We start from the raw sequence: 43,758 nt of genomic DNA, 5'->3' as shown, positions 1-43,758 counted from the left end.
GGGAACGGGAGGACTCGCACAGCCCGTCGTGGATCAGTTGGGCCGAACTGGAAGGGGCGGACTGGGGCAGCACGGGATCATTCGGAGGTCCGTCCGGGCCCGAAAGACTCCTCACCCGACGCCAGGTGGTGCGTGATGAGGAGTGGGGTGACGTGTGGTCGGTGATGGCCGTGCTCGCCAAGCGGCACGGGGCCGAAAACGTCCGTCTGGTGGTCTGGTTCGACAACTAGGCCGAGCAGATCCCGCCAGGGCACCCCAGTCCGAATCCTGTTGCCCTGGCGTCCGCCGGGCGGGCACGCTTCGCGCATGCGATTCCCCGCCGAGGCCCGCCGCGACGTCCACGTCCGCTACACCCGGCCCAGCTGCATGGGCGGCTTCGCGGTGTTCACCGTGGACTTCGAGCCGCTCCCGGACGGACGGCTCGGCTTCGAGTTCGTCAACCCGCTCGGCCCCGACGACATCGACGCCGAATGCGCGCAGGAGGTGAACAACGGGATACTGCTGTGGCTGATCGGAGCAGGACCGCAGAACGTCTACTTCGACCGCCCGCTGCTCCCCACGGCGAAGGAGCTCGCTGCGGGAGTACCCGTCCGCCCGGACGTCGGACCGGGGCTCATCGCCCTGCGCGCGGTGCTCCGGCACTCACGTCTGAACCCCATCGACTCCCTGCCCTGGACCCATACGCGCGCCGGGTGGCGAGCCGCGGACAAGACCTGGCGGGGCGAGGAGGCGGCCGGTGATCCGATGGACCTCGCACCGTAGAGCCGTGCGATCGCCCCCAACGAAGTCGCTCCGGCCCACGACGACCTCACCATCGCGCACCGCGCGGTGCGCCCTCCGGGGCCCCATGCGTTGGTCATGGTCCCAGGCCAGTAGTCGCACTGGCTGGAGAAGCTCCAGATGACGGACCTCAGCCGTGCTGACGATCCGGCGGTCTGGGCACCGATCCATCGGATCGCCGGAACGCTCGACAAGGCACTTCCTGAGCTGTTCGCATCCGACTATGACCAGCAGCTTGAGGCCGCTCGCCAGCGGCTTCGGCCGGAGGTGACCGAGCGGTCCGGACTCCTCACCATCGCGAAGAGGGCACTCGGCCGCCTTCGGGGTCCACGCGCGCCACGCTGGCAGGCCCGCGCGCTACCCGACCCATACGCGGACAACACCACCACCCTCGTAGCGCGCATCGGCTGAAGCTTCGTCCTGGAGACAGCGCCCCAATGACGCGCTGCTACCAGATGCCGTGCTCCAGTTCTTCCAGTGAGAGGTTCCACTGGGAGTTCTCGTCGGCGAAGGGGGTGGGGTCGAAGGCGCCGACGGTTTCCTTGAAGCGGGCTGAGAGATCTTCGGGGTCCACGCCGTTGTCGTGGTCGATCTCGAGCTTCCGGAACTCGACGAGCGTGTATACCAGGGACTCGACGTCGCGGTGGAGCGGGATGTAGCCGGAGGATCCCTCGGGGCACGCGTAGACCGTCCCCGAGGCGGGGGAGAGGGCGATGAGCGAGGTGAAGAGATAGCCGAGCATCCACCAGGACCGGCTCTCCGCCAGGCATGGCATTCCGTAGTGGTCGAAGCGGCTGCCGAGTGTGACCGCGTTGAACCCGGACGGGTAGGGGTCCTCAACGTCTTCCCTGGACGCGAAAGCCTCGGAGTGCGGAAGGCCCACCAGGCTGAGGAAGTCCGCGGAACGCGGATCGAGTCCCGCGGTAGCGCCCTGAGGAAAGTACACAATGCCAGCCAGCCCGTAGGCATGCACCAACTGGTTCTGAGTAACGGAAAAGTTCGTGCGGATCGTCGACTCCCACTCGACGCTCTCGATTTCATCAATTTCGCGACGAGGCTCTGAATTCTGCCGCATCCGGGGTGGGAGCCGGTTAAATCCGACACCCACGCAGATCATCAAGGAGGTGACCGACAAGAACCTCACGGGCAATACGGAGCCGCCGAGCCCGCTCCTCACGAGAGCCAGAGGGCACCGGCCCGCCCAGCTCCACCCGCTCCTCCTCCCGGGCAACCCGCTTCAACCACACTGCAATCTCAACAGAATTACTCATCCGCCCAGTCTCCCACTCGACCCGGCCCTATGTAGCCCGCCCGCTGGCAACCGATCCGGATCCGGTGCTGTCCGGGCCAGTTGACAGCCCCGGCCGCCGGTGCCGCAGCGCTGCGCCAGCGCCGCTCGTCTCGCCGGGTGCCAGGCCGCGCTGCCCCGCCGGCCGCCCGGATCGGACCCGCGGGCCAAGAACACCCCCACGACCCAGCCGGGCACCGAAGCGCACCCCCTCGGGGCACTGGTGGCCCTATGACACACCGTGCGGCCTTCCGCCGACCCGTCTCGCGACGTCGCGCCACCGTCCTCATGCCGAAGGATCCCGTTCACCTGCGGTATGGAGAGCGAGTACAAGCGAGCCTGCTGCTGCGATTGCAGCGGATGCCGGAGTCCTTCGACCGTCCCGGCACCCGTGGTTCCTCCACCCCCGCCCGCCCCGCCCCCGCCCCCGGTTCCGGAGTCGGTTGCCGCGTCGCGGAGGTGGGGCGGTCGAGCAGGGGAGCGGAAGCGTTCCTGCGGTGAACCTTCTCCCCCGCGCGGGTGACGGTGGGGCTCTGGGCTTCGCGGCGGGCGGGCGCGGGCGGTAGAACGCGTTGGTGATCAAGAACTTCGTACGTTTCAGCGCACTTTCCCTCGCCCTTGTGTCCCTTTTCTCCGCTCCCGCCGTTCAGGCCGCTCCAGCGGCGGAGGTGACGACGCTGGCCGACGCGGTCGGTCTGGTGCAGGTCACCGAAGAGGACCGCACCGGCTACACCCGCTCGTCCTTCAAGCACTGGAACTCCGGTGAGAACGCGACCGACGGGTGCAACACCAGGGCCGAGGTCCTCATCGCCGAAGCGGTCGTCGCACCGACCGTGGGGGCCGGCTGCAAGCTGACCGGCGGCACCTGGATCTCCTATTACGACGGCCAGGAGGTCACCAGCGCCGGGGCACTGGACATCGACCACATGGTGCCGCTCGCCGAATCCTGGGACTCCGGTGCCTCCGGCTGGACCGCGGAGCGGCGGGAGGCGTACGCGAACGACCAAGGCGCGCACGTCTCGCTCGTCGCCGTCACGTTCCAACCGGCAGAAGTCCGACCAGGACCCGGCCGACTGGATGCCGCCGTCCCCGGACGCCCAGTGCCGGTACATCGCGGAATGGGTGTCGACCAAGCTCCGCTGGCAGCTCACCGCGGACGACCGCGAGCTCGAAGCGCTGAAGGTCTACGCCGACGGCCCGTGCGAGGACACCATCGTCCGCTACACCCCGGCCGCCTGACCCGCCCGCACACGGGAACGCCCGCTCCGCCGGGCCGCCCTTCGGGGCGGCGGAGCGGGCGCTCCCGCCCGGCACCGCAGATGCCGGGCGGGATTGTCAGTCCCCGCTCGTACCGGCTCCCGTACTGCCTTCACCAACTTCTCGAACCGGCCCATGCGCAAGCCGGTGAACGTCTCCACCCACAACGGCTCAGCCCGCAACACCCCACCCATACAAGAGGAATGCCCTATCCCAGACGTTCTGCAACAACCTTTAGTTGCCGCGCTCCTCGAACCAAGCCTGCGCGCCCGGGTTGAGCCGTGCGCGCGGTCCGGGCTTCGGGTCGTGGTAGGCCGCGTACGCCTCCGCGAACCACTCGTCCGGTGTGGAGAACTGGTAGTTGGACACGGCGTGCCGTTCCCGTTCGGCCCGCAGGTAGCTGACCCACTGCCCGTAGTGGTCGACGTGGTACGTCCGGTTCCCGATCGCAAGCGTGTTCCCGCCGCCGTTCGTGAGTGTCCACGGCTGCGCGAGGGCGAGCCGTCCGAACTCGACGACGCGGTCGAGCCGGGTCTTGAACTGATCCTCCTGGTCGGGGAAGCCCGCGGCGAGGTCCGTCAGCCGTTCCGGGGTGCCGCGGGCCACCTCCGGATCCAGCGCCACCGCGACCGAATCGATGAGAGGCATGTGATAGCGGTCCGCGACGTCCAGTTGGCCGTCGAGCCCCACCTCGGTCAGGATCGCCATCGCTACCGGACGAGAGCTGCCGTAGGCCTCCCAGCCTCCGAAGCGGGGTTCATGCTTCAGGTTCTCCGCCCAGCCCGCCTGCTTGTCGACGGAGTGGCCGATTTCGTGCCGCAGCGTCCACTTCACCAGGTTGCCGTTGGCCAGCACATCCGAAGTGCCACCCATGACCTGTCGTTTCTCCCCGGCGATGCCCAGAGCCTCGTCCTCGCTGATCCCCTCGTAGTCGGCCATTGCACCCTTGTCCATCAGGGAACGCTGCCAGGGCACGGCCCGGTTCAGTTCCGTGTAGAGCCAGGAGGGCATGCCGAACGGGCTGACCATGGTGATGCTCCGGTCTTTCCCGTCGTACAGGCTGGCCGCGCTCTCCGTGTCGGCGCCGGCGGGCTGGATCGCCAGCAACTCCGGGTTCTCCCTGACATCCTGGGTCGGCAGGCTGCCCAGGACCCCGTCAATCCGGTTGAGCATGGAGTGGCTGAAGTGATCGTTCGGCCGGTCTTCCGGCGGCCCGATGCGGATTCCGTACCTGGCACTGAGCTCCGTCTCGCGCTGGGCGGCTCCGGTATTCGCCACCAGCCCGCCGAGTCCGTACCCGCCGGTGTTCCTGTTCGCCATCTGGATCACGACGGCGTTCCCTACGGTCCGCTGCAACGCCATTGCCTGCGTCAGCCGTTCATCGCGCCGCTCCGTCCGCACCCGCGGAACGGCGCGCGCCCCGTCCGTCCTCGCTTCCCGCCGTGCGTGCATGGTTCTCCTGCCTCGGACGGTCCAACGTCCCTCTCCCAGCATTCACCGTGTGCGGAGTACCCCGGAAGAGACGGGAGGGCAGACCCGGGGGCAGTCGAGGGCAGGTCCTGAAAGGAATCCTCCGCTGTCCACCCAGGTGGCGTCCTCGCCGTTTCCACGCTCGACGTGTACGGGGATCTGGCCCGCACACGACGGGGAGGGATACGTTCCGACGCGCCGGATGCGGCCTCTGCGCTGTGCCGACGCGTCCGCGACCGCACCAGGTGTGGATCGAGAAGGATGGGACGGAGGTCGCGGTCGCGAGTCTGAGGACCGACCGGCGGGCCAGACAGCCGGATTCTCGTTCGAGGAGGATCGGCGGGCGATACACCCTAGGCTCGACCAGAGGCGACAGAGAACCCAAGGGGGCAGGATGTACTGGTAGTGCGCGAAGTGCGGACGGGCTGTCATACCCGCTGGAGAAGAGTCCATAACCGAAGCCACCCGCCATCACTCACGTGAAGTCGTCCACTAGTGGGCTGGCGTCCGGCGCGTTCTCCCCAACGGCAGAACTCAACAGTGACTCACGCCTTCCGAACGCGCAGACCGGGCCGACAGGGCCCGTACCTCCCGCGTCCGCGCCCCGTTGGGCGGTCAGACAGAGCCGAGGCCGGTCACCTCCACGCGTCGAACGCGAGCTCTGAAGAAGCGCTACGAAGTGCCATCGTCCGTGGCCTGAGACTGACGCCACTCTTCGAGCGCCGGCTTCACCAGGGCGCCGAGCAGATCTCCCACCCACAGCCCCCTCGCGTACGCCATGTGCTTTAGGGCCTCGCGATCCGGGTTGGGCAACGTTATGAACGTCAGACAGGACTCCCGCTGAGTATGTCCGCAACACAGGACGCGCGTGCAGGCGTGGTCCGACTGCCTGCCCTCTGGTGACTCCCACGGCGGGTATAGGTAGCCCTTCAGCTTCTCTGCGCACCGCTCAACTTCCCCATGCTTCTCGCTGCGAAGTCGCGGCGTCCTCATGTCTCCGTAGTGGTGTTCGAACCACACGCGCCGGGCTGCATCCTGTATCTCGCGCTGCACCTGGGCTATGCGCTCCTTGATTCCTTCGACGACATGAAGCGGAAGGGCGTTGCGAGCGAAGCCGGCCTTCGGGTGAGCGTGATGCATCTTCATGTCGAACGCCCATGTGGCCGCGCTTTTCTTGTGTTTCCAGCCGTTGCATCGATCGCAGGCGGGGACAAGGTTCCACCAGATATCCCGCCCCGTCTCGCTCGCAAGCGGTGCCTCATGCTCCAGAGTCTGAGATGGCCGCTCATCGCAGTACACGCAGCGACCGCCGCGGGCGGTTAGGACCATGAGCCAGACCCAAAGCGGTTGATTCCCTCGGTCCCTGCTTAGCGTCTCCTGCCCGGTCACTGTCGTATCCGCTCCCTTTTCGCAAAGTCGGACAACATCGTATGGAGCGGCACTGACAGTCCGGTGTCGCCGAGCGCTCAGGCGTATGGCCGGAACTGCGTAGAAGGGCGGCTGCGCCGCCCTCAAGCCGTCAGACGGAAGCTGTGCAGTCGACGTCGACGTGCCAGCAGGACCGTCGAACGCACCATCAACCGCTTCAAGGGCTTCCGGGCCGTCGCCGGGGCGGGTGCGGACTTCGATCTGGGAATCCACGCCTCGGAGGGGCATCGCACGGGTACGTAGGTATGCATTCGCGCGACACCGCCTGCCTGCCACCGGAATCGTGATCCGCGCTGGTGGGAGGCGGCCGCCCAGCAGACCAGGCCGAGAGGTGCGAAGGGTGTCAGGATGTCCGTGTGGACGTGCGCAAGAGAAATCGGGTACGGGTGTCAGGCCGGGCGGGCGGCCCGGTGGTGATGCTCGCCCACGGGTTCGGCTGCGATCAGAATCTCTGGCGTCTTGTCGCGCCCGCGCTGGAGGTGCGCTTCCAGGTGGTCCTGTTCGATCATGTGGGGGCGGGGCGTTCCGATACGTCGGCCTGGAGCCCCGAGCGGTACTCCACCCTGGACGGTTATGCGCAGGATGTCGTCGGCATCTGCGAGGAACTCGGTCTCGGGCCCCTGACCTTCGTCGGGCATTCGGTCAGTTCCATGATCGGTGTGCTGGCCGCCGTGCAGGAGCCTGCACTCTTCGAGAAACTGGTCCTCCTCACCCCCTCGCCGTCGTACATCGACGACGGCGACTACCGGGGCGGATTCAGCGAGCAGGACATCGACGAACTGCTCGAGTCACTGGACAGCAACTATCTGGGCTGGTCGGCAACCATGGCACCGGTCATCATGGGAAATCCGGAGCGCCCCGAACTGGGAGAGGAGCTGACCAACAGCTTCTGCCGAACGGACCCCAAGATCGCCCGGGTCTTCGCGAGAGCCACCTTCCTGTCCGACAACCGGGCGGATCTCCCCAAGGTGACCGTTCCGACGCTCATCGCTGAGAGCGCGCGCGACACGATCGCCCCGCGTGAGGTGGGCGCTTTCGTCCACGCGCAGATTCCCGGCAGCGAGCTGGTCACTCTGGACTCGACGGGCCACTGCCCCCAGCTGAGCGCCCCCGAGGAGACCGCCGAGGCGATCATCGCCTTCGTACAGGAGTCGTGACCGTGCACCCGGGCGGCGACAGGACCGACGGATCGCGGCCGGCGGAGGACCGCGACCAGGGTTTCCCGGTGCCCTCCGCCCTGTTGGAGGAAAACGCGGAGGATCTGTACGAGAACGCGCCGTGTGGCTACCTCTCCACACTGATGGACGGGCGGATCGCCAAGGTCAACGGAACGCTCCTGAAATGGCTGGGTCACCGTCGCGAGGAGCTGGTGGGCCACAAATACTTCTCCGACCTGCTGACCATCGGCGGCCGGCTTTACCACGAGACGCACTTCGCACCGCTGCTGCGGATTCAGGGCGAGGTCAACGGAGTCGCCCTGGAACTCAAGGCCACGGATGGCACTCGGCTTCCCGTCCTGGTCACCTCCACCGTCAAGCGGGACGAAGACGGCGAACCGCTGCTGATCCGCACCACCCTCCTTGATGCGCGGGACAGGCGTACCTACGAGCGTGAACTCCTCCGGGCCCGACAGGAGGCCGAGCGCGACCGCGAACGCCTGCAACGCCTCGCCACCACCCTCCAGCGCACCCTGATCCCGCCGGCCATCCAACCGGTTCCGGGCCTGGAAGCCGCCGCGCACTACCACTTCGCATCCACCGACGAGGTGGGCGGGGACTTCTACGATCTGTTCCCCCTCGCACCCGGAACCTGGGGGTTCTTCATGGGGGACGTGCGCGGCAAGGGTGCCGACGCGGCCGTGGTGACGTCGTTGGCGCGCTACACCCTGCGAGCCGCGGCAGTCTCCGATCCCGTACCGGTCAAGGTTCTGGCCAACCTCAACACCGCCCTCAACCACCAGGTCCAGGAGGACGAGCCCTTCTTCTGCACCGTGATCTTCGGCCTGCTGACAGCCGAGGAGAACGACGTCGGATTCCATGTCGCCCTGGCCGGCGGCGGCCACCCTCCCGCCGTGCTGCTCCAGGCCGACGGGAACGCCGGCTACCTGCCCACCCCCGGCGGCCAGCTGGTCGGGGTCGTACCGGACGCGCAGTTCACCACCGCCACCCTGGACCTGCGTCCCGGTGACACCCTGCTGCTCTACACCGACGGCCTGACCGAGGCCCGCACCGGGAACCGGGGCGAACGCTACGGCGACGAAGCATTCCTGGACTTCGCGCGGTCCCTCGCACCCACCACGGCGCCCGGTGCCGTCAGGGCGCTCACCGCATTGCTGGACTCGTTCGGCGAGGGACTCGACGACGACACCGCGCTCCTGGCGATGAGCGTGCCCCCGGGCGAGCGGCTGGGGAGGCCGACCGGCGCGAAGCATTCCTGAGAGGCGGTGATCTGTCTTGCAGGCAGAGGCCTAGGAGCCCTCAAGATTTTCCTCCGCCGCCAAGTCCGCGGGCAGGAGGGCCGGGGGCCCCTATGTCTTTGGTCAAGGTCGGAGGCCAGTAGGTTCGGGTGGTCGAGGGTGGGGCCGAGCATGGGCGATAGTCAGATCACGATCGAGCTCACGGCTGATGAGGCGCTGGTGCTGTCTCATTGGCTGGAGAAGCTCCAGATGACGGACCTCAGTCGTGTTGTCGACGATCCGGCGGTCTGGGCGCCGATCCATCGGATCGCCGGGACGTTGGACAAGGCACTGCCCGAGCTGTTCGCGCCCGATTACGACCGGCGGCTTGAGGCGGCTCGTCAGCGGTTGCGGCCGGAGGACTGACCGACCGGTTTGACCTCCTCATCTGGCGGTGGCGGGTTGAGGTTCGTAGAAGGTTCCGTCGCGGAGCATGGCGAAGAGGACGTCGGCCCGGCGTCGGGCGAGGCAGAGCAGAGCCTGGGTGTGGTGCTTGCCCTGGCTGATTTGAACTGGTGGGGCCAGTCGAGGGTCCGCTCGGCGACCCACGGGGTCTTCCCTAGGCCGGAACCGTGGGCGGTGCCTTTGCGGGCGATCTTCGGCGTGATGCCTCGAGCTCTGAGAAGTCGGCGGGACTTGTCGTAGTCGTAGCCGGGGTCGGCGAACACGCGCTTCGGCCGTCGGCGAGGCCGCCCACGAGTCCCCCGGATCTGCGGTATCGCGTCGAGCAGGGGCATGAGCTGGGTGATGTCGTGGCGATTTCCGCTGGTCAAGGAGACAGCCAGCTGTGTTCCGTGCCGGTCGGTGATCAGATGGTGCTTGCTGCCTGGGTGAGCCCGGTCGACCGGCGAAGGTCCCGTGACGGCCGAGCGCGTGGTCGTCGGGCTCAGCCCGATCCAGGCCGTGACAGCCGGAGGGCTGGATAGGGGTCGAGGCAGTCCGTGCCGTATGGGTGCGCGGGACAGGTCCGTACGGCCGGACCCTGGTGCCGGTGACTGGCCCTGCTCCCGGTACCGGGTCCCGTGCCTGCGGCCTGAGTGTGCGCCTGCCGGAGCGCTTCTGCGGTGAACCTCTTCCCCCGGGCGGGTGAGCACGGGGGAAGAGGTTCACCGGGGGTGACGTGCGGCCGGTAGAACGCCGTGGTGATCAAGAACCTGGTGCGCGGCTTCGGCGCACTCTCCCTTGCCCTTGTTCCCCTTCTCTCCGTTCCCGCCGCGCAGGCCGCGCCGACGGCGGAGGTGACGACGTTGGCCGACGCGGTCGGCCTGGTGCAGGCGACCGAGGAGAATCGCACCGGCTACACCCGCAGCTCTTTCAAGCACTGGAACTCGGGCGACGACAAGGCCGACGGGTGCAGCACCCGTAACGAAGTCCTCCTGGCCGAGGCTGTCGTGGCGCCGACGGTGGAGGCCGGCTGCAAGCTGACCGGCGGCAGCTGGGTCTCGTATTACGACGGCCAGGAGGTCACCAGCGCTGGCTCGTTGGACATCGACCACATGGTGCCGCTCGCCGAGGCCTGGGACTCCAAGTAGGCGGAGTTGCTTCGGGTGCATCAATGTGGGGCCAGCCGGGCACGGTCCTGACCTGGTCGAAGACCTGCGGGCAGTAGCTCGTACAGGTGACGCCGAGGCGTCTGGCCTCGTGTGATGGACAGTAAACGCCACGATGTTGCATCAAGTGCAACCGTGGGGGTGGCCGTGCGGACTATCGATGTGCCGGGTGCGATTCAGCTGGTCGTGCCAGGAAATGTGTGGGCGTTGGACCCGGGCCCGGCGATGTTTGGGCCGATGCTGCGAGGCTGGGAGCAACAGCAACAGATCCGGCTGCTGGCCAGGAAGACGATCGACGCCCTCGCCACGTCGGTGCGCAGCGACAGCCCGGACGACACCACCGATGCAACCCGGGTCGATGAGACCGCAGCCGCTGAGCCCGACGACCCATGGGCAGCCCCGAGTACCGCACCTCTGGAATGACGCTCCCCGCCAGTCGGAGCCTCCGCCTGGACCCCGGCGCGGCGGGAGGCGTACGCGAACGACCAGGGGGCGCACGTCTCGCTCGTCGCGGTGACGGCCCGCTCCAACCGGCAGAAGAGCGACCAGGACCCGGCCGACTGGATGCCGCCGTCCCCGGACGCCCAGTGCCGGTACGTCGCGGAATGGGTGTCGACCAAGCTCCGCTGGCAGCTCACCGCGGACGACCGTGAGCTGGAGGCGCTGAAGGTCTACGCCGACGGCCCGTGCGAGGACACCATCGTCCGCTACACCCCTGCCCCGTAGCTGTGCCCTGTTCCGGGGTGCCTGCGCCCGGTGGCTGCGGCACCCCGGAACGCGTCTCCCATCTCTCTTGTGATCCGTCGTGCTGAAGGGTGTGTGTGATGAGCCGAGGCCTGATCGTCGTGGACGTGCAGAACTACTTCTGCGAGGGAGGCAGCGTCCCTGTCGCGGGCGGCGCTCGGGTCGCCACACTGATCGCCGGGCTGGTGGAACTGACCGCAGGCACCGACTACCAATACGTCGTCGCGACCAGGGACCACCACATCGACCCGGGAAGCTACTTTTCTGAGACCCCCGACTACAAAGACAGTTTCCCCGTCCACTGCGTGGCGGGAGGCGAGGGAGGCGAGTTCCACCCCCACTTCGCCCCGACCGCCGCCGGCGGCAAGGTCGACGCCGTCTTCTTCAAGGAGCCCACAGCGCTTCCAAGAGCGGCTTCGAAGGCGCCGACGACCAGGGCACGCCCCTGGCGGACTGGCTGCGCGCCCGCGGGGTGGAGAACGTCGACGTCGTCGGCATCGCCACCGACCACTGCGTGCGGGCGACCGCGCTGGACGCGCTCAAGGCCGGACTCCGCGCCCGCGTCCTGCTGGACTACTCCGTCGGCGTAGCCCCTGAGACGACAGCGTCGACCCTGAAGGACTTCCGCCAAGCAGGCGTCGCCGTCTCCGGCTGAACGACCTGGCCGGAGCCATGGAAAAACGGGCCCCGCCAGCCGGACGGTACAACCTGAAGACAGCCCAGCAAGGCCCCAGTCAGTGGCAGAGCCACGACCGCCGGAAACCCGCTACGAGTATCAATGTCAGTGGTCGCTCATGGTGAGCGAGGTGCCTGTCGCGCGGTTTCCGGCGCGATCAGGTACTCAGGAATGGTGAACGAGGACGCGACCGACCCCTTTGTGCATGTCCGGGGTGCGAGTGAGAACAACCTGCGGGACATCGATGTCGACGTTCCGCGGGACGCGATGGTCGCCTTCACGGGCGTCTCCGGTTCCGGCAAGTCCTCGCTCGCGTTCGGCACGCTCTACGCCGAGGCGCAGCGGCGCTACTTCGAGTCCGTGGCACCCTACGCCCGACGGCTGTTGCAACAGGTCGGTGCACCGCACGTGCAGGAAATCACCGGACTGCCACCGGCGGTGGCCCTGCAGCAGCGACGCGGGGCGCCCAGTTCGCGCTCGACGGTCGGCACGATCACCACGCTGTCCAACCTGCTGCGCATGCTGTACTCCCGCGCCGGCACCTATCCGCCCCGGGCCGCACGGCTGGAAGCCGAGTCGTTCTCACCCAACACCGCGGTCGGCGCATGCCCGCAATGCCACGGGCTGGGAGTCGTCCACGACGTCGCCGAGGACCTGCTCGTCCCGGACCCCTCACTGAGCATCCGCGACGGGGCGATCGCCGCCTGGCCGGGCGCCTGGCAGGGCGCCAACCTGCGCAGCGTTGTCCATGGCCTGGGGATCGACATCGACCGACCGTGGCGCGGGCTCAGGAAGAAGGACCGGGACTGGCTGCTGTACACCGATGAGCAGCCCTCCGTGTACATCGAGCCGGAAGAGGACCGCGTCGACTACGGCTACCAGGGCAAGTTCTGGAGCGCCCGCAAGCACGTCATGCATGTCCTTGCCGACTCCAGGAGCGAGAAGATGCGCGAACGGGCGCTCCGGTTCGTCAGGAGCGTGCCCTGCCCTGAGTGTCACGGCAGCGGACTGCGGCCCGAGGCGCTCGCTGTGACCTTCGCCGGACGTTCCATCGCCGAAATCAACGCGATGCCGCTCGCCGAGGTCGCTGCGCTGCTGCGGCCCGTCACGGGGCGGTCCGAGGCCGACGCCACCACGTCGACGGCCCGATCCGGCGAGACGACCGAGGCCGCGGTCCGGATCTGCAGCGATCTGGTTGCGCGGATCGACGTACTGCTCGACCTGGGCCTGGGATATCTCAGCCTCGGGCGCCGCTCGACGACTCTGTCGCCCGGCGAGGCGCAGCGCCTGCGGATCGCCACGCAGCTGCGCTCGGGGTTGTTCGGCGTCGTCTATGTCCTCGACGAACCTTCCGCGGGCCTGCACCCGGCTGACGCGGAAACGCTGCTGGACGTACTGGACCGCCTCAAGGCGGCGGGCAATTCGCTGTTCGTCGTGGAGCACGACATGGACGTCGTACGGCGTGCGGACTGGGTGGTCGACATCGGCCCCGGCGCGGGCGAGGGCGGCGGGCGCGTGCTGTACAGCGGCCCCGTCGCCGGTCTTGAGCAGGTGGAGGAGTCGGCCACGAGCCAGTACCTGTTCGGGCGCGCCAAACCCCTCGATCACCGGCCGCGCACACCGCACGGCTGGCTGCACCTGAGCGGCGTCTCCCGCCACAATCTGCACGACGTGTCCGTTGACGTACCGCTGTGCGTACTGACGGCGGTGACGGGCGTGTCCGGTTCCGGAAAATCGACACTGGTCACGCAGGTACTCGCCGAGGTCGTCCGCAGCCACCTCGGCCTCGTACCCGAGGAGCCCGACGAGGCGCAGCTGGAGGTCGACGTCCAGGACGCGTCGGGGGTCGAGGCGTTCGACCGGCTGGTCCGGGTCGACCAACGGCCCATCGGCCGTACTCCCCGGTCCAATCTGGCCACGTACACGGGGATGTTCGACGCGGTGCGCAAGCTGTACGCGGCGACGGATGAGGCCAAGGCGCGCGGCTACTCGGCTGGCCGGTTCTCTTTCAACGTGGCTGAAGGGCGGTGCGAGACCTGTCAGGGCGAAGGATTCGTCGCGGTGGAACTGCTGTTCCTGCCTGGTACCTACGCGCCGTGCCCGACCTGCCAGGGCGCCCGGTACAACGCCGAAACGCTGGAAGTCACCTACCGTGGCAAGAACATCGCGGAAGTCCTGGGGATGTCCGTCGACGCCGCCGCCAAGTTCCTGTCCGCCGTCCCGGCTGCCTCCCGCAGTCTGGAGACGTTGCGCGAGGTAGGACTGGGGTACCTGCGGCTGGGGCAGCCCGCGACGGAGCTCAGCGGTGGTGAGGCGCAACGCATCAAACTGGCCACCGAGCTGCAGCGAGCCCGCCGCGGCCACGCGCTCTACCTCCTCGACGAACCCACGGCGGGGCTGCACCCCTCGGACATCGCACTGCTGCTGCGACAGCTGCACCGCCTCGTCGACGCGGGCAACACGGTCGTCCTCGTCGAGCACGACCTGGACACGATCGTCACCGCCGACTGGGTCATCGACCTCGGGCCGGGCGGCGGCGACGCTGGCGGGCGAGTGGTCGCCGCGGGCCCGCCGGCCAAGGTGGCGAAGGCCCGCCGCAGCGCCACCGCGCGCTACCTCGCGGCCAGGCTCGCGCGTTCCTGACCGAAGGTGCCGGGACAAGCAGCCCTTTGCGGCTCGTCGGGCGTTTCGCCACGCTGTCAGGCCGGTGACACACTGCATTGCATGAGCCCGGCGCGGACCGGCGTCGATGAGCGGCCGCAGCGGGTGCCCTGGAGAAGTGAGCGGATCACCCGCGCCCCGCCGCCGGGGACGGTGTCTCGGGGCCGTGGCCGAGTGGTCGGGAAGCGTGGCTCGACATGAAGGCAGTGGTGTACAACGGCCCGCACGACGTCAGCGTCAGCGAGGTCCCCGATGCCCGGATCGAACATCCCAACGACATCATCGTCCGGATCACCTCCACGAACATCTGCGCCTCGGACCTGCACATGTACGAGGGACGTACGCCCTTCGAGCAGGGGCGCAGCCTCGGGCACGAGAACATGGGCGAGGTGGTGGAAGTCGGCTCCGGGGTCAGCAAGGTGAAGGTGGGAGAGTACGTAGGCCTGCCCTTCAACATCGCGTGCGGATTCTGCAAGCAGTGCGAGCGGGGGCTGACGAACTACTGCCTCACCATGCAGCCGGAACCTGCCATGGCGGGAGCGGCGTACGGCTTCGCCGAGATGAGGCCGTACGCAGGTGGCCAGGCGGAGTACCTGCGCGTTCCGTTCGGTGACTTCAATGCGCTCCGGCTCGGTGAGGACGCGGCCGAGCGGCAGAAGGACTACGTGATGCTCGCGGACATCTTCCCGACGGGCTACCACGCCACGCAGATGGCCGGGGTGAAGCCGGGCGACCAGACCGTGGTCTTCGGGGCGGGGCTGGTCGGCCTGATGGCCGCGTACTCCGCTGTGCTCAAGGGTGCGGGCCGGGCCCGGCGAGAAGGCCCGCCACGGTCTGGGGTGGCAGGCAGCGCAGGACACCCGCCCCGAGAAGAAAACCCCGCGCCCACTGGAGCAACTGCTCGTCCGGTGGCGGTCCTCCGCGCACGTGAAGTTCGGCAAGCAGATGATCGACGGGCTCCTGCACTGCTGCCGGGCGGTCGGGGCAGCGATCCGGGCGCGGGTGGATCCGCACGTCGACACCGTGCTGTCCGCGGTCGTCTTCACCGTCCGCAGGAACTTCGCCCGCCGCCATGTCCTGGCCGAGGCCCGCCGGCATCTGCTGGAGACCCTGCGCGGCCAGGAGTTCACCCGCGGCCTGGACGACTACATCGCAGGCCGCGCCCTGGCCGACCACACCCGTCAGTCCACCGTTCCCCAGCCCGGCCGGCCGACCCCGACTGCCGACCAGCTCTTCTACACCGCTGACTTCGCCGCACCCGACCGGTGGTGGATCGCCGGAACCGACCGCAAACCGCCCCGGGAGTCGTCCCGGTACGAGCGGGCCCGGGTCGCCAGCCTCGTCGTACGCAACGCGATCCGCGCCGCCCGTACACCGCCCACCTAGCAGGACGACGCCCCGGCCGCGACGACGTCGCCCGCCGCGCACACCGACGATCAGTTCCACGACCCGGCGTCAGACCCGCCGCACGCCGTCGACCACCCCGGCCGGGAAGCCGCCCTCACACCGGCGCAGCGGGCGGCCGCCGTCCACGCCCACCAGCATGCCGCGATGCCCGAGGAGTATCTTGAGGGCCGTACGACCGACCCGGCGACGTGGCTGCGAACACCGGAGAACCTGGAGCGCCTCGCTGCCATCACCCGCGCGGCCAACGCCCGCCGCGCCATCGAGGACGGACAGACCCCGGCCGCCGACCCGGCCATACCGGTCGACCGGCACCGCCAGGAGCACGAGCAGCAGCACCAGCAGCCCGGCCAGGACCAAGGCCAGGGCTTCCAGCCGGGACAGCCAGCCCGCACGGGCCCGCCGGGCGGGACGAGCGTCGAAGTCACCGGCCCAGGCACCGGGACGCGACCGGTCCACTCATTGCCGAGATCACCGAGGGGCAGCGAGGGTGCGGGGGACCGCTCCCTTCGAGCACGGAGGCCTCATCGTTGCCCCGACGCTGCCGCACCTGTCACCCGCGCAGCATGAGCGCCTGGAGCAGCTCGCCGACGCGGCTCGGCTGCGCACGGCGCTGTACCCGATGTCGAAGATGTCACCCGTCCGACGCCGCTCCCGCTCACGGCAGTACCCCGCAGGCCGGGCGAGCTGGCGCCGCACCGGGCGCGGCCGCCGCCGTGGATGAGCGGCCACGAGGACTTCGCCATCCACTCGATGCGCTCAGGCAGTGTCCGAGGCGGTGGCACCGAGTGGAGTGGAGCCCATCGGGGGTCACCACCCGGAGAGTGGACAGATCAGGCGGTTAAGGGGTGGTCAAGGGGCGAAACGGACACGCCCACTCGGTGGGAAACTCTGCTCCGGTGGCCAGCCGGGGCGGATGGCTCGCTTCCCTCCGGCGACCCGCTCGGACATGCCTCGGCTGCCGCCCCTACTTGTGATCCTCACGCTGGGTCGGACAACCCGCATCTTCATCAGCCCACCGCCCCCGTCCCTCCGTAGGGCCTACTCGGGGAGCCCTTGGCCCACCACCGCAGCGCCCCCACTCCAGCCACGGGCGTCGGAGTGCTATCGGGCGAGGAAGGCGCTGACGGTCTTGCCGCCGGCGGGCCGGTGGATGACCGCGGTGGTGCGGGCGAGGTGGGTGACCATGCGCCAGCCGAAGCCGCCGGTGGCACCGGTCAGGTCGGGGGTGCGCGTGTGCGGGACGTGTGGGCTGGGGTCGTCGACGGCCACTTCGATGAGGTCGGGGTGGGCGGTCAGGCGGAGGGTGTAGGTGCCGCCACCGTGGCGCAGGGCGTTGGTGACGAGTTCGGAGACGACCAGGATCACGGTGTCGGCCGTATCGGGGGCGGCGGCCGGCTCCGGGAGGGCTTCGAGGAAGCTCCGGGCCTTCTCCCGCGCATCGGCGACAGTGGTCGTGGGGCGGAGGGCGGTGGCGTCGACGTGCATCGTGTTCGTCGGGTTCATCCTGGTCTCCTCTGCTCGTCCCAATCTGGTCCTGCCCAGGTTGTCCCCTGTGCCCCGCCCCGCCCTTCTTAGTCCACAGGGCCTGACTACCTCTCTGTTGAGCCACGGAAAATCTGTGTTGGCCACAGTAGACATTCGGCGGGGGCGTGGTTATGGTTTCTCTCGTAGCCGAGATCAGCAGGGCCCGGCAGAGATGAACTGGCGGGCAGCAGTACACGCAGTTGCAGTGCGCAGGACGGTTCGGTGGTGGAGTTCCGGAGCCAGGGTTGTTGCAGGAAGGCGACGGGACTGACGACCGGACCAGGTGGCCCGCGGTGATCAGGGGCCGCCGTGAGAAGTACCGCAGTTCACGCAGTGGCAGTACCCGGCAGTGAAGCAGGAGCAGCACCTCGGTGAAGGCGTCGGCTGCGGACGCGCGCACCGGGAGGTTCGGCAGTGGGGTTCCAAGCCAGAGCAGACGCAGGACAGGCGACGGGGCTGGCTGCCGAAGAGTGACGCTTGTTCAGGTCACCGGCAGTACGCAAGCAGTTGATCAAGAGGGAAGAACGGAGGAGTTGGGCGCCATCAGGATCGCCCGGGTGCAGGACGTGGGCCCGGGTACCGCAGGACATCGATAGTGAGGTGGTCTCCGGTCAAGCAACCGCGATCCCCGCAACCCCCGAACTCTCCCCCTGAGGCGGGCATGCGGAAACACAGAGCCGGCGCAGCCGATCACGGCCGGCCGATGGTGTAGCAGTTCCTTCGGGGCCCTGGTGCCATATGGCACCAGGGCCCCTCCAGTGCGTTCCACAGAGAGGTGCAAATGACAGCAAACGATTCGTTCGGCCGTCTCGATGACGACGACTACCCCGCCTACACCATGGGCCGGGCCGCCGAGATGCTCAACACCACACAAGGGTTCCTCCGCGCGATCGGCGAAGCCCGCCTCATCACACCCCTGCGCTCCGAGGGCGGCCACCGCCGCTACTCCCGCTACCAGCTGCGCATCGCCGCCCGCGCCCGCGAACTCGTCGACGCCGGCACCCCCATCGAGGCAGCCTGCCGCATCGTCATCCTCGAAGACCAGCTCGAAGAAGCCCAGCGCATCAACGCCGAACACCACCGCACCGCCCGGTGAACCCGCCTTCCGCAGCCTGACGGGGAATGCGTCCTGCGAGGTTCGGCGGCCCCGATTGTTCGCCGGACACCGGGGAAGGAGGGCGGTAGGCAACGGGAAGATCCGCAGTGCGGGTCGCCGAAAACGAGGAGAGGGACCGGTGGGAAGAGTGTGGATGTACGCGTCGGACAGCGGGTACGGGGCCCATCAGTCGATGGTGGGTTTCACGGTGGAGGCCGCTGACGGGGTCATCGGGCACGTGGACCGCCAGCAGGACCAGCCCGGAATGCAGCACCTCGTCGTCGACACCGGCGTGTGGAAATTCGGCAGAAGCGTCCTGATCCCAGCCGGCTCCGTCACCTCCATCGACACCGAGGAGCAGAAGGTGGAGGTCGCACTGTCCCGGGAGGAAATCAAATCCGCTCCCCGCTTCACCACGGACAGCGAGACGGCCGACCCCAACTACCTGTCCGAGGTCGGCGGCTACTACCTGTCCCTGCGTACCTGAGAGGATCTCCGGGCGCCATTCTCTGCCAGCGGCGCAACGCCAAGGTAACCCCCGGTATCTCCGCGCTTGTCGCGCGAAGCTGGGAAGGTGAGACACATGGACAGGGATGACAAGTTGCCGCAGGGCCGGATCTACGGACAGGACCAGGACCACTCCCGGCCGGGTCCGGTACCGGGCCGGGACTACGCTGATCTGGTCGGTGGCCCGCTGGACGGAATGCTCCTCGACATCACCGGCTGGACCGCGCAGGAGCTCCAGACCGGCGCTGCGCTGATGACCGAGGCCGGGCAGTACGGTGCCGGAGGCCGCGCTCGGTATGGTCCGCGCTCTGGTGAACGGAACCGGTGGGACTGGGCCGGAGATACGCCATGAAGCGCTGCCAGACGTTTTGTCCTGGCCGGTGAAGTGCCGGTCTGCCACAGAGCCCGCAGGATCCCGTGCCCGGCAGAAAACCCCTGTGCTCCACTGACCTTGGAACCCGCAGGCGGTCGGTGAAATTGGTGAGGTCTTGGTCAGGGCCGTAGCTCGAATCGTGAGGTCTCGATGGCGAACGCTGTCCCACGTGGCCGATGGGCCGGGCTGCCGGGATGGGGAGTACCTTCAGGCTTCCTCCGCGGTGAAGGGCGACCCCTGCTCCTGCGACGCTGTGCTCCGGGCAGATCAATATCTATCACCACGGGATGAGGGTTCAACGCGTCGCGCCGGGAGTGTTTTTACTGCGGCGAAGAGTGCGGAATCATTCACCATACTCGGACCATTACAGCGTGCTACTGTCGATCTCAGTTGCAGTTGTGGTTCCCAAAACTCCAAGCTTCACTGCGGGTTTTTTTGCCAGGTGAGCTTCGCTGTATTTCCGGTCGTTCTCCGGACGGGGCGTCATCGCAGCGACCCGGTATCTGTGCATCACGGGTACCGGCGTACTGCCCCCTCTGAAGGAGATACGACATGGCGTCAGGCACTGTGAAGTGGTTCAACGCGGCCAAGGGTTTCGGCTTCATCGAGCAGGACGGTGGCGGCGCTGACGTGTTCGCCCACTTCTCGAACATCGCCGCCCAGGGCATCCGTGAACTTACCGAAGGCCAGAAGGTCACATTCGAACTCGCACCGAGCCAGAAAGGCCCGACGGCCGAGAACATCGTGCCCGCCTGACACGTACCTCGTGAGGTCCGCGCCCTCTTGGGTGTCGGGCTCCGGAGACAGGCACTGCCCACAGTGGTTCCACCCTCACGTCCTTCCGCGCATACATTTCTGTGCTGGACCTTCTGGGCTGCGCCGATTCGGCGTGTGCCAGGTCCCAGGTCAGACAGTGTCACCCATTTCTTGTTCACGCTCCCCGCTTTGGGGTCAGCCGTGGACCAGATCTACTTTTCGTATTCTTCTCGGCCCGTTCTTGTGATTCCCCGCGCTGTCATTCTGCTGCGGGAATTCCTTGATACGTGCCGTATCAAGGAAGGTTCTGAATGAACCCCACACGTACGAGCAACCGTTCTTCCCGCGCCCGCAGCCGTGCCGCCGACTCGGCCCGGGGCGGTAGCCGCTTCAGTTCGACCGCTTCGACCCGTTCCGCTGCCCCGGCACGTTCGGGCCGTCCGGCCAGCCACGGGCGGCGCCCCGCCGCGGTCCAGGGCGAGTTCGCTCTGCCGGTCACGCTCACTCCCGCGCTGCCCGCCGTCGAGACGTTCGCCGACCTCGACATGCCGGGGCAGCTGCTGGCGGCTCTGACCGCCCAGGGGGTGAGCGTTCCGTTCCCGATCCAGGGGGCGACCTTGCCCAACACGCTCGCGGGCCGCGACGCCCTGGGACGTGGACGTACCGGCTCGGGCAAGACCCTCGCTTTCGGCCTAGCTCTGCTGGCCCGCACCGCCGGTCAGCGTGCCGAGCCCCGCCAGCCGCTGGCCCTGGTTCTCGTGCCCACGCGTGAGCTGGCCCAGCAGGTGACCGACGCCCTGGCCCCCTACGCCCGTTCAGTGAGGCTGCGCATGGCCACCGTCCTCGGCGGCATGCCGATCGGGAGGCAGGCCAACGCACTGCGCGGCGGAGCCGAGGTCGTCGTGGCGACGCCGGGCCGGCTCAAGGACCTCATCGACCGGGGCGACTGCCAGCTGAACCAGGTCGCGATCACCGTCCTGGACGAGGCCGACCAGATGGCCGACATGGGCTTCATGCCCCAGGTCACCGAGCTTCTGGACCAGGTCCGCCCCGAGGGCCAGCGGATGCTGTTCTCCGCCACCCTGGACCGCAACGTCGACCGCCTGGTCCGCCGCTACCTCACCGACCCGGTCGTCCACTCCGTCGACCCCTCCGCCGGCGCGGTCACCACGATGGAGCACCACGTGCTCCACGTCCACGGCACGGACAAGAACCGTACGACCACCGAGATCGCGGCCCGCGAGGGCCGGGTGATCATGTTCCTGGACACCAAGCGGGCCGTGGACAAGCTCACCGACCACCTGCTGGCCAGCGGGGTGAGGGCGGCGGCTCTGCACGGAGGGAAGGCGCAGTCGCAGCGCACCCGGACCCTGACCCAGTTCAAGACCGGGCACGTCACCGTGCTCGTGGCCACGAACGTCGCCGCACGCGGTATCCACGTCGACAACCTCGACCTCGTCGTCAACGTCGACCCGCCGACCGACCACAAGGACTACCTCCACCGCGGCGGACGCACCGCCCGGGCAGGGGAGTCCGGCAGTGTCGTCACCCTCGTTACCCCCAGCCAGCGCCGCGACATGACCCGCCTCATGACCGCCGCCGGCATCGTGCCCCAGACCACCCAGGTCCGCTCCGGCGAAGAGGCGCTCGGCCGGATCACCGGCGCCCAGGCCCCCTCCGGCATTCCCGTGACGATCACCGCGCCGGTGCCCGCGCGGCGTGAGCGCAGCCGCAGCGCATCTTCCCGCGGCCGGCGCAGCCCCGCCTCGGCAGCCCGGCGCGTGAGCGCACATCAGTCCTCCTTCGACGCGGCGGCCTGAGAACACCATGATCCGGAAACTCACCCGCCACTGCAGGAGGCACCTTTTGACGCTCGTTCAGATGCAGCCCAGCACGACGCATGCCGCTGCCGTAGGCAGGACGGTGGCCGACGCCATGAACACCGCCGGGCCGCAGGTCTGTGACGACATGACCGTCGAGGTGGCCCTGTCCGTCATGGCCAGGGCCCATACCGGGCATCTGCTTGTCTGCGACGACAGCGGCCTGTGTACCGGACTGGTCACCCACGCCCAGCTTGCAGCAGTTCGTGACGGCTCCTCGTACTCGGACAGGGTCCGGCTGCGGGACATCCTCGGCGACCGCGGACCGTTCACCTCGCCGGTCACCACCATGGCCGAAGCCGGGCACATGATGCGCCACAACGACGTCGACGCCCTGCCCGTGGTCGACGAACACGGCAGTGCCCTGGGCGTCTTCGCCCTCGCCCGCTGAACCGTCCCACCCACGGCAGAACCACTCACTCTTCGTCCCTCTCCTGTGAGGCATCATGCGCTGTGTCATCGCCCGCTTCCCGTTCGACCTGACCAGGAGCGGCGTCCTGGAATCGATGAAGGGCATCAAGCCCGAGCACGCCTCCGGCGAGTCCGTGATCATCGGCCGACGTACCTATCCCGTCAAACAGGTCGGACAGGTCATCACACGCCAGGACCGCCGCGACTTCAGCGCCGGCGAAGTCCTGCGGGCCATGACCCAGCTCGGCTTCACCTGCCGCGACCTGCCCCCGGCACCCGCGCCCACCCGAGCACTCAACCCGCTACAGCAGGCTTCCGCGATGCTTGGCGCCCCTGTGGCTGCCTGAGCGACGGGCAGGCGCGAGCCGTCAGGCAAGCAGAGATGAGGGTCCGGCCGGAGCATCCGGTCGGACCCCACCGCTTACGGGCCCCCTACCGTGCCCTGCAGAATCCGCGCCACGTGAAAGTACAGGTGCGTGGGTGGCACAGCGGCTGGCTCTACCGACCAAGGAGCACGAGCGAAGCGGGACGAAACTGCGAGAGGAAACGCCCTCTCACCACGGGAACTGAAGGCCGACCGCTACCCGGCTGGTCCACCGACGCCGACCGCACTGAGGACATCAGGTGGCGCCCGCCACCACCACGCTCACCTGCGCGCCGCCACTGTCGAGCTGGGCGGTGAGCTGGAGCTCCCAGCTATCCGTAGCGGGCGCTTCAGGGGCGCGGTCATTCCAGAAGGCTGCGCGGTCAGCGGGCCGAACTCGCAGGCAAGCTGGTTCCACGTCAGAACCTCGCCACAGCGGGCCCGCACCCCCGGAACCGACCACGGCAGGGCGAGGATCTACCACCGTCCGGCCTTCCGGTGGATCCGGGGTGGTGAGCGGCCGGGGCGAGTGCCCACGGCGTACGCCTCGCGGTGAGCGCGGGCCAGTGTCCGTACGGCCCGGGCGCCGGTTATCCGCGTATGACGATCGCACCCTTGCCCGCTCCTGCCGGGCCTGCTGGCGACATGCCTCTGTACGAGCCGTGGGCGGGGGAGCCCGACGTTCTAGCTGAAGCCTCCGAGGTCGGCCGCCGGGCGGCGGCGTGGATCCGGTCGCTGCCCGGACCGCCGGTCTCCTGTCCGGTCGGTGCCTGGCTCGCCGGTGCGCTGCCCGAGGCGGTGGAGACTGCGATGGGCTCCCTGGACCCGGTGGACTGTGACCGCATGGGCCCGGACGGGCGGATCATCGAGGGCGCCGGCGGTGTGGACGCCTGGACGATGAGTACCTTGTCCGTGGTGCCGTGTGTGCTCTCGGATGCGGTCTGGCTCACCCCGGACCAGCAGGTCCGGCTCCTGGCGGTGGCCTGCGTGGTCAGCGGGATTGTGCGGCTACTCGCGGACGACCCGGGCACCGAGATCCTGCACGGCCTGATTGCCCGGATGTGCGCCACCCTCGACCACTGTGGTGCCACCCTCGGCCACCGTGGCCGCTGAGCGTGTCGTCCTGTGAGTCCACTCGTCCTGGATCGCCGGGCTGTTTAGCGCGGTTGCTGTGCAGGTCTGGCTGCTGCGGTGGTGTTGTTTAGTTGTTGTGGTGGGTTTGGGGTCCGTGCCAGTCGAGGCAGAGGACAGTGGCGTCGTCTTTGGGTGGGTGTCCGTTGTAGGCGTCGGCGACTGCGGTGGCCATGGTGCGGACGACTTCTCGTGGGTGTTCGGCGGCGGTCTGTCGCAGGAGTGCGGTCAGGTCGATGGTTTCTGCTTCGCGTTCCTGCATGCCGTCGGTGTGGAGGAGGAGGCGGTCGCCGGGGCGCAGGTCGATGTCCTGGACCTGGTAGGCGCCTTGGAGGGCGACGCCGAAGGGCATGTTCGCCGCGAGAAGCACTTCGCTGACGGTGTTGTCGCGGAGGCGGAGGGGGCGGGGGTGTCCGGCGTTGATGATCTGGGTGTGGCTGCCGTCGAGGGCGATGCGCAGAAGCTGGCCGGTGGCGAAGGTCCGCTGCCCGTGCTCCAGGAGGGCCTCATGAATCTGGCGGGCCTGTTCGGCGAGGTCCGATCCGGCGCGGCGGGCGCCGCGGGAGGCGTTGACGGCGAGGGTGGCGGTGAGGGAGGCGTCGACGTCGTGGCCCATGGCGTCGGTGACGGACAGGTGCAGGGTGTCGTGGTCGAGGCTGTAGTCGTAGGTGTCCCCGGCGATGTCCGAGGCCGGGACCAGGGCTCCGGCGAGGGTGAACTCCGGCGCCTCGCAGGAGGGGGCCGAGGGGAGGAGCTGCCGCTGGATCTCCGCCGCCAGGCTGACCGTCGTGGTGCGGTTTCCCCAGTGGTAGAGGTCGGTGAAGCGGCGGTCGGTGACGATGATGTACGCCAGTGCGTGCGCGGCCTCCTCGACCTGCTCCAGCACGCTCTCGGTCACGACGTCGAGGAACAGCTCCAGCACACCGATGGTGTCACCGCGGTTAGTGACCGGTGCCAGTACCCGCCACCCTTGCGTTCCTTCCGCTGCGTGGACGACTTTCTGGGTGCGGAGCACGTCGTCGTACATGCTGCTGCCGGCGAGAGGGACCTGCTCGGCACGGTCCTCCTCGGGCAGAGCGACCGTGGCGTCATTGACCCGCAGCAGACGCCGGCCGACGACGTCGACGAAGAGGAACGACACGTACCGGGCGCTGAACCTGGTGCGCAGATTGCGGGCCACCACGTCCAGGGAATCCACCGGTGCGGCTTCCTCCGCCGCCGCCAGCACTTCGGACAGAGCGATCCGGTTCCGCGACACGACAGCCTCCAGTGTTACGGGGGTTCCGACCGCCAGGGAGTACGTGCCGGGGTCGAACAGCTCGACGACATTACCTGCCCTTGTACCTCGTACCTCGTACCTCGTACCTCGTACCTCGCCCTGTCCCCATTTCCCAGGCCCCGCTCCTGCGGGGGGCCGAGGTGGGTTGCGGGCAGGCGTCAGGTGACGCGGGCGCCGTCCACGGTCGGGTAGATGTTCAGGACCCGGTCGATGGACACGCTCACCGAGGCGGACCGGCGGGTGGGCCTCGCGCAGGCTGAACGTGGCCTTCGTGCCGGTCATCTGGTGCAGCGACAGCGGCACCAGGCCCCACCGGGTGGTGTCCGGGGCGGGCAGCGGGTGGCTCATCCGCAAGTCGTTCGGCCAGATCTTCCGCTTGCCCAGCAGGACGTACGGCTTCGCGGCGTCCTGCCCGTCGGCGGCCAGGACGAATATGCCGTGTCGGTGCGGCCGGGGCCTGGCCGCCCCTGTTGTGGGCTGGGCACGACGGCGCGAACCTGGTAATAGAGAATGTCCATGATCGGAGGCACCATGATCGTCCTCGGCCTCATTCTCCTGATCATTGGTCTGATCGCTGGCATCGACGTCCTGTGGACCATTGGGATAATCCTGGTGGCCATCGGCGCGGTGCTGTGGGCTCTCGGAGCCCTGGGGCACGCGGTGGGGGGACGACGGCACTACTGGTAACAGGCTGATCCTCCGGGCACCACGGCGGCTTCGAGTTCGCAGTCCGCGACCTGCGCCACACCGCCGACGGCTGTCAGAACGTGCGGATCATCAAGGAAAGTGCAGCGACGGCAGGTTTGAGCAGGGCGTCGGTGGTCATGGTGCGAGCGTCGGCGCGGCAAGGTGTGAATGAGATGCCTGCCGATGAGAACGCGTGCCCGGGCCGAGCAGGCAAAGGGCGGCATGCTCGTGATCACCCGTGGTTGAGGTGGAGCTGGCGTGCCGCCACGGGGCCTGCTGGCCTTACCGCCACTCAGGTGTGAGCGGCAGTGCAGATCGGGTCGGAGGGAGCACAGCGGGATACGGTCACGTGGAACCCACCCGACCGGCGTTTCGATGTGAAGGGCGGCGGCTTTGCCCCCCCGCATCCGAGAGAGACCGAGAGGAATGCCGTGCCCGCTGACTTCGACGTCGTCATTGTGGGCGCCGGTGCGGCCGGACTGAGCCTGGCGTACGACCTCTGCGCGCAGGGCAGTGCTGTACCTTTATCGGTCGCCCTCGTCGATGCCCCCCCGGGGCCTTTGAGGGCGCCCCCGCGGACCTGGTGCTTCTGGGAGCCGCCGGGCGGGCCCTACGATCCGAGCCTGGCCCATTCCTGGCCCCGGCTGCGGTTTCGGGCAGCCGACGGCGCTTCGACGGTGGTCCAGCTCTCGCGGCTGCACTACAAGATGCTGCGCTCGGACGCTTTCGAAGCGCTGGTCGAGCAACGGTTGTCCCGTGCGCCGGCCCTGCGCCGGATGGAGGCGACGGCGAGTGCCGTACGCGACGTTCCGTCCGGCGCTGGCGGTGAGGTGCTGACGCAGGTCGCGTGCGGTGAACGGGTCCTCGTGCGCGGCCGACTCGTCTTCGACTCCCGGCCGCCGTACCACTTGCCGCCCGCTCGCACCACGCTGCTCCAGCATTTCACCGGCTGGTTCGTCCGCACCGAGCGTCCCGTGTTCGATCCGGAGACCGCGGACTTGATGGACTTCCGTACGCCGCAGCCCGCTCGTGGGCTCTCGTTCGGCTATGTCCTGCCGCTGGACCCGCACACCGCGCTGGTCGAGTACACCGAGTTCTCACCTGCCCCGCTGGACGCCGACGGCTACCGGCGTGCTCTGCGCCACTACGCCCACGACGTGTTGAGGCTCGGGCCGTTCGACGTCACGGCACAGGAGCACGGCGTCATCCCCATGACGGATGGTCGCTTCCCGCACAAGCAGGGCCGTTCGGTGTATCGCATCGGCACTGCCGGAGGCGCGACCCGCCCGTCGACCGGTTACACCTTCGCGGCCGTGCAGCGACAGAGCCGGGCCATCGCCGATCAGTTGCGCTCCGGACGCCCCCTGCGCATGCCCGTCCCGTACGGGCGGCGGGCGCGGATGATGGACGCCGTGATGCTGCGGGCCCTGGACAGCGGCAGGGTGAACGGCGCGGACTTCTTCAGCCGCCTCTTCCGCGGCGTTCCCGGCGAGCGGCTGCTCAGCTTCATGGACGGCAGTTCGCGACTGCATGAGGACCTGCTCATCGGCCTGCGGACACCGATGGCCCCCATGCTGCGGACCGTCTTAGAACTCCCTTTCAGAATCCGGCGTGAACGCCCAGCGGCTCCGCTTCCTCCCTCACCGTCCACCCACGAAGAGAGCACTCCATGACCCTGTTGCGCGGTGACGCACTGTCCGAGGCCTTCGACCATGGCTCCGCCGCGTACGACCGCCTCGTCTCGGCCAGCCCCGGCTACCACGCGCACCTGCGCCGCTCCGCACGCCGACTGGGCCTGCCGGAGGAGGGAAGAGGGCTGCGCGTGCTCGACCTGGGATGCGGAACGGGCGCTTCCACGGCCGCGCTTCTCGCTGCAGCCCCGCGCGCCCGGATCACCGGAGTCGACGCTTCCGCAGGAATGCTGGACCGCGCGACGGCCAAGACCTGGCCGCAGGGCGTCGACTTCGCGCATCACCCGATCGAGGAGCTGGCCGGACGGCTGGAAGCCGGTTCCTTCGACGCTGTGTTCGCCGGTTACCTCTTCCGTAACCTCACCGACCCCGACGCGGCCCTCGACATGGTGCGCGGTCTGCTCGTACCGGGCGGCCGCCTCGCCGTCCACGAGTACGCGCTCGGCGGATCACCCGTCCACCGTGCCCTGTGGAGCGCGGTCTGCTCGCTGATCATTCAGCCTGCCGGCCGGCTCGCCGGGGACGCCGACCTCTACCGTCACCTGCGGGTCAGTGTCACCCGGTTCGACACGGCTCCCTTGTTCGCCCAGCGGTTGCGCCGAGCCGGCTTCGCCGACGTACGCATCCTCCCGCTGCCCGGCTGGCAGACCGGTATCACCCACACCTTCGTCGGTCGCACCACCGCGGGCTCGGGAGTGCAGGCGTGATGTTCCTGCGGGACAGCGGCAGGGGCCACCGGCGAGGCCGGGACCGGCAGGCGGCAATCGTGCCGGCACCGGCCGGCCGCGCCCGGTTCACGGGGCACGCTCCCGCTGTGGCGGTCGTCGGCGGCGGCATCGCAGGGATCGCGGCGGCCACTCTCCTGGCCGAACGCGGCGCACGCGTAACTCTCCACGAGCGCGAACCGGACCTGGGCGGGAGGCTGTCGGGATGGCCCACCGAGCTCGCCGACGGCACCACGGTGACCATGAGCCGCGGGTTCCACGCGTTCTTCCGGCAGTACTACAACCTGCGAGGACTTCTGCGTCGGGTCGACCCGGACCTCGTTTCCCTGACCCGGCTGCCCGACTATCCGCTGAGGCACAGCTCCGGCCTGCGGGACAGCTTCGCCCGGGTGCCGCGCACGCCTCCGCTCAGCGCCATGGGGTTCGTCGCTCTCAGCCCCACATTCGGTCTGGGAGACCTGACCCGGATCAACCTGAGGGCGGCACTGGGGCTGCTGGACGTGCGGGTGCCCGAGGTCTACGAACGACTCGACGGGATCAGCGCCACCGACTTTCTCCACCGCATCCGCTTCCCTGAATCCGCCCACCACCTGGCGTTCGAGGTTTTCTCCCGCAGCTTCTTCGCCGACCCGCGTAAACTGTCGGCGGCCGAACTGGCGCTGATGTTCCACATCTACTTCCTCGGCTCCAGCGAGGGCCTGCTCTTCGACGTGCCCGGCGAACCGTTCCCCACAGCCCTGTGGGAACCGCTGCACCGCTACCTGGAAGTCCACGGCGCCGACGTACGGACACAGACACCGGTCCGGCAGGTTCGCCCCCTGCGCGACGGCGGGCTGGACCTCACGACCGACGACCGCACCATCCAGTACGACGCCCTCGTCCTTGCTCTGGACAGCGGCGCCCTGCGCCGCCTCGTCGCCGCGTCTCCCGAGTTGGGCGACACCGACTGGCGCGCACGGATCGCACGGTTGCGCACCGCCCCGCCGTTCCTGGTCTCACGGCTCTGGCTCGATCGGCCCGTGGCGTACGACCGGCCGGGGTTCCTGGGCACCAGCGGCTACGGTCCGCTGGACAACGTGAGCGTCCTCGACCGCTGGGAGGGAGAGGCCGCCCGCTGGGCCCGGCGCACGAGGGGCTCGGTCGTCGAGCTGCACGCCTACGCCGTCGCACCGGGCTCCGACCGGTCCGCGGTACAGGACGAGACGCTGAGACAACTGCACCGGATCTACCCGGAGACCCGCAGCGCCCGCGTTCTGGACGAGCGCCACGAGTGGAGGGCGGACTGCCCCATGTTTCCCGTGGGCGGCTACCGGGACCGGCCCGGCGTGCGCAGCCCCGACCCCACGGTCACCGTTGCCGGGGACATGGTCCGCACCGATCTGCCCGTGGCCCTGATGGAACGCGCGGCCACCAGCGGTTTCCTCGCCGCGAACGCCCTGCTGGAACGGTGGGGCGTACGTGGACAGACGCTCTGGACCGTCCCGCGGGCGGGACGGTCGGCGGTTCTGCGCCGGCTCGCGACGCTGGCCGACTGATGGAAGGGCCCTGTGGAGCTGACGAAAAGGGGAGCCGTTCGTCAGCCCGGGAACGTCCCGCTGTCGCGGAGTTCCCAGCGCCTCTCCGCGTACGCCAGGTCGTCCCGCCACAACCGGCCGGCCGTGGCACGCATCAGGGGGCGCAGCAGCGGAGCGGCTGCCCGGGCCACGGCGAATCCACGACGGTCCGACGCCGCGACCAGTGCCTCCGTCACGGCGGTGCGGGGCTTGCCCTGCTCGTCCGGAGCGATGGGTGTGGCGTGGGTCTCCACGACGGACCCCGCGCCCTCGCCCTCGACGATGTGCATGACGACCGTACGGGGATCGGGCGCCGTGAACCGGGCCCGGACCGGCACCACCAGCCGCCCGGCCACCTTGAAGGACACATCGACGGTGAACCCGGCGTCGTCCGCCGGGCTGTCGGCGGGGGTTCCCGTCACCGTCAGGTCCACGAAGGAGTACGGGTGGAACCACGCGCCGTGCCACGGATCGAGGCGGTTGGCCACCACGTCTTCCGGCTCGCAGCGGCCTACGCCGGAGTAGACCGCCTCCACGGCGTCCCGCGCCCTCGGCCGGGCGGGTACGTAGGGACGCTCCGAAGGGGGCTCGCCCCCCATTCGGTCGAGCCGCACCCAGAGAAGGACCCCGTCGTCGAAGGCGGGATAGGGCTCCCATCCGGCGAACGGTTCGCCGTCCAGTACAAGTCCGTGCCAGTGACAGACCAGCGTGCCGCAGCGGACGGGGCTGTCGCGCAGCGGCGCCCCCAGATGCGGGCACGCTCCCGGACCGGTGCGCAGCTTTCCCCCGCGGTCGCGCCACGCCACCACTTCGGTGGAGCCGACCGTGACCCCGAGGGCCTTCCTGGGAGGAAGGTCGCGCGAGGCCCCGATGACGTACCAATTGCCGGAAGGCCTGCTCTGCGCACGCTTGAGGGCCTCCGTGATGAGTCCGGGTTTCGCCTCGCGCCACGTGGGCGCCTGACGCTCCCACGGGACGGGCGCCCGCCGCACTCGCAAGGGAATGCGCCCGGATCGCGGGCGTCCCGCCTCCGGGCTCATACGGCCTCCTCCCGCACCGGGGCCGGGGCACCGGCAGTCCGCGGCCAGGACGTCCCGTCGGACCGGACCGCCGCGAACGCGTCTGCTCGGCGCCGGCGCACTCTGCGTGCGGCGACCGCCCGCACCAGGCCGTCCAGCGCCACGGCGGCCCGCCGTCGGCGCGGGACGACCGCCCGGCGGTGCAGGACCGCGTACCCGTCCGCCTCAATCGCGTCGAGGATGCCGCTGTACAGCACAAACGCCGTACGGATGCAGGGCCGCGACACCGGGGCGAGCATCGCGATACCGGGCAGGGCGGCCCGGTAGACGGTTCGGTTGTGGGCTGCGGCGGCCCGCAGTACGTCGGTGATCCGGGCGTCCGGCATCCCCGTACTCCGGCTCCACTCGAAGCGTTCCCGGTCCGCCCCGTGCGCGGCCAACAGCTCGGCCGGCAGATAGAGCCGGCCCCGGTCCAGGTCCTCGCCCACATCCCGCAGGAAGTTGGTCAGCTGGAAGGCGACACCGAGCGCGGCCGCATGCGGTGCTGCCTCCTCGCGCGCCGTCACCGTTCCGAGCACCGGCAGCATCTGAAGGCCGATCACCGCGGCCGAGCCGTGCATGTACCGGCCGAGTTCCTCGTACGACGCGTAGCCGCCGACCGTCAGGTCGCTGCGCATGGAGGAGAGGAAGTCGGTGAAGTGTCGATGGTCGATGCCGTACCGGCCCGCCGTGTCGGCCAGGGCACGGATCACCGGCTCGGCGGCCCGGGCCCCCCGCCGCCCCGTCTCCAGCTGGGCTTCCAGGGCGAGCAGCGCGCGGGCGCGATCCCCGGGCGTGGCTGTGCTGTCGAGATCGTCGACGATGTCGTCGGCCCGGCGGGCGAAGCCGTACAGGGCGTGGACGGCCGGCCGCCGGTCGACGGGAAGGAGCCGCGTCGCGAGGAAGTAGGTCTTGCCATGACGGGCGTTAAGAGCGCGGCAGCGGGTGTACGCGGCCCGGAGCGCGGGGTCATGGATGCCTGCTGCGTCGAGTTCGTGGACGGTCATGCGCTGGAACCTCTCCGGGCATGGCGCGGGGTCCGGGCGGCTCTGGGGCCGGTGATCCTCTCCGCAGCCAGCTTCCCCGAGATCAGGACGGTCGGCACGCCGACGCCGGGCGTAGTGCCGCAGCCGGCGAGGACGGCGTTGACCGTGCCCCGCACCAGGTTGCGCGGCCGGAAGGGACCGGTCTGGGGAAAGGTGTGGGCCACGGAGAAGGGGGTGCCCGCAGCATGCCCCTGCGCGGTCCAGTCGGCGGGCGTGACCAGCCCCTCCTCCTCGATCGCCGCGCCGAGGCCGGGCATCTCGCGGCGCTCCAGCTCGGCCAGCAGCTCGTCCCGGTAGCGGGGCCCCAGCTCCCGCCATTCCCGTACGCCGGGCCCGACCTCGGTATTCGGGCAGGGAGCAAGCACGTAGTGGAGGTGCCTGCCCGGTGGTGCGAGCGAGGCGTCGCTCGCGGTGGGCCGGGTGATGAGGAGGGAGGGGTCCGACATCAACTTCCCGGTGCGGGTGAGTTCGTGGAAGGTGCTCTTCCAGGCCGCACCGAAAGAGATGGTGTGGTGCGCCAGTTCCGGCCAGGTGCGGTCCGTGCCCGCGTGCAGGATCACTGCGGACGGCGAATGCCGCAAGGGCAGGGGGCGGTGTGGGCTGCGGCCGAGCAGCCGGTAGCTGATGGGGAGATCGGGAGTCAGGACGACCGCGTCGCACGGAATGCGTTCCTGGTCGGTGACAACAGCGGTGACCCGGTCACCCGAGCGCTCCAGCCGGGTCACGCTCTGCCCGTAGCGGAGGGAGGCTCCAGCATCGGCGGCCGCATCCGCCATCGCCCGGGGCAACGCGTGCATGCCGCCCCGGGGGAAGTACACACCGGCCACCGTGTCCATGTAGGCGATCACCGCGTACGCGGCCAGCGCCCTCGCCGGCGGCACGCCCGCGTACAGCGCCTGGAAGGAGAAGACCCTGCGCAGCCGTTCGTCCGAGACGAAGTGCCCAATCCGCGCGTCGAGCCGGCCGAAACCGCCGAGCGCCGCAAGGCGGACAAGGTCGGGATGGGCGAGCTGGAGCGGTGAGTCGAAGTTGGTGTCGATGAAACGGTGCATCTGCACCCGGTAGAGGCGCTCCAGCCAGATCCGCAGCCGCCGGTAGCCGACCGCCTGCCGGGCCCCCGCGAACTCCTCGACGGCGGCCTCCATCGCAGCACCGTCGGTGTGCACGTCGAGCTGGGACCCGTCGGCGAACCGGGCCCGGTAGGCAGGGGCCAGCCTGATCAGCTCCAGCCGGTCGGTCATCCGCTCGCCGACCGCGGCGAAGGCCTCCTCCACCAGATCCGGCATCGTCAGCACGGTCGGCCCGGTGTCGATACGGAAGCCTCCCGACTCCAGCAACCCGGCCCGGCCCCCGGGCACGCCTTCCCGCTCGACGACCGTCACGCGGCGGCCCGCGCCCAGCAGGTGCAGCGCGGCGGCCAGTCCTGCCAGACCGGCACCGACCACCACCACATGGTCGACGGGCCCCATGACCGTGATCACCCCGCACTACCTCCTTCGGCCGCGATCAGTACCGAGGAGACACCCGCCGCCCCGCTGCCGCGACCGCGCGTCTCGCCGGCGGTGGGGGAGTGGCCAGTCCGCTCTCCAGAGACCGTGCGCAGCAGACCGAGCAGCTGGCGGCCGCCATGCGCATCCACGTCGACGGCCTGTCCCAGACGACGTACGGCATGGTCGTGGAGACGCTCCGCCTTCCGCTCCACATGGGCACGCACCCCCGTCACCTCAAGCACGCCGCGTACGTCCGCGAGATCCTCCTCGGTGAGGTTGGCGTTGCCCGTGACGCGAGCGAGGAGGGCCAGTGCCTCTTCGTCGCCCGCCGCTTCGGCCCACCTCCGGGCGACAGCCAGCAGGTAGGTCGGCTTGCCCTCGCGGATATCGTCGCCGGACGGCTTCCCGGTCAGCCCCGGGTCACCGAAAACCCCGAGCAGATCGTCCCGCAGCTGAAACGCGATACCGGCACACCGGCCGGCGGAGCGCAGAGCGTCGGTGGTCCGCTCATCGGCGCCTGCCAGGGCGGCGCCGAGCGCCAGAGGCCGCTCGACAGAATACGAAGCGCTCTTGAGACAGGCGGTCCGCAAGGCTTGCGCCACTGATGACTCGCCACTGACCTGGCCACGCAGATCCAGGTACTGTCCGGCAACCATCTCGGTCCGCATAGCCCGCCACAGGGCGCCGATCCGACGCCGCTGGACGGCAGACAGTACGGTCTCCGCCACCGTGTCGTCGGCCCAGGCCAGCGCGAGGTCACCCGCCAACACGGCGGCTGAAGTACCGAAGACGAAACCCCGCTCGGAATCCGGCGAGAGACCCGCACGCTCTGCCAGCCCGATGTGCACGGCAGGCTTCCCTCGGCGAAGCCGCGAACGGTCCATCACATCGTCATGAATCAGCGCGCAGCTCTGGATGAGCTCCAGCGCCACCCCGAGCCGCAGCGCCGCAGCGGTCTCAGCCGCACCGCAGGAACGCATTCCCCACCACAGAAGGCGGGGCCGCATCCGCTTACCGCCCTCCAGCGTGAAATCCGCGACCCGCCGCGCCAACTCCTCGCAGAACAAGACGTCGCTCCGTAAGGCCTCGTCGACTCGGTCCGCCAGTACTGCCCGCGCAGTGCGCAGAACCGCATCGACCACGTCCGAGTCCACGACCTGGGCGTCCTCGGACGACGAGGGGTGGTGACGGCGCCCGCCCGGCTTGCAGGCCGGGCGTGAGGACTCGCCGAGCGAGTCCTCCGTAGGCTGGCGACGGCCCATCTCACGCCTTTCCGAGATCAGTGGTGATGACGAACGATTCGTCACTGCGGCCTGGTGCGTACCCCGATCGCATGCGTTCGTGCCCTGCAGATCAGAGTCCGCTGCACGAAAGCAGGCTCTGATGCAGAGACGATCACGCCAGTCCCACACTCCGAGTGGAGAAACACCCCGGACACGTCATGACGACGGCCACCACGCCCATATGGCCCACGGAAATGGGCGCACGCTGGACCGCCCCAGCAGCAGCACCTCTCAGCTGTCGATAAACCTTGGCGCTCGATGAGGTGGGAGCGTGCCCTGGGGGGCCAGCAGAGCCGTTCGAGAATCGACGCTCAGAGCACGGCTCGGTCGACGGCCTGGACGACGTCACCGTCACCTGCGCAGCTGCTCAACGAGCCCGGCCCACCAGAACTACGCCGATCACCGTTCGTGCTCCGTCAGTCCTCCGAGGTGTCCATGGACTCGAAGGTCTCGCGCATCAGCTCGTCGATGGTTCCCGGCCTGTCGGCCAGGGAGTCGAACAGGTCCGCGAGCAGCCACAGCACGAACCCATGGACCATGGCCTCCGCCGGATCGATCGTCCCGAACCGGTCGCGCCAGGCAACGGTGCCCATGCCCATCGCGGCGGCCATGAGGACCCCGGTCACCATCGGCACCTGCTCCGGGTCGGCCAACTCGAACGACGGCAGCCGACGGATCACGGCAGGAATCAGGTCGGTCAGCGGATCGAGCTGCTCCCCACCCCCGGGCGGCTCCGCGATCAGATACCCGGTCAACACCCCCACCAGGAACACCGTGCCCCGCGAGACCTCCTCACGCCCGACGGACTCCATCGCCGCCTTCAGCCGCTGCTGCGCCTGCTGGCGCTCCTCGGCAGGCGTCCGCTTCTCCAGGACCCGGTAGGCGTCCCACGCCGCACGGACCGCCTCATCCACCACTACTCCGTCGCTGCTCATGAAGGCGACCGTAGGCGAGACGACTTCATCCGCGAAGATCGGCACCGGTGTTACGCACAGCCCCGCCCTCTGAGGTCTATGAGCCTCACAGGGTTCCCCAGGTAAGCGAGGCGCGCTGTGAGGGTGTGAGGGTGTGAGGCGAGGGTCTGCCGCAACAGGATGCCGCTGCTCCTGGCCGTGCTGCTCGCCAGGGTGCGCAGCAAGTGCTGCTTTGTGGTCCTGGTGGTGGTGCGGGTTGCAGCACGGTGGTCTCGCGGGTGCGGCACAGCATTTGCATGGGCCAAGCGGCACACGGGGGCTGCACGGGTAGCAGGCCGGCCCCGACCGGTGCAGCACGGCGGGCTGCTGCACGCTGCTGCCTCCAACCGGTGCCTGCTCCGGAGCCGGGCAGCAGAACCTCCGACCCGTTACGGCGGCCGCAGGGGATCCATAGCCAGGCCGAAAGGGAACCGAGAGCGGACCGAGAGCGGACCGAGAGCGCATCACGAGTGGCACGGCGCACCGTATGAGGTGCAGGCACCGAGCCCGAGGGGAACCGTGATGCGTGAACGCAGACTGAACCTGGCCGTACTCATCGGCAGCACCCGCGCCGGCCGCTTCGGCCCCGTCCCCGCCCAGTGGATCGCCGCCGAGGCGGCCAAGCGCGGCGACTTCGACGTCGATGTGATCGACCTGGCCCAGGTGTGGCTGCCCGACGTGCTGCCGGAGAGCCTCGACCGCCCGCTGCCGCAGGCTGTGACCGACCTCGCCCCCTGGCTGGACAGGGCGGACGCGTTCGTGATCGTCACGCCGGAGTACAACCACAGCTTCCCCGCCTCCCTGAAGAACGCCATCGACTGGTACGTCGACGTGTGGAAGGCGAAGCCGGTCGCCTTCGTCTCCTACGGCGGCATGGCCGGCGGGCTGCGCGCGGTGGCCGACCTGCGGGGAATCTTCCCCGGGCTGCACAGCGTCACCGTCCGGGACTCGGTCTGCTTCCCGAACTACCGGGAGCACTTCGACGCCGAGGGCCGGCCCGCAGACCCCGAGGGTTGTGCAACGGCGGCCGAGACCATGTTCGACCAACTCGCCTGGTGGGGCCACGTCCTGAGCGACGCCCGCGCCCGGCAGCCGTATCCGGGCTAGGGCGTGTCCGGTCCTGATCCGCCGGGCACGCCCTGGACCCCGCGGCCATACACGTACGCAACGACGCCTGATCACGTACCAGGCCCAGGAAAGGAATGCCATGTCATCGAATGCCCCCGAGGCCCCGGTCCGGAAGGCCGGGACGCGGGAGTGGGTGGGACTGGCGGTGCTGGCCCTGCCCACCCTGCTGATCTCCCTCGACCAGAGCGTGTTGTACCTGGCCCTGCCCCACCTCGCCGAGGGTCTGAACCCCACCGGTACCCAGACGCTGTGGATCATGGACATATACGGCTTCCTGATCGCCGGCTTCCTGATCACCATGGGCACGCTGGGCGACCGGATCGGCCGCCGCAAGCTGCTGCTGATTGGTGCGACGGCCGTCGGCATCACCTCGATCGCCGCCGCCTACTCCACCAGCGCGGAAGGTCTGATCGCCACCCGCGCCCTGCTCGGCATCGCCGCCGCCACCCTGATGCCGTCCACCCTCGCCCTCATCAGCAACATGTTCGAGGACCCGTACCAGCGTGGTCGCGCCATCGCGGTGTGGGCCAGTTGCTTCATGGGCGGCACCGCGCTCGGGCCGGTCGTCGGCGGCGCGATGCTGGAGTACTTCTGGTGGGGCTCGGTGTTCCTCATCGGGGTGCCCGTCATGGTGGTGCTGCTGATCGTCGCTCCCTTTGTCCTGCCGGAGTACAAGAACCCCAACGCCGGCAAGATCGACCTGCTCAGCGTCCTGCTGTCGCTGGTGTCGATCCTGGCGATCATCTACGGGCTGAAGGAGCTCGCGCGTTATGGCGTCGAGCTGGTGCCGGTCCTCTCGATCGTCCTCGGCCTGGCGGTCGGCGCGGTGTTCCTGTCGCGTCAGGGCAAGCTCGACGATCCGCTGCTGGACCTGAAGCTCTTCAAGATCGGCGCGTTCACCGCCGCACTGCTGATCCTCATGGTCTCCATGCTGGGCACCGGCGGCGGCTACCTGTTCATCACCGGGTTCGTCCAGATGGTGGAGGGCTATTCGCCGCTGGAAGCGGGCCTGTGGATGGTGCCCGCGGCCATCGCGTCGATCCTCGCGGCGCAGCTGGCGCCGATCTTCGCCAAGCAGCACCCTCTCAGCACCGTCATCGGGGTGAGCCTGCTGATCGGCATGATCGGTTACGTGCTCCTCATCTTCGTCGGCCCTGTCGGTGGGATGCCGCTGCTGATCACCGGCTTCGTGATCACTTTCATCGGCGTCGGCACCTTCGGGGCGCTCGGCACCAACCTGGTCGTCGGGTCGGTCCCGCCGGAGCGGGGCGGCTCCGCGGCGGCGCTCTCCTCCATCAGCGGTGATCTGGGCACCGCACTCGGCATCGCCACGCTCGGCAGCCTGGGCACCGCGGTCTACCGCAGCTCGCTCGACGTGCCCGACGGCACACCGTCCGGCGCGGCCGACTCCGCCGAGGGGAGCATGGAGGGCGCGCTCAAGGCAGCTCGCGAACTGCCGTCCGATGCCGCCGACAGCCTGCTGGCTGCCGCATCGGACGCCTACGCCAGCGGGCTGAACGCGATCGGCATCGCGTGCGCCGTCGTCACCGCGATCAGCGCGACGTTCGCGTTCACGCTGCTGCGCAAGAGCCGCGGGGCCGTCCCGTCCGGCAACGCTCCGAAGGAGCGGGAGGAAAAGGGCGAGGACTCGCTCTCGACCACCTGAGCCCCTCCGGCGGGAACGGGTAATCAGGCACCGGGAACCAGAGGGAGAACACCGGCCCAGGACTCCACGGCCCGGGCCGGCGTCCTCCCGTACATTCCACGCGGTCCGCCGCGGGCTCGGCCCCTTGCCAGCGGCACCTCGGCGGCACCGAGCGCCGGCGCTCACGGGCCGGGCCCGGCCGCCCGCCGGACCACTATCGTCCTGTCCTTGCCCTCTGCGCTGGGTTAGCGTGATCACATGAATTTCGGGGTTCTCGGTTCGTTAGCGGTGTGGACGGGGGACGGACGACCAGTCCGGATCCCGGAGCTCAAAGTCCGCGCTCTGCTGGCCTGCCTTCTGGCCCACCAGGGACGAGCGGTCTCCGCGGACAGGCTGATCGATGACCTATGGACCACGAGGCCGTCCAACAACCCGGCAGGCGCGCTCCAGCACAAGGTGTGGCAGCTGCGGCGGGCGCTTGAGGACGCCGAGCCGGGCGGCCGGGACCTCGTGGTGTCCCATTCGCCGGGATACCAGCTGCGGGCGGGCGCCGACGCGGTGGACGCGGACCGGTTCCGCGACCTGATGACACGGTCGCGGGCGACCGAGGACTCCCGGGTGCGCGCCGCCCTGCTGGCAGACGCGCTGGCGTTGTGGCGGGGGCCCGCCTTCGCCGACTTCGCCGACGAAGAGTTCACCCGGCCCGCGCGGGACCGGCTGGAGGAGCAGCGGCTGACCGCGCTGGAGGAGCAGGCCGAGGCCCGTCTGAACCTCGGTGAACACGCGCTGGTGGCCGACGAACTCGGTGATGTGGTGGACCTGCACCCCCTTAGGGAACGGCTGCGCGCCGCTCATGTGCGGGCGCTCTACCGTGCGGGCCGGCAGAGCGCGGCCCTCAGCAGCTACGCCGACCTGCGTGGACACCTGGCCGAAAACCTGGGTCTGGACCCCAGCCCCGAGCTGACGGCCCTGCACCAGTCGATCCTCACCCAGGACGCGGCGCTGACTGCCGCCCCCGAACCCGACACTGCCGCGGCCAGCCCGCCGACGAATCTGCCGGCCTCCCTCACCGGCTTGATCGGCAGGTCCGAGGCGCTCGGCGAGCTCCGGGAGCTGCTGGGCGCGAACAGGTTGGTCACGCTCATCGGTCCGGGCGGGGTGGGCAAGACGCAGCTGGCTCTCTCGACCGCCGCGCAGGTCGGAGCCGAGTTCCCCGGCGGCGTACGGCTGGTCGAGTTCGGTGCGCTCGACCCCTCCCCGTCGAGCGCCGACCGGGGGAAAGGTGCCGCCGCCGCGCAGGTCGCGGTACACGAGTTGCTCGGGTCGGTTCTCCGAGTCCGGGACGACACGGCCTCGGGACCGGGACCGGGGTCCGGGGGCGCGGCGCCCTCAATGACCGTTCGTGTCGCCCAGGCGCTGGGCGAGCGGCCAGCCCTGTTGGTGTTCGACAACTGCGAGCATGTGGTCGGCCCGGTCGCCGAGCTGACCGACCAACTCCTCAAGGCCGCGCCCGCCTTGAGGATCATTGCCACCAGTCAGGTGCCCCTGGGTATCACCGGTGAATACCTCCAGGAGGTGCCGCCGCTGCGAGGGCCCGAGCCCGCGGCGGGGCTCGACCCCGAGTCCGTACGCCGGTACAGCGCGGTGGAGCTGTTTGTGGCACGGGCGACCGCGGCGGCCCCGAATTTCGTACTCGCCGCGAGCAACGTCGAGGCGGTTGTCTCGATCTGCCGGCGCCTCGACGGCATTCCGCTGGCCCTGGAGATGGCCGCTACCCGGGTGCGGGCGTTGGGGGTACGTGAGCTGGCGGCCCGCCTGGACGACCGGTTCCACCTGCTCGCGGTGGGCGCGCGCAGCGCCCCGGCGCGGCAGCGCACCCTGAGGGCCGTGATCGACTGGAGTTGGGAACTGCTCGGCGACCAGGAACGAGTGGTGCTCGGGCGGCTGGCCGTACACGCCGACGGCTGCACCCTCGACGCCGCCGAGGAGATCTGCGCGGCGGACGACCTGGACCGTACGGAGGTGCTCGACGTCGTCGCCCGGCTGGTGGACTGGTCGCTGGTGGTCATGACCGACGGGACGGACGGGCCCCGATACCAGCTGCTCGAATCGGTCACCGCATACTGCGTCGAACGCCTCGTGGAGAAGGGCGAGTTCGAGGACCTCCGGCGCAGGCACTGCGACTACTACACCGGTCTCGCCGAGCGCGCCGAGCCGCATCTGCGGGGCCACGGCCAGCGGCAGTGGCTGCATCGCCTGGACGCCGAAACCGCGAATCTGCGGACCGCGTTCGACTACGCGGCGCAGCTCGGCAACGCCGACTGCGCGCTGCGTCTCGCCAACGCCCTCAGCTGGTACTGGTACCTGCGCGGCCGGAGCAACGAGGCGAAGCGGTCCCTGACCGTGGCGCTGTCCCTCGGTGGGGCGGCGCCGACCGCGGTGGCCAAGGCCACGGCCCTGCTGGGCGGCTTCAAGCTGGTGCTCGGCGGCGTCGCCGACCCGCTGGCGGAGTACCGCACTGCGCTGCGACCCTACGAGGAGCTGGCCGATCCGGGCGGGCGGGCGCGGGCCCAGTGGTTCCTCGGGTCCAGCCTCTACGGGATCGGCGACGTGGGGCCGAGCGAGGAGCTGGTCCACCGGGCCCTGGCCACCTTCCGGTCGCTCGGCGACCGCTGGGGTATGGCGGCTGCCCTGGGCAGCCGGACCTTCCACGCGAATCAGCGGGGCGACCTCAACACGTTGCGGCGGGACGGCGAGCAGAGCCTCGCGCTCTTCCGTGAGCTGGGCGACCAGTGGGGGCAGCTCCAGGCATCGGTGCCGCTCGGGACGCTGGCCGAAACCGTGGGCGACTACCAGCGGGCCGGACGGCTGTACCGGGAGGGCCTGCGGATGGCGGAGGACCTGGGGCTCTGGCCGCAGGCGTCTTTCCAGCTCTCAGGCCTCGGTCGGGTCGCGCTGCTGACCGGGGACCTGCCTCGGGCCAAGGAGTTCCATGAGCGCGCGGCACGGCTCGCCGCCGGGCAGTCGGACAGCTTCGGGGAGCAGTACGCCGAGATCGGCCTCGCCCTCGGGGCGCGCCGGGCTGGAGACCTCGACGCGGCCGAGCGGCATCTGACCCGGGTGCTCGACCTGCACCGCCAGATGAGTTACGAGCCGGCCAGGCCCTCGGTGATCCTGGCCGAGCTGGGCTTCGTCGCGGAGGCCCGGGGCGACGCCCCGGCCGCCCTGGCTCTGCAACTGGACGCCCACGCCGCCGCCCGCGGCACCGGGAACCCGCGGGCGGTGGCGCTGGCCCTGGAGGGCCTGGCCGGGGCCCAGTCGCTGGCCGGTCACTCCGAGCACGCGGCCCGCCTCCTCGGGGCGGCCACGGCGGCCAGGCAGTCGGTCCAGGCGCCCCTGCGGGGCGGCGAGCGCTTCGACGTGGACCGCATCACCACCCGGGTCAGGGCTGCGCTGGACGAGGCCCGCTATCAGGCCGAGTTCGAGCGGGGCAGCACACTGGCCCCGGAGCAGCATCTGAAGGACCCACCTCCCTGACCTGGGTACGGAAGGCGCGCCAGCTTCCTCTGGCCCCTCCCAGCGCCCAATGCATCTGCCGGAGACGGCCGCTGCTGCGGCGGCCTGCTTGGCAGCCTCGTCAGCGGCCGCAACGGCGTCTAGCGCGAGCGTCGGGTCCGTCTCCAGCTCCGGAGCCCGCCCTTAAACTCCGACGAGCCTTCGCGGGCTTCCTCCTCAGGCCGTAAACGTGACGTCCCACGAGTCCTGGGACCGACTGGATCTTGGCGAGCAGGGGCATCAGCTGCGTGACGTCGTTACGGTTTCCGCCGGTCAGGGACAGCGAGAGCGGGAGGCCTTAGCCGTCGACGAGGATCAGCTCTTCCAGGCCAAGGAGATCCCGAAGGCAAGGAACTCCACGGTTCAGTCCCTACGTTCAGTCCCTCCGTAAAAGAGCAGGTCAGGCACCATGTAGCCCCCTGAACAGGGACTGAAGGGACTCAAGTTGAGGGTTATCGTGCGACTACGTGAGCGCGCGTATGCAGGCGCGTGAATCCTGTCTACATCGTTCCCCCTGCTGGCTGATAATTAGGAACTTGAGTCCCTTCAGTCCCTGTTCAGGGATGCGGATGCGCTCTGACCTGCAAGAACACACAGGGACTGAACGCAGGGACCGAACCTTGACGCCCTCACGTGAGGCCCTGCCGCCGTCGACCAGGCCGGATCGAACGGCCCTTCGCCCCTCCTGAAGAGCGGGAAGTGTGAAGGGACTGAAGGGACTGAGAAGTTCGATAGCGACTCGCGGGGGAGTTCCCCCACCTATTCCAGGAGCCGAGCTCTACACTCATTCGGAAAGACAGTCCCTTCAGTCCCTACTGCCGGCACGGCAAGCAGCTGACCAGCAGGTTTCAACCCATGGGCAGCAGGGGTCAAAGCCCTGTGACCTGATGAACGAGGACAACTACGTGCGCCGCCGAGACGAGACGCCCCCCGCGGGCCCTCCCGGCAAGGCCGTGTCCTCACTCGTGCTGGCCCGCTGGTGCGCAGGAAACGGATGGCCAGTGCACCCACTGGCTCCGGGGAGGAAGACTCCTCAAGCGAACTGCCCCGCCTGCAGGGCCCAGCACCACGACCCCCGGACATGCCCCTGCCCCGGGGCAGGACGCCCGTGCCACGGCTTCCACGCCGGCACCACCGACCCGCGGAACATCGACAGCTGGTGGACCACCAGCCCCGACGCCGGAGTCGGGGTCGCCTGCGGACCAGCCAACCTCATCGTGATCGACATCGACGCCCACAGCGCGCCCGTCCCCGACCGAAGCCGTCTCCTCCCGGGAATCCAGATCCACGACTCGGTCGACCTTGACGGTCTCGCTTCCGGCTTCGACACCATGGCACTCCTGGCCGCCTACCGTCAGCAAGCCGACCCCACCCAGGACACCACTACGCTGCGGGTGAGCACCCCCTCTGGCGGCCTCCACATCTGGTACCGGCTCCCCACTGGCGGGGTCCGGTACCGGTCCTCCGCCGGCTCCAGCCCGAAGGTCGCTCTCGCCTGGCAGGTCGACGTGCGAGCCGAGGGCGGCTACATCGTGGCCCCCACCACCCGTACCCGCCAGGGAACCTACGAGCCCCTCGGAGATGTCCGGCAGCCGGCTCCACTCCCCGCCTGGCTCGCGAACGAACTCTCCCGCACCGGACACGTCGTCACCCCGCAGCAACCCCGGCCGACTCCCGCCCCTCGCGCCCGCGCCCCTCGGAGCCCGCAAGCCGCACATCGGGTCCTGGAACCCCTTCTCGACGAGGTCGCCCGTTGCGGGACAGTCCCGGAAGGCGCTGCCTTCACCGAGAAGCTCAGTGCCAGCGCGCTGCCGATCTGGTGCACGGTGTTGACCAGTCCCGAGCCGGCCCCCGCGTCCTCGGGCGCGACGCCGTCGACGCCGCTGGAGGTCATGGGAGCCAGAGCC

General features: G+C 69.3%; 35 protein-coding genes and 11 pseudogenes (1 of these 46 cut by a window edge). 30 read left to right on the top strand and 16 right to left on the bottom strand.

All coding sequences use genetic code 11. From position 1 onward, the window contains the following. The 3 genes and pseudogenes from IE272_RS38825 to IE272_RS23650 form a co-directional block, all read left to right on the top strand. Positions 1 to 230, top strand: a pseudogene (locus IE272_RS38825) (hypothetical protein); the annotation flags it as partial. A 76-nt stretch (positions 231 to 306) separates the two neighbouring features. Next, complete coding sequence (locus tag IE272_RS23655) at positions 307 to 762, top strand: hypothetical protein (protein WP_050361435.1); 456 nt, start codon at positions 307 to 309, stop codon at positions 760 to 762. Between the two features lie 138 nt (positions 763 to 900). Continuing rightward, the gene (locus tag IE272_RS23650) at positions 901 to 1,191 is read left to right on the top strand and encodes a hypothetical protein (protein ID WP_107085801.1); all 291 of its coding nucleotides are present in this window, start codon (positions 901 to 903) and stop codon (positions 1,189 to 1,191) included. A 37-nt stretch (positions 1,192 to 1,228) separates the two neighbouring features. On the opposite strand, the gene IE272_RS23645 is transcribed toward IE272_RS23650, so the two are convergent. Further along, positions 1,229 to 1,756, bottom strand: coding sequence for an SUKH-4 family immunity protein (locus IE272_RS23645; protein ID WP_493657535.1), 528 nt, complete (start codon positions 1,754 to 1,756; stop codon positions 1,229 to 1,231). A gap of 887 nt (positions 1,757 to 2,643) precedes the next feature. Here IE272_RS23645 and IE272_RS23640 point away from each other — a divergent pair. Further along, a pseudogene (locus IE272_RS23640) lies at positions 2,644 to 3,307 on the top strand (HNH endonuclease family protein). 116 nt (positions 3,308 to 3,423) lie between these two features. Here IE272_RS23640 and IE272_RS39345 read toward each other — a convergent pair. From IE272_RS39345 to IE272_RS39340, 4 genes and pseudogenes are all read right to left on the bottom strand, one after another. Next, positions 3,424 to 3,519: pseudogene (locus IE272_RS39345) on the bottom strand (IS5/IS1182 family transposase); the annotation flags it as partial. 40 nt (positions 3,520 to 3,559) lie between these two features. Beyond that, positions 3,560 to 4,654, bottom strand: a complete 1,095-nt coding sequence (locus tag IE272_RS23635) for a hypothetical protein (RefSeq protein ID WP_159392646.1) — start codon at positions 4,652 to 4,654, stop codon at positions 3,560 to 3,562. An 813-nt stretch (positions 4,655 to 5,467) separates the two neighbouring features. Beyond that, positions 5,468 to 5,941 (bottom strand): hypothetical protein, encoded by a 474-nt coding sequence (locus tag IE272_RS23630; RefSeq protein WP_229897490.1) that lies wholly within the window; start codon positions 5,939 to 5,941, stop codon positions 5,468 to 5,470. Between the two features lie 36 nt (positions 5,942 to 5,977). Continuing rightward, a pseudogene (locus IE272_RS39340) lies at positions 5,978 to 6,124 on the bottom strand (HNH endonuclease); the annotation flags it as partial. 455 nt (positions 6,125 to 6,579) lie between these two features. Between IE272_RS39340 and IE272_RS23625 the strand changes: the two are divergent. The 3 genes from IE272_RS23625 (at position 6,580) to IE272_RS23615 (ending at position 9,044) form a co-directional block, all read left to right on the top strand. Then, positions 6,580 to 7,380: an alpha/beta fold hydrolase gene (locus IE272_RS23625; protein WP_050361431.1), complete on the top strand. Its 801-nt coding sequence runs from the start codon at positions 6,580 to 6,582 to the stop codon at positions 7,378 to 7,380. Further along, positions 7,377 to 8,660, top strand: coding sequence for a PP2C family protein-serine/threonine phosphatase (locus tag IE272_RS23620; protein WP_050361430.1), 1,284 nt, complete (start codon positions 7,377 to 7,379; stop codon positions 8,658 to 8,660). The genes IE272_RS23625 and IE272_RS23620 overlap by 4 nt, the downstream gene beginning before the upstream one ends. Positions 8,661 to 8,810: 150 nt before the next feature. After that, positions 8,811 to 9,044, top strand: a complete 234-nt coding sequence (locus IE272_RS23615; RefSeq protein WP_050362180.1) for a hypothetical protein — start codon at positions 8,811 to 8,813, stop codon at positions 9,042 to 9,044. Between the two features lie 131 nt (positions 9,045 to 9,175). On the opposite strand, the pseudogene IE272_RS23605 reads toward IE272_RS23615, so the two are convergent. Beyond that, positions 9,176 to 9,547 (bottom strand): annotated as a pseudogene (locus IE272_RS23605) (transposase); the annotation flags it as partial. A 273-nt stretch (positions 9,548 to 9,820) separates the two neighbouring features. Between IE272_RS23605 and IE272_RS23600 the strand changes: the two are divergent. The 7 genes and pseudogenes from IE272_RS23600 to IE272_RS23570 form a co-directional block, all read left to right on the top strand. Next, positions 9,821 to 10,204: pseudogene (locus IE272_RS23600) on the top strand (HNH endonuclease); the annotation flags it as partial. 120 nt (positions 10,205 to 10,324) lie between these two features. Beyond that, positions 10,325 to 10,651, top strand: a complete 327-nt coding sequence (locus IE272_RS23595) for a hypothetical protein (protein ID WP_190007841.1) — start codon at positions 10,325 to 10,327, stop codon at positions 10,649 to 10,651. 15 nt (positions 10,652 to 10,666) lie between these two features. Beyond that, positions 10,667 to 10,954: pseudogene (locus IE272_RS23590) on the top strand (HNH endonuclease); the annotation flags it as partial. A gap of 98 nt (positions 10,955 to 11,052) precedes the next feature. Further along, positions 11,053 to 11,627 (top strand): annotated as a pseudogene (locus tag IE272_RS23585) (isochorismatase family protein). A gap of 192 nt (positions 11,628 to 11,819) precedes the next feature. Beyond that, positions 11,820 to 14,291 (top strand): excinuclease ABC subunit UvrA, encoded by a 2,472-nt coding sequence (uvrA, locus tag IE272_RS23580; protein ID WP_229897488.1) that lies wholly within the window; start codon positions 11,820 to 11,822, stop codon positions 14,289 to 14,291. A 215-nt stretch (positions 14,292 to 14,506) separates the two neighbouring features. Next, positions 14,507 to 15,193: pseudogene (locus IE272_RS23575) on the top strand (alcohol dehydrogenase catalytic domain-containing protein); the annotation flags it as partial. Further along, the gene (locus IE272_RS23570) at positions 15,108 to 15,695 is read left to right on the top strand and encodes a hypothetical protein (RefSeq protein WP_190007864.1); all 588 of its coding nucleotides are present in this window, start codon (positions 15,108 to 15,110) and stop codon (positions 15,693 to 15,695) included. The pseudogene IE272_RS23575 and the gene IE272_RS23570, both read left to right, overlap by 86 nt. A gap of 69 nt (positions 15,696 to 15,764) precedes the next feature. Here the strand turns inward: IE272_RS23570 and IE272_RS23565 are convergent, their stop codons facing one another. Together IE272_RS23565 and IE272_RS23560 are read right to left on the bottom strand one after the other, a co-directional pair. Next, positions 15,765 to 16,172, bottom strand: coding sequence for a hypothetical protein (locus IE272_RS23565; protein ID WP_179890876.1), 408 nt, complete (start codon positions 16,170 to 16,172; stop codon positions 15,765 to 15,767). A 645-nt stretch (positions 16,173 to 16,817) separates the two neighbouring features. After that, positions 16,818 to 17,219 carry an ATP-binding protein gene (locus IE272_RS23560; RefSeq protein WP_050361427.1) on the bottom strand — a complete coding sequence of 134 codons (402 nt, stop codon included), beginning with the start codon at positions 17,217 to 17,219 and terminating at the stop codon, positions 16,818 to 16,820. A gap of 802 nt (positions 17,220 to 18,021) precedes the next feature. Between IE272_RS23560 and IE272_RS23555 the strand changes: the two genes are divergently transcribed. From IE272_RS23555 to IE272_RS38820, 8 genes are all read left to right on the top strand, one after another. Next, entirely contained in the window at positions 18,022 to 18,336 is a 315-nt protein-coding gene (locus IE272_RS23555; RefSeq protein WP_050361426.1) for a helix-turn-helix domain-containing protein, read from the top strand. Positions 18,337 to 18,475: 139 nt separating this feature from the next. Then, entirely contained in the window at positions 18,476 to 18,823 is a 348-nt protein-coding gene (locus IE272_RS23550) for a hypothetical protein (protein WP_050361425.1), read from the top strand. 96 nt (positions 18,824 to 18,919) lie between these two features. Further along, positions 18,920 to 19,195: a hypothetical protein gene (locus IE272_RS23545; RefSeq protein ID WP_190007839.1), complete on the top strand. Its 276-nt coding sequence runs from the start codon at positions 18,920 to 18,922 to the stop codon at positions 19,193 to 19,195. A 573-nt stretch (positions 19,196 to 19,768) separates the two neighbouring features. Continuing rightward, positions 19,769 to 19,972: a cold-shock protein gene (locus IE272_RS23540; RefSeq protein WP_032793602.1), complete on the top strand. Its 204-nt coding sequence runs from the start codon at positions 19,769 to 19,771 to the stop codon at positions 19,970 to 19,972. A gap of 311 nt (positions 19,973 to 20,283) precedes the next feature. Then, entirely contained in the window at positions 20,284 to 21,792 is a 1,509-nt protein-coding gene (locus IE272_RS23535; protein ID WP_190007837.1) for a DEAD/DEAH box helicase, read from the top strand. 46 nt (positions 21,793 to 21,838) lie between these two features. After that, positions 21,839 to 22,243, top strand: coding sequence for a CBS domain-containing protein (locus IE272_RS23530; RefSeq protein WP_190007835.1), 405 nt, complete (start codon positions 21,839 to 21,841; stop codon positions 22,241 to 22,243). 55 nt (positions 22,244 to 22,298) lie between these two features. Next, the gene (locus tag IE272_RS23525; RefSeq protein ID WP_050361422.1) at positions 22,299 to 22,610 is read left to right on the top strand and encodes an SCO5918 family protein; all 312 of its coding nucleotides are present in this window, start codon (positions 22,299 to 22,301) and stop codon (positions 22,608 to 22,610) included. Positions 22,611 to 23,272: 662 nt separating this feature from the next. After that, positions 23,273 to 23,740 (top strand): hypothetical protein, encoded by a 468-nt coding sequence (locus IE272_RS38820; protein WP_229897486.1) that lies wholly within the window; start codon positions 23,273 to 23,275, stop codon positions 23,738 to 23,740. Positions 23,741 to 23,828: 88 nt separating this feature from the next. Here the strand turns inward: IE272_RS38820 and IE272_RS23515 are convergent, their stop codons facing one another. Then, entirely contained in the window at positions 23,829 to 25,016 is a 1,188-nt protein-coding gene (locus IE272_RS23515) for a PP2C family protein-serine/threonine phosphatase (RefSeq protein ID WP_190007833.1), read from the bottom strand. Positions 25,017 to 25,568: 552 nt separating this feature from the next. On the opposite strand from IE272_RS23515, the gene IE272_RS23510 reads away from it, so the two are divergent. The 4 genes from IE272_RS23510 (at position 25,569) to IE272_RS23495 (ending at position 29,675) form a co-directional block, all read left to right on the top strand. Further along, a complete protein-coding gene (locus tag IE272_RS23510) occupies positions 25,569 to 25,724 on the top strand; it encodes a DUF6131 family protein (RefSeq protein WP_229897514.1) in 156 nt (51 codons plus the stop codon). A gap of 431 nt (positions 25,725 to 26,155) precedes the next feature. Further along, positions 26,156 to 27,397, top strand: coding sequence for a lycopene cyclase family protein (locus IE272_RS23505; RefSeq protein ID WP_190007831.1), 1,242 nt, complete (start codon positions 26,156 to 26,158; stop codon positions 27,395 to 27,397). Next, positions 27,394 to 28,122, top strand: a complete 729-nt coding sequence (locus IE272_RS23500; protein WP_190007829.1) for a class I SAM-dependent methyltransferase — start codon at positions 27,394 to 27,396, stop codon at positions 28,120 to 28,122. Before IE272_RS23505 ends, IE272_RS23500 begins: the two co-directional genes overlap by 4 nt. Continuing rightward, positions 28,122 to 29,675 carry an FAD-dependent oxidoreductase gene (locus IE272_RS23495; RefSeq protein WP_190007858.1) on the top strand — a complete coding sequence of 518 codons (1,554 nt, stop codon included), beginning with the start codon at positions 28,122 to 28,124 and terminating at the stop codon, positions 29,673 to 29,675. The genes IE272_RS23500 and IE272_RS23495 overlap by 1 nt, the downstream gene beginning before the upstream one ends. A gap of 41 nt (positions 29,676 to 29,716) precedes the next feature. Here IE272_RS23495 and IE272_RS23490 read toward each other — a convergent pair whose 3' ends face one another. The 5 genes from IE272_RS23490 to IE272_RS23470 all read right to left on the bottom strand — a co-directional run bounded on the left by IE272_RS23490 (position 29,717) and on the right by IE272_RS23470 (position 35,505). Then, positions 29,717 to 30,733: a Rieske (2Fe-2S) protein gene (locus IE272_RS23490; protein WP_190007826.1), complete on the bottom strand. Its 1,017-nt coding sequence runs from the start codon at positions 30,731 to 30,733 to the stop codon at positions 29,717 to 29,719. Beyond that, positions 30,730 to 31,758, bottom strand: a complete 1,029-nt coding sequence (locus IE272_RS23485; protein WP_190007824.1) for a phytoene/squalene synthase family protein — start codon at positions 31,756 to 31,758, stop codon at positions 30,730 to 30,732. Before IE272_RS23485 ends, IE272_RS23490 begins: the two co-directional genes overlap by 4 nt. Next, entirely contained in the window at positions 31,755 to 33,278 is a 1,524-nt protein-coding gene (locus tag IE272_RS23480; RefSeq protein WP_050361416.1) for a phytoene desaturase, read from the bottom strand. The genes IE272_RS23485 and IE272_RS23480 overlap by 4 nt, the downstream gene beginning before the upstream one ends. After that, complete coding sequence (locus tag IE272_RS23475) at positions 33,275 to 34,549, bottom strand: polyprenyl synthetase family protein (RefSeq protein ID WP_050361415.1); 1,275 nt, start codon at positions 34,547 to 34,549, stop codon at positions 33,275 to 33,277. Before IE272_RS23475 ends, IE272_RS23480 begins: the two co-directional genes overlap by 4 nt. Before the next feature lie 437 nt (positions 34,550 to 34,986). Then, entirely contained in the window at positions 34,987 to 35,505 is a 519-nt protein-coding gene (locus IE272_RS23470; protein WP_143674052.1) for a hypothetical protein, read from the bottom strand. A gap of 540 nt (positions 35,506 to 36,045) precedes the next feature. Between IE272_RS23470 and IE272_RS23465 the strand changes: the two genes are divergently transcribed. From IE272_RS23465 to IE272_RS23455, 3 genes are all read left to right on the top strand, one after another. Continuing rightward, the gene (locus tag IE272_RS23465; RefSeq protein WP_050361413.1) at positions 36,046 to 36,630 is read left to right on the top strand and encodes an NADPH-dependent FMN reductase; all 585 of its coding nucleotides are present in this window, start codon (positions 36,046 to 36,048) and stop codon (positions 36,628 to 36,630) included. 100 nt (positions 36,631 to 36,730) lie between these two features. Beyond that, the gene (locus IE272_RS23460) at positions 36,731 to 38,317 is read left to right on the top strand and encodes an MFS transporter (protein WP_050361412.1); all 1,587 of its coding nucleotides are present in this window, start codon (positions 36,731 to 36,733) and stop codon (positions 38,315 to 38,317) included. A 237-nt stretch (positions 38,318 to 38,554) separates the two neighbouring features. Then, positions 38,555 to 41,833 (top strand): ATP-binding protein, encoded by a 3,279-nt coding sequence (locus IE272_RS23455; protein WP_050361411.1) that lies wholly within the window; start codon positions 38,555 to 38,557, stop codon positions 41,831 to 41,833. A 184-nt stretch (positions 41,834 to 42,017) separates the two neighbouring features. On the opposite strand, the pseudogene IE272_RS39335 reads toward IE272_RS23455, so the two are convergent. After that, positions 42,018 to 42,149: pseudogene (locus tag IE272_RS39335) on the bottom strand (IS5/IS1182 family transposase); the annotation flags it as partial. A 589-nt stretch (positions 42,150 to 42,738) separates the two neighbouring features. Here IE272_RS39335 and IE272_RS23450 point away from each other — a divergent pair. Further along, positions 42,739 to 43,404, top strand: a pseudogene (locus IE272_RS23450) (bifunctional DNA primase/polymerase); the annotation flags it as partial. An 11-nt stretch (positions 43,405 to 43,415) separates the two neighbouring features. Here the strand turns inward: IE272_RS23450 and IE272_RS23445 are convergent. Further along, positions 43,416 to 43,758 carry the 3' end of an MFS transporter gene (locus IE272_RS23445; protein ID WP_308433870.1) on the bottom strand. Its footprint extends 1,025 nt past the window's final position, so the window shows 343 of its 1,368 coding nt (coding positions 1,026-1,368); its start codon lies beyond the right edge, outside the window; it ends in the stop codon at positions 43,416 to 43,418.

The organism is Streptomyces anulatus, from assembly GCF_014650675.1.
Taxonomy (GTDB): Bacteria; Actinomycetota; Actinomycetes; order Streptomycetales; family Streptomycetaceae; genus Streptomyces; species Streptomyces anulatus.
The sequence above is the reverse complement of the archived record's forward strand: the minus strand, read 5'-3'. Positions and strand labels throughout refer to the sequence as shown.

What these genes read in the sequence shown, in the direction of transcription:
- IE272_RS23545 (WP_190007839.1), top strand. Translation starts at nt 18,920, where the DNA reads ATGGACAGGGATGACAAGTTGCCGCAGGGCCGGATCTACGGACAGGAC.
- IE272_RS23560 (WP_050361427.1), bottom strand. Translation starts at nt 17,219, where the DNA reads ATGAACCCGACGAACACGATGCACGTCGACGCCACCGCCCTCCGCCCC.
- IE272_RS23595 (WP_190007841.1), top strand. Translation starts at nt 10,325, where the DNA reads ATGGACAGTAAACGCCACGATGTTGCATCAAGTGCAACCGTGGGGGTG.
- IE272_RS23655 (WP_050361435.1), top strand. Translation starts at nt 307, where the DNA reads ATGCGATTCCCCGCCGAGGCCCGCCGCGACGTCCACGTCCGCTACACC.
- IE272_RS23475 (WP_050361415.1), bottom strand. Translation starts at nt 34,549, where the DNA reads ATGGGCCGTCGCCAGCCTACGGAGGACTCGCTCGGCGAGTCCTCACGC.
- IE272_RS38820 (WP_229897486.1), top strand. Translation starts at nt 23,273, where the DNA reads ATGCCTCTGTACGAGCCGTGGGCGGGGGAGCCCGACGTTCTAGCTGAA.
- IE272_RS23650 (WP_107085801.1), top strand. Translation starts at nt 901, where the DNA reads ATGACGGACCTCAGCCGTGCTGACGATCCGGCGGTCTGGGCACCGATC.
- IE272_RS23500 (WP_190007829.1), top strand. Translation starts at nt 27,394, where the DNA reads ATGACCCTGTTGCGCGGTGACGCACTGTCCGAGGCCTTCGACCATGGC.
- IE272_RS23555 (WP_050361426.1), top strand. Translation starts at nt 18,022, where the DNA reads ATGACAGCAAACGATTCGTTCGGCCGTCTCGATGACGACGACTACCCC.
- IE272_RS23525 (WP_050361422.1), top strand. Translation starts at nt 22,299, where the DNA reads ATGCGCTGTGTCATCGCCCGCTTCCCGTTCGACCTGACCAGGAGCGGC.
- IE272_RS23490 (WP_190007826.1), bottom strand. Translation starts at nt 30,733, where the DNA reads ATGAGCCCGGAGGCGGGACGCCCGCGATCCGGGCGCATTCCCTTGCGA.
- IE272_RS23540 (WP_032793602.1), top strand. Translation starts at nt 19,769, where the DNA reads ATGGCGTCAGGCACTGTGAAGTGGTTCAACGCGGCCAAGGGTTTCGGC.
- IE272_RS23465 (WP_050361413.1), top strand. Translation starts at nt 36,046, where the DNA reads ATGCGTGAACGCAGACTGAACCTGGCCGTACTCATCGGCAGCACCCGC.
- IE272_RS23510 (WP_229897514.1), top strand. Translation starts at nt 25,569, where the DNA reads ATGATCGTCCTCGGCCTCATTCTCCTGATCATTGGTCTGATCGCTGGC.
- IE272_RS23535 (WP_190007837.1), top strand. Translation starts at nt 20,284, where the DNA reads ATGAACCCCACACGTACGAGCAACCGTTCTTCCCGCGCCCGCAGCCGT.
- IE272_RS23495 (WP_190007858.1), top strand. Translation starts at nt 28,122, where the DNA reads ATGTTCCTGCGGGACAGCGGCAGGGGCCACCGGCGAGGCCGGGACCGG.
- IE272_RS23615 (WP_050362180.1), top strand. Translation starts at nt 8,811, where the DNA reads ATGGGCGATAGTCAGATCACGATCGAGCTCACGGCTGATGAGGCGCTG.
- IE272_RS23460 (WP_050361412.1), top strand. Translation starts at nt 36,731, where the DNA reads ATGTCATCGAATGCCCCCGAGGCCCCGGTCCGGAAGGCCGGGACGCGG.
- IE272_RS23630 (WP_229897490.1), bottom strand. Translation starts at nt 5,941, where the DNA reads ATGAAGATGCATCACGCTCACCCGAAGGCCGGCTTCGCTCGCAACGCC.
- uvrA (WP_229897488.1), top strand. Translation starts at nt 11,820, where the DNA reads ATGGTGAACGAGGACGCGACCGACCCCTTTGTGCATGTCCGGGGTGCG.
- IE272_RS23470 (WP_143674052.1), bottom strand. Translation starts at nt 35,505, where the DNA reads ATGAGCAGCGACGGAGTAGTGGTGGATGAGGCGGTCCGTGCGGCGTGG.
- IE272_RS23455 (WP_050361411.1), top strand. Translation starts at nt 38,555, where the DNA reads ATGAATTTCGGGGTTCTCGGTTCGTTAGCGGTGTGGACGGGGGACGGA.
- IE272_RS23485 (WP_190007824.1), bottom strand. Translation starts at nt 31,758, where the DNA reads ATGACCGTCCACGAACTCGACGCAGCAGGCATCCATGACCCCGCGCTC.